This window comes from Paraburkholderia yinzeri (genome assembly GCF_046581065.1).
GTDB lineage: Bacteria > Pseudomonadota > Gammaproteobacteria > Burkholderiales > Burkholderiaceae > Paraburkholderia.
Window position 1 is genome coordinate 3300338 of record NZ_JBFOCJ010000001.1, and the last position, 56814, is coordinate 3357151.

Consider the following 56814-nt stretch of genomic DNA (forward strand, 5'->3'; position numbering starts at 1 on the left):
GCGTTCGTCGCCATGCCCGGCGGCGCGGGCACGCTCGAAGAGCTGTTCGAGGTCTACACGTGGGCGCAGCTCGGCTATCACCACAAGCCCGTCGCGGTGCTCAACATCGACGGCTTCTACGACCCGCTCATCGCGCTGCTCCGGCATACGGTACGCGAGGGCTTCATGCGCCAGACCTACTTCGATCTGCTGCAGGTCGACAGCGAGCCCGCCGCGCTCATCGAGAAGCTGGAACGCTACCGCGCGCCCGCGCAGGACAAGTGGTCCGATATGCGCGAGAAGGTCTAGCCCGACCGGATTCAATCCCAACCCTTCACACGATGGGGACACACCGATGAGCAAGGTCGTCCTGATCACCGGCGCGAGCCGCGGCATTGGCCGCGCGACCGCCCGGCTCCTGGGCGCGCGCGGCTGGACCGTGGGCGTCAATTATCAGCATAACGAACCGGCCGCCGAGGAAACGGCAGCCGAAGTCGGGCGCGCGGGCGGTCACGCACGCGTGCTGCACGGCGACGTGTCGAACGAAGCGGACGTGATCGCGATGTTCGAGACGCTCGAACGCGCCTATGGGCGCATCGACGCACTCGTCAACAATGCGGGCATCGTCGCGCCGTCCACGCCGCTCGCCGACATGAGCGCCGAACGCATGAAGCGCGTGTTCGACGTGAACGTCTACGGCGCGTTCCTGTGCGCACGCGAAGCGGCACGGCGCATGTCGAAGGATCGCGGCGGCGACGGCGGTGTCATCGTGAACCTGTCGTCGGCGGCGTCCCGGCTCGGCTCGCCCGGCGAGTACGTCGACTACGCCGCCTCCAAAGGCGCCATCGACACGATGACGATCGGTCTGGCCAAGGAACTCGGCCCGCAAGGCATACGCGTGAACGCGGTGCGTCCCGGCCTCATCGACACCGAGATCCACGCGAGCGGCGGACGCCCCGAGCGCGCGGCCGTGCTCGGCGCGCAGACGCCGCTCGGACGTCCCGGCAGCGCCGACGAAGTGGCCGAAACGATCGTGTGGCTGCTGAGCGATGCCGCCTCGTACGTGAGCGGCGCGCTTATCGATGTGAGCGGCGGGCGCTGAATCAGTACGCTTCCCCGCTCGCCCCACGCTAGAACGACGAGCCCGGCTCGCTCAGGAAAGCCCGTTCGGCTTCGCTCGACGCGCGCCCCAGTTGCGCGTTACGGTGCGGAAAGCGTCCGAAGCGCTCGATAACGCTTGCGTGGCGCACGGCGTAGTCGTAGTAGCTCTCGCCGTGAGGCTCGTGCCGCGGTTCGCCGCGCAGTTCACCGCGCAGTTCACCGAAGAGGCGCAGCGACTCGCGCTGCGCCTCCATCGATTCGGCATGCTCGAACGGCAGATACGCGAACACGCGGTGATAGAGCGTAGGGAGCCTGCGGTCTTCTCCGCTTGCCACGAGGCGCTGGGCCATGCCAAGGGCACGGCCGTCGGCGGCGAACGCGCGCGGCGTACCGCGATGGCAGTTGCGCGAGAACTGGTCGAGCACGATCACGAGCGCGAGCGTGCCTTCAGGCGTCGCGGCCCACGCGTCGAGTTCGCCCGCGCATGCCGCATTCAGCAAAGCACCGAAGCGCTCGCGCAGCCGCGCATCGAACGCTTCGTCCTTCCGAAACCACATCTTGCGCGCCGTGCCGTATTCGGCCGACCCCGGCGCGCCGAACCAGAAGTCCAGCACGTCCCGCACATCGGGCAAGGCCTCGCCTTGCGTCATGCGAGTTCCAGCACGAGGCGCCGCGTGCGTGCGCTCTTCTTCTCGAGCTTCGCCACGCGCAGCGCGCCGATCTCGCTCGTGTTGCGGACGTGCGTGCCGCCGCAGGGCTGCAGATCCACGCTCTCGATACGCAGCAGCCGCACGCGGCCGAGGCCCATCGGCGGCTTCACGCTCATCGTGCGCACGAGTTCGGGGCGCGCCGCCATTTCCTCGTCGGTGATCCACTCCGTCGCGACCGGGTGCGCGCCCGCCACCAGCTCCGCCAGCCGCGCCTCCACCATCTCGCGCTCGATCGGCTCGATCGTCGCGAAATCGAGCCGCGCATAGTCGGTTGTGATGCTGCAGCCGTCCACGGAATACGGCAGCACCGCGCACATCAGGTGGCTCGCCGTATGCAGCCGCATGTGACGGTGACGGCGTGCCCAGTCGATTTCGGCACGCACTGTCTCGCCTGCGCCAAGACGCGCAAGCAACGCCTCCTGGCCGGGGGCGGGCACGTGCAGAGCGTCGTCCGGGGTGGCGCCCTCGAACTTCGCCTTGCGCGTGTCGGCAATCTCGATGCGCGTGCCGTCGCCGAGCACGAGCGCTCCGGTATCGCCGGCCTGGCCGCCGCCGAGCGGATAAAACACGGTCCGGTCCAGACGCACGCCGTCCTCGCCTACGGCGACGATCGTGGCGTCGCAGTGCGTCAGATAGGCATCTTCGCGAAACAATGCGCGGGTAGTCATGCTTCGAGTCTCCTGTCGACCGCACTTGGCGCTTTAGCGCTTAGTGCGGTCCCATGCAAAGCTGTCGACCGCACCTGGCGCTTTAGCCCTTAGCGCGGTCCCATGCAAAGCGGTTTATCGTGCCAGCGCCACATTATGAGCCGCACGCGGGGCGTGCCGAAATGCAGTTACCGCGTGCCCTGCCGGACTGTACCGGCGGGTGAACCGGGCCAATCGCGCCAGAACGGCCCTGGCGCATCACCTCAACCCGGACGGTTACGCATCCAGTCGGCGGTATCGAAAAACGAATGCAGCAGGCGTTCGCGCAGCGGCTCGGGCAAACCGACGTCCTCCATCGCCCAGGCCATGCAGCGCAGCCACTGGTCGCGCTCCGACGAGGCGATCGCGAACGGCAGATGCCGCGCGCGCAAACGCGGATGGCCAAAACGCTCGATGTAGTGATCGGGGCCGCCAAGCCAGCCGCACAGGAACCAGAACAGCTTGTCGCGCGAACCGTCGAGCGTCGGCGGATGCAAGGCGCGAATGCCTGCGAAGTCAGCTTCGAGGTCCATCAGGTCATAGAAGCGGTCGACGAGCTCGCGCACGCGCGCCTCGCCGCCGACGAGTTCGAAGGCCGCGGGTTGCTGCGGCGCTTCGTCGGCTGGATCGGTCATACGGAAAATCGATGCAAAAACGTTGAGAATGGGCCCGACGCAGAGACGCTCAAGCCGAAACGACGATTTTCGCATAGCGGCACGTCGGCGGCTGCGCGCCGCGCTGACGCGGGTCCGCCGCTTATGTGCGCCGCGCCAGCACGCGCCTGTCGTCGTCGATCGTCAGCGCGACGGCCTCGCCCTCGCGCATCGGCCCGTCGAGCCGCGCGATCACGACCGGGCCCACCATCGTGCGCACGCTGGCCAAATGGACATCGCCCGCGCCTTGCGTGCCTACGCGATGCCGCACCACCGTGCATTCCTCTATTGTGCCCAGCGAAGCGGGTTCGCTCGCCCAGTCGGCCGCGCCGCAACGCGGGCAGCGGTAGCGCGCCGGGAACGGCGCCTCGCCGCAAGCTCGGCAGCGAAAAATCGTCAGGGTCGTTTCGTTCATGCCGTTTGCCCCTCCAGCACCACCGCATTCGCGCACATGCCGTATCGATACTGCACCATGCCGTAGCCGCTTACCAGCGCGCGCCGGGCATTGCCGACCTGACGCGCGCCCGCTTCGCCCTGCAGTTGCGCGATGGCCTCGACGAGGCCATGCATGCCGCCCGCCGCCCCCGCCTGCCCCGCCGAAAGCTGACCACCCGACGTGTTGACCGGCAACGCCCGCGAGGCGATGCGGGCGATCAACGCGCGCAGGTCTCCGTCGGGCGCGAAACCGAGATCGGCTAGCTGGATCAGCGACATCACGGGATAGTCGTCGTACACCGAGATCACGTCGATATCGGCAGGGCCCACACCCGCCTGCGACCAGAGCGCGGGAGCGAGCGTGGCGAGTCCCGTTTGCAGGCCGTCGCCCGCCTGGTGATCGGGGTTATAGCAGCACTGCAGCGCGCGCACCCGTACCGGCGCGCTTTGCGCACCGGCCGTAATACGGTCGGAGCGCGCCACCACGATCGCATTCGCACCGCACACCACCGGCACGCAATCGAAACGCCCCAACGGATCGGCCACGCGCGGGGCGACCAGGTAATCGTCGAGCGTCAGCGGCGTTCGATATACGGCTCCGGGATTCATGGACGCCCATTCGCGCTGCGCCACGCACAGCGCACCGTAATCGCGCGCGTCGAGACCGTGCCGCCGGGCATGCCGCTTCGTTAGCATGGCGAACAAACTGTTCGGGCCGCCGTTTTCGAGCGGACGCAGGTAGCGGCGCGTGGTGAGGTTGTAGTGCTCCACGAGCTGCCTGAAATCGGCGGCCTCGAAACGGTCCCCACTCAGCAGCACAATGACCTCGGCATCCTCATTCTGTATCGCGCGGACCGCGTGATGCAGCATGTTGATCGCGCTCGCGCCGCCGTGGCAGTCGTCCATGCACCAGCGGGGGCTCAGGCCAAGCCGCCAGGCCATGTCGATGGCGTGATCGGGTGCGAGCGTGAACGACGCCACGCCGAGGCCGTCCACGTCGCGTGCCGAAAAGCCCGATTGCGCGAGAGCCGCGTCGAACGCCTGGGCCAGCAGGTCGCCCGTGATGAGATCCGGCGCCTGCCGGCGGTACGGCACTTCGACGCCACACACAATGGCCGCGCCTTCGAAATCGCGCTGCATGCTGCCTCCTTGCTTGACAGTCGATGGCTTTTATTATCCAATAAAACACATGAAATTTCATATTTTCGAATCTAAAGGGTTTACGCGTAGAACGCCAGATCGCCCGTAAGCCCCGCAGACCGGATCATGCATCCTCCGCCTGACAGGCGGACAGGAGACGCCCCATGACATCCCGCCAACCGGCTGTCACGCAAGGAGCCGAACGATGAGCACCGCAACCGTCGCCGATGCTTTCGAGGTCGTGGTCGAAGCGGTGCAGCCGCTTACGCCGCACGTCACCGCCTTCCGGCTGCGCGCCGCCGATGGTCATGCGCTGCCGGGCTACACGGCCGGCGCCCATGTGCGCGTGGAGGTCCATCCGCAGGGCCAGACCGACTGGCGGGCGTACTCGCTCGTGGACTTCGCGGGCAACGCCGCCGCGGAACATACCCCCGATCACTACCTGATCGCGGTGCGCCGCGAAGACACCGGTGCCGGCGGATCGCGGTGGATGCACGACGAAGCCCAAGCCGGCCGCACGCTGCGGATCACGTCGCCCGCCAATGGGTTCTCGCTCGGCGCCCGCGACGATGCCGTCCTGATCGCGGGGGGCATCGGCATTACGCCGATTGCCTCGATGGCCGCGGCCCTCGCCGCACGCGGACATCGTTTCGCACTGCATTACACCGGCCGCTCGATCACGCAGCTCGCCTTCGTCGACGAAATACGCGCCATCGCGGGTGACAGTCTGCATCTCTACGGTGACGACGCCGTACTCGCGGCGGATCGCTTCGATCTCGCCCGCCTCATCGACACCCTCGCGCCCACCCAGCCGCTCTACCTCTGCGGCCCGCAAGGCCTGATCGACGCCGCCATCGCGCTCGCCACGGCACGCGGGTGGCCGCGCGAGTCGATCCGTTCCGAACTGTTCGCAACCGTCGCGCCGCAAACCGGCGACACCGCCTTCGAAGTCGAGCTGCGCCAGTCAGGTGTGACGCTGCACGTCGCGCCCTCGCAAACGATCCTCGATGCAATGCTCGCCCACGGCCTCGATCCGCTCTACGACTGCAAGCGCGGCGAATGCGGCGTGTGTCAGGTGAGTGTAATCGAGGGCTCGGTCGATCATCGGGACTACTGTCTGAGCGAAAGCGAAAAGCGCGCGGGCAAGCTGATGCACCCTTGCGTGTCGCGCGCGTGCGGCACGCGGCTCGTTCTCGACGCGTAACGACGCACGCTTTCGCCATCCCTGTTGCCATCTACTGCCCTTTCCACGCCCAGGAGCTCTCCATGCCCCGCTACCGCGAAGACGACGGCGCCCTCGCCGCGCTCGTCGAGCCGGATCAGGTCCATCGCGACGTCTATCTCGACCAGGAAGTATTCGATCTGGAAATGGAGCGCCTGTGGCGCCGCACGTGGGTCTACGCGGGCCACGCGAGTCAGGTGCCGGCGCCCGGGGACTACCTCACCGTCGACATCGCGGGCGAGCCGCTCGTGATGGTCCGCCAGGGCGACGGCAGCCTGCGCGTGCTGAAGAATCGTTGCGCGCACAAGGGAGCCAGGCTCGTCAGCGCACCGCACGGCAACACCGGCAAATTCTTTCGCTGTCCGTATCACGCCTGGACGTACAAGACCGATGGCAAACCGCTCGCGATTCCTCTGAAAAACGGCTACGAAGGCACCCGCCTCGCCGATTGCCCCTCGGGCCAGGGGCTGCATGCGGTCGCCAACGTCGAGACCTGGCGCGGCTTCGTGTTCGTGCGTCTCGCCGATGAAGGGCCGTCGTTTGCCGAATACTTCGGCGACTCGCTTTCGTCCATCGACAACATGGCCGACCGTTCGCCCGAAGGCGAACTCGAAATCGCGGGCGGCTGCCTGCGCTACCTGCACAACTGCAACTGGAAGATGTTCGTCGAAAACCTGAACGACACGATGCACCCGATGGTGGCGCACGAGTCCTCGGCGGGTACGGCGAAGAAGCTATGGGACGGCAAGCCCGCCGACGAACCGAAGCCAATGGCGATCGAGCAGTTCGTGCCGTTCGTCTCCGACTACGCGTTCTTCGACGGCATGGGTATGCGCGTGTTCGAGAACGGCCACAGCTACACGGGCGTGAATTTCTCGATCCATTCGAGCTACTCGGCATTGCCCGACTACGAGCAAAAACTTGTCGAGGCATGGGGCGAGGAAAAGGCGAAGTCCGTGCTCGGCACCGCACGCCACAACACCGTCTATTACCCGAGCCTCACGATCAAAGGCGCCATCCAGGCGATCCGCGTGGTGCGCCCGATCGCGCCCGACAAGACGCTGATCGAATCGTGGACGTTCCGCCTCAAGGGCGCACCCGACGCGCTTCTGCAACGCACGCTCACCTACTCGCGCCTCATCAATTCGCCGATGTCGGTCGTGGGCCACGACGATCTGCACGTCTATCGCGCGATCCAGGAAGGCTTGCGGGCAAGCGGCAACGACTGGGTGAGCCTGCATCGCGACTATCGCGCGGACGAAGCCGAGGCGAAGGATCAAACCGTCAACGGCACGAGCGAGATCTCGATGCGCAACCAGTTCCGCGCGTGGGCACGCTACATGGTGCCCGAGCGCGCCCAATGATCCCGAGGACGCACGCGATGACGACATCCCCCGCCCGGCGCGACGCGCTGATCGATTTCATCTACCACGAGGCGCGCCTGCTCGACGAAAAGCACTTCGACGCCTGGTACGAACTCTTCGCCGCCGACGGTCTCTACTGGATCCCGCTCGCGCCGAACCAGCCGGACGGCCTGAACCACGCCTCGCTGATGTACGAGGATCGCTTGTTGCTGAAGCTGCGCGTGGAGCGTCTGAAAGCGCCGCGCGCGTTCTCGCAGCAGCCCGAAAGCCGTTGCCAGCATGTGCTGCAGCGTCCCGAAGTGGAAGCCGCGGACGCCGCCGGCTTTCGTCTGCGCACGCCGTTCATCTACGCCGAAGCGCGCGGCGACGAGCAACTGGTCTTCACGGGCGTCGCGCGCCATCACCTGATCGACGAAGGCGGCACGCTGCGCATTCGCGAGAAGCGTATCGACCTGCTCAACTGCGACGCGGCGCTGCCGTCCGTGCAGCTTTTCATGTGAGGACCCAGCAACGTGTCTGCCGATCGAATCCAACACGAAGCGCTGCCCTTCCCGTCCGTCTACGCCGCGTTTGCGGCCAGCGCGAGACGCTATCCCGAGCACGACTTCCTCGTCGTGCTGCCCGAGACCGCGCAGGTCTACGGCATCGAGTCTGGCGCGCTGCGCTATGGCGAAGCGCTCGAACGCGTGGACGCGCTCGCCGGGCGCTATCGCGCCGCGGGCTTCGGCCCCGGCCATCGCGCCGGCCTGATGCTCGAGAATCGCCCTGCCTTCTTCACGCACTGGCTCGCGCTCAATGCGCTCGGCGTTTCCGTGGTGCCGCTTTCCACCGAACTGCGTGCCGCCGAGCTCGAATACATCACCGGTCACAGCGAACTGGACCTTGCAATCGCGCCCGCCGCGCGTCATGCGGACCTGCGCGCGGCCGCGGCGGCTGCGCGCCGCGCCGTCGTGCTATGCGAAGCGGACACCCACGCGATCCCGCACACCACCACGCCCGCGCGTAGCGGCGTGCCGGACACGGGCACCGAATGCGCGCTGCTCTATACCTCTGGCACAACAGGCCGTCCGAAGGCATGCGTGCTGCCCAATGAATACTTCCTGCTCGCGGGCGTCTGGTACAACCGCATCGGCGGTCTGTGCACGCTGCGGCCGGGAGCCGAGCGCCTCATCACGCCGCTGCCGATGACGCACATGAACGCCATGGCCTACTCGACGATGGCGATGATATTCGCGGGCGGCGCGATCGTCGCACTTGACCGCTTTCATCCGCGCACGTGGTGGGACAGCGTACGCGCCTCGCGCGCGACCCTCATGCATTACCTCGGCGTCATGCCGGCCATGCTGCTGGGTGCGCCTGAGCATGCCGACGACCACCGCCACGAAGTGCGCTTCGGCTTCGGCGCGGGCGTGGACAAGACCCTGCATGCGCCGTTCGAAGCGCGCTTCGGCATTCCCTTGCTCGAAGCCTGGGCCATGACCGAGACCGGCGCGGGCGCCGTCGTGATCGCCAACCGCGAGCCGCGCCATGTCGGCCAGTCGTGCTTCGGCAAGCCCGAGGCGGCGCTGGACGTGCGCATCGTCGGCGATGACGGCACGCCGGTCGCGCCTGGCACGCCCGGCGAGCTCTGGGTGCGCGCGAGCGGCCCCGAACCGCGTCGCGGCTTCTTTCTCGAATATCTCAAGGATGCCGAAGCAACGGCGTCGGCATGGGAGGCCGGCTGGTTCCATACGGGGGACATCGTGCGCCAGGATATCGACGGACATCTGTATTTCGTCGACCGCAAGAAGAACGTGATTCGCCGTAGCGGCGAGAACATCTCCGCCGTCGAGGTGGAGAGCGTGCTGCGCCGGCATCCCCTGGTCGCGGATGTGGCGGTTGCCGCCACGCCCGACCCGGTGCGCGGCGACGAGGTCCTCGCGTGCGTGATGACGCGCGAGCCGCTCGCGGCAGACGCGCTCGACGAGACGGCCGCCGCGCTCACGCAGTTGTGCCTCGCACAGCTTGCCTATTTCAAGGCGCCGGGCTACGTGGCATTCGTGGAGGCCCTGCCGCTCACCGGCACGCAGAAAGTGCAGCGCGCGGCGCTCAAGGAACTCGCGAGCACGCTGCCCGGCACGCCGCGCTGCATCGACACCCGCTCGATGAAACGGCGCCAGGACTGACACCTCGCCCATGAACACCACAGGAATCGCCATGAATCGCGCAGCCATCGTCACCGGCGGCAACGCCGGCATCGGCCGGGCCATCGTCGAGCATCTGCTCGAAGCCGGCTACGAAGTCGTTTCGCTCGACCGGCGCGGCGGCGCGCCGGGACACCCGAAACTGCATGCCATCGAAGTCGATCTGTGCGACGCGGCGGCCACGCGCGCCGTCGCCGCCGAAGTCGCAGCGCGCCACGCGCCCACGACGCTGATCCACAACGCCGGCGTGATTCGCCCTGCGCTGTTGCCCGACGTCGCGCACGACGACCTCATCGCGCTCACGAACCTGCATCTGGCCGCGCCCGTTACGCTCGCCCAGGCCATGCTGCCCGCGATGCAGGCGGAGCACTTTGGACGGCTCGTGCTGATCTCGTCGCGCGCCGCGCTCGGACTCGCCACGCGCACCGCCTACTCGGCGACGAAGGCAGGCATGCTCGGCCTCGTACGCACCTGGGCGCTCGAACTCGGACCGCTCGGCATCACCGCGAACGCGATCGCACCCGGCCCGGTGGAAACCGGCATGTTCCACGAGATCGTGCCCGCGAACAGCGAAAAGGCCGCGCACATGGCGGCAAGCATTCCCGTGCGGCGGCTCGGCCGGCCCGACGACATTGCGCGCGCGGCCATGTTCTTCGCCGCCCCGGAAAACGGCTTCGTTACGGGGCAAACGCTCTACGTGTGCGGCGGCACGAGCACGGGGAGCCTCGCACTCTGAACGCGGCCCGCGTGCATCGGTTGTGCCAGCGCTATTTCGTATGCTGCTCGATCAGTTGCCGCAGCACGCCGACGAACAGCTTCGCGACCTCGGGCGGAAACGGCAACAGCACCGAGGCCTCGTGCTCCAGCGCGAGCGCGACCAGCTCCGCCGCGAGCTTGCCGCCGTGCGGCGTGAGGGCGACGAGCGTGCGCCGGCGGCTGGCCGGATCCTCCTGGCGTACGACGAGCCCGCCCGCCTCCATGCGATCGATCAGCTTGCTGACGGTCGGCTGCTTCGCGAGGATCAGGCGCCCCAGGTCGCCCATCGGCAGCGGGCCGTCCGAGAGGCACGCGAGCACGCGCCATTGCAGCGCCGGAATCTTCTTGCGCGCGAGCGTCGCGTGAAATTCGTCGGAGATGAGGCTGCTCGCGCGCGCGAGCAGCGCGGCAAGATAGGTATCGAGAAAGCGCAGCCCGGCGGCCGGGCCTGATGCCTCGGGCGCCTCGGTCGGTGCCGTAGCCGTCTTCGTGCGGCGCGGCTTGATCGTGTCGGTGGTCATGGTCTTCTGGACGAGAAGTGCCCCGGCATCATAAAGGCAAACGACGAGAAAAACGACGGCAACGGCAGCGAGGGACGCGCGCGCAGACTAAACGCGCACGGCAATCGAGCCGCTCACGCGTCGCGCAGCGACTGCAGCGCGGGCCGCGCGAGCACGTGGCGCAAGCTGATCCATCCGCCCACGCCCGCACAGGCCACGCCTGCCGCGATGCCGGCCGGCACGAGCCAAGGATCGAACGGCAGGTAGAACTGGAACACGCGCGTCGCGAGCTGGGCGCCCACGATCTGGGCGCCGATGGCCGCCATGAGGCCCGCCAGCGCGCCTACCGCGACGAATTCCGCCACCTGCACCGCGCGCACCTGCTGGTGCGACGCGCCCAATGCGCGCAGCAGCGCCGACTCGCGCATGCGCTCGTCGCGCGTGCCGGCCAGCGCGGCATACAGCACCAGCACGCCCGCCGCGAGCGTAAAGAGAAAGAGGAACTGCACGGCGCCGATCACCTGTTCGAGCATGCGCTGAATCTGCGCGAGGATCGGAGCGATGTCGATAGCCGTGACGTTCGGATACTGCGCCACGAGCGAGTCCACGACGCTACGCCGCGTATCCGGCAGATGGAAGCTCGTGATGTAGGTGGCCGGAAAGTCGCGCAGCAGCGCGGGCGGCATCAGCACGAAAAAGTTGACCTTGAACGAACCCCAGTCGAGCTTGCGCACGCTCGTGACGGGCGCCGTCACTTCGAGCCCGGTCACGTCGAACTTGAGCACGTCGCCCGGCTTCACGTCCAGCAGCTTCGCGAGTCCCGCCTCGATCGAAAGCTGCGGCGCGCTCGTTTCGCCATACCAGTTGCCGGCGGTGATGCGATTGTCGTCGGGCAGGTGGGTCGTGTACGAGAGGTTGAACTCGCGGTCCACGAGCCGCTTCGCATCCTCGCTCTTGTAGTGCTCGGGATCCACAGGCTTGCCGTTGATCGAGATGAGTCGGCCGCGCACCATCGGCTCGAGCGCGGCATCCGCGAAGCCGTGCGCGCCCAGCCAGGCCACCACGGCGTCGTGCTGGTCGGGCTGGATGTCGATGAGGAATTCGTTCGGTGCATCGGGCGGGGTCGATTTGCGCCAGCCGTCGATCAGGTCGTTGCGTGTCATCGCAATCAGCAGGAGACACATGAGGCCGACGGCGAGCGCCGTGATTTGCAGCGCGCTCGCACCGGGGCGCCGCTCGAGTGAAGCCAGCGCATACCGCCAGCCCACGCCGGCGCGCACCTGGCCGCCCAGGCGCTCGCTGCGCGCAAGGCGCGCCGCGCACCAGAGCGCGAGTCGCGCGACACCCGCGAAGACGACTAGTCCGATTGCGAAACCGCCCGCCACGATACCGCCGAGCTTGAGTTCGCCAGCGGCAATCACGAGGAGTCCTGCGAAGAGCACGATACCCACGCCATAGGCGGCCCACGCGGTGCGCCCCGCCTCGCCCCACTCGCGGCGCAGCACGCGCACGGGCGGCACGCGGGTGAGCGGCAACAGCGGCGGCAACGCAAAGCCGAGCAGCAGTACGAGCCCGGCCGCAACGCCTTCCAGCGCGGGCAGCGGGCCCGGATATGGCAACTGGACGCTGATCAGATTGCCGAGCCAGACGAGCAATGCGTAGTGGCCCGCATAGCCCAGCACGACGCCGACTGCGCCGCCCAGGAGGCCAAGTCCGAGAAATTCGAGGACGAAGAGCGCGCGCAGCGTACGCTGGCTCGCGCCGAGGCACCGCATGGCGGCGCAACTGTCGAGATGGCGCCGCGTATAGCGGTGCGCCGCCATCGCGATGGCCACGGCGGCAAGCAGCGCCGTAAGGAGCGAGACGAGCGTGAGGAAGTGGCGCGCGCGCTCGAGCGTCTCGCGCACCTGCGGCTGGCCGTCGTGCAGCGATTCGAGGCCCACGCCGCGCATCTTGCCGCCGTCCACGCGGGCATGCGCCCACTCGGCGAACTGTGCGACAGCAGGATCGGCACCCGCGACGAGCAAGCGGTACACGACACGGCTGCCATAGGTGACGAGGCCCGTGGAGGCCAGCTCGTCGGCCCGCATCATGAGACGCGGCGAGAAGTTGACGAACGAGAAGCCGCGATCCAGTTCGCGCGTGATGACCGCGCCCACGATGAAGTTGCGGTTGCCCACCTTCACAGTGCTGCCGATATGCAGCTTGAGCGCGTCGAGCAGTTCGTCGTCCACCCAGACCGTGCCGGGCGGCGGAATGCCCTGGGCCTCGCGATCGGGGGCACCGGGAACGGTTTCGCCGGTCCCGATCCGCAGCGCGCCGCGCAGCGGATACTCCGGCGAGACCGCCTTGATCGCCGCGAGACGCGACAGCGGCTGACCGCCGGCCGCATCGGCGCTCACCATGCTCGGGAAAATAGCCGTGGTCGCGGTGCGCAGCGCGAGCGACCGGGCCTCTCGCAAAAACATCGGATCGACGGGATGGTCGGCACGCACGATGAAATCGGCGGCGATCATGCGGCGCGCGTCGCGCTCCAGCCCGCGCTGAAGGCGGTCGGCGAGAAAGCCCACGCTGGCGAGCGCCGCCACGGCCAGCACCAGCGCGAGGAGCAGCATCGTCAGTTCGCCCGCGCGCCAGTCGCGCGCGGTCATGCGGGCAGCGAGCCGCACGATATCGCGGATGCCGGGAGCCGCCTGCGCCTGCGGCGACCCTGGGCCGCCGTCGCTACGCGCGGGCTTCGCAGGAGACGAAGAGTGAGCGGCGCCGCTCAATCGTGGCGGCTCCGCAGCGAGAAGCGCGAGACCATATGCGCCGCCATGCCGCGAAAGCCGCCTTGCACGCCGCGCCACAGGCGCGGCAGCGCCCACGCGGCGAGCACGAGGAAACCCGCGAGCAGCACGAGAAACAGAAGCGGCACGAAGAACGCCAGCAACAGACCAACGAAGGTAATGCCATCCTCGGCGCTCGACGTGACGACGTTCGAAACCGGCTCCGGCGAGAGATTGATGAGCGCGCGCGTGCCGGCCTTGGCCAGGTGCGCGGTGCCGGCGAGCGTGCCGCCCGCCAGCGCGGCAATCGCGAGCACGGTCGGATCGGCATGCCCCATCGCGCCGGCGGCGAGCACGGCGCCGGCCGGAATGCGAATGAAGGTGTGGAGCGCGTCCCAGAGCGAATCGAACGCGGGAATCTTGTCGGCGAGGAATTCGAAGATGGTGAGCGCGGCGGCGACGCCGATCACCCACGGCGAACCGAGAGCGGCCAGGGTGTCGGGCAAATGGATCAGGCCGAGCCGCTCCATCACGCCGGCCATGAACACCGTGAGATAGAGGCGCAGGCCGCTGCCCCACGACAGGCCCGCGGCAAGCGAAAGGGGTTCCAGCATGGCTTGTCTCCTCGCGTGGCACGGAGAGCCATCGCGCCTGCGGCGCGCAGCAGTGTTATGGGGTTATGACCGTTCCATTATAGCTACGCATTTTGCTGCACCGCAGGTCGGTTTGCCGCGGAAGCAACAGGCGCGGCGCCGCCCCCCCCCCTCTCACACCCCTCTATCAGGCCGCCGACGACAGCTTGAGCCCCACGAGCCCGAGCACGATAAGCGCGGCACTCGCGATACGCGCGACGGAAAGCGTCTCGCCCATGGCGACGATGCCGAAGATGAACGCGCCCACCGCGCCGATGCCGGTCCAAACGGCGTAGGCCGTGCCGAGCGGCAACTGCCGCATGGCCATGGCCAGCAGCCCGAAGCTGCCGAGCGCGGTGACGATGGTGAAAACGGACGGCCACAGCCGCGTGAAGCCGTCGGAGGACTTGAGACCGGCGGCCCATGCCACTTCGAGCAGGCCGGCGATGAGGAGAAGAAACCAGGACATACAGGACGCTCCATGTTGAAAATGGGGTCGTCCCCGCACCGAATAAAAAACTGCAAGGTCGTCCTTACAGATTTGTAATTATAACGCCAGCCGTCCTCCCCTGCTCACTGCACGCCCACCAGCCGGTAACCCACGCCCGTTTCGGTGACGATGTGCTCGGGCTGCGCCGGGTCGCGCTCGAGCTTCTGGCGCAGATGCGCCATATAGATGCGCAGATAGTGGCTGCTCTCCACGTGCGACGGGCCCCACACCTCGCGCAGCAGTTGCCGGTGCGTGAGAACCCGGCCCGCGTCGCGCACGAGCGTGGCGAGCAAGCGGTACTCGATGGGGGTCAGATGAACCGGAGCGCCCGCCCGTGTCACCTGGCGCAGGCCGAGGTCGACGGTCACTTCGCCGAAGCTCACCTGCGGCGCTTCGTTCGCGCCGCCGCGGTTGCGCCGGCGCAGATGCGCGCGGATCCGCGCGAGCAGTTCCGAGACGCCGAACGGCTTGGTCAGATAGTCGTCGGCGCCGGCGTCGAGCGCCGCCACTTTCTCGCTTTCCTGGGTGCGCGCCGAAAGCACGATCACGGGCAGGTCGCTCCAGCCGCGCAGCTCGCGGATCACGTCGAGACCGTCGGTATCGGGCAGGCCGAGATCGACGATCACGAGATCGGGCTTGCGCGTGGCGGCCTCGACGAGGCCCTGCTTGCCCGTCTCGGCGTCATGGACGACGATCCCCTCGCCTTCCAGCGACGCGCGCACGAAGCGCCGGATCTGCTTCTCGTCCTCGATCAGGACGACGGCAATGTTCGGATCACTCATGGGAAGGCTTCGAATCGACTGCGGGTTTGAGTTCGGTGGGAGCGGGGGACGCGGCGGCCGGCTCGCCCTCTTCCGTGTCCGTGGGCAGCGGCGGCGGCGACTCCACGGGCAGCGCGAACCAGAACGAGGCACCAAGCACGCGTCCGTCGTCGTCGACCCGGTTGCCCGCGCCGATTGTACCGCCGTGCGCCTCGACGATTGCGCGGCAGATCGCGAGCCCGAGCCCGATGCCGGGCTTGGCGGATTCCTTCCCGCCGCGGGTGAATTTTTCGAAGATGCGCTCGCCCATGCCGGCCGGCAGACCCGGCCCGTTGTCGTCGATCGTCACGCGCACGAACGGTTCGCCACCGATATCGACGCGCCGCGCTCCGATGGCGAGCGGCGTGTCGGGCGGCGTGTACTTCGCCGCGTTCTCCAGCAGATTCGAGAAGAGCCGCTCCATGAGAACGGCGTCGAGTTGCAGGAGCGGCAGGCCTTCCTCCAGCCTGACCTGGAGGGGGTGGCGCGCGAGCACGCGCCGGCACGCAGCGAGCGCCGCGCCCACCGTCTCTTCGAGCAGCGTCCACTGGCGGTTCAGTTTCAGGCTGCCCGCCTGCAGTCGCGCCATGTCGAGCAGGTTCGTGACGATGCCGGTCATGCGCAGCGCCTCGTCGTGAATCGATTCGATCAGTTCTCCCGAACGTGGATCCTCGGGCGCGCCGGTCGCTTCCCAGGTTTGCGCGAGCATCGACGAAAAACCCACGATCGTCGTGAGCGGCGTGCGCAGGTCGTGCGAGATGGCCGAGAGCAGCGAGTTGCGCAGCCGCTCCGACTCCATGTTCACGAGGGCGTCGCGTGCAATGTCGACGTAGTGCACGCGTTCGAGCGCGAGCGCGATCTGGGCGGCGAACGCGTCGAACATGCGCTGCTGCTCGGGCACCTGCAGCTCGTGCGGGTCGCGTGTGACGACCGCGAGCACGCCGCGCGTGCGCATGGGCGCCTTGAGCGGCTGATAGCGGGCCACCGCGGCCGGCAGCGTGTCGGTGCCGTGGCCGGCCGGCTTCTGCTGGTCGTACACCCACTGCCCCACGTCGGTATCGAGGCTCGCGGCGTCGAGCATGATTTGCGGATCCGGCTCCTCGATCTTCTGCTGGACCTTGTCGACGCTGTCGGGCAGCAGAAGTGCGACGCGCGCGCCGAACACCTCGCTCACGTGGCGGCTGCCGATGCCGACGATCTGCTCGGTGGTCAGCGCCGCCGCCAGCTCGCGCGCCATCGCGTACATCGCCCCCGTGCGCTGCTCGCGGCGCTGGGCAATGCTCGCCTCGCGGCGCAGGCTCGACGTGAGGTGGCTGATGACGAGCGAGGTCAGCAGCATGCCCATGAAAGTGAGCAGATATTGCGTGTCGCTCACCGAAAACGACATGCGCGGTGGTACGAAGAAGAAGTCGAAGGCCGCCACGCTCGCGAAAGAGAGCAGCACGCCGGGCCCGCGCCCGAGCCGCGTCGCCGTGAAGATCACGCCGAGCAGATACAGCATCACGAGATTCGCGAGGTCGATGCGATCGATCAACTGGCTGGAGACCAGCGTGATGCACGCACAGATCACGAGCGCCGCCGCATACGCGCGCGGCGGCGAGCGATGGCCGCCGCCCGGCGCGAAGGCGTCGCGCCAGGCGTTCGCCGCGCGCGCGGCCGCGCCGGCGCCCGACGGCTCGCGCGCTAGCGCGGTATCGCCCGCCGCCGCGCGTACGAGCGTGAGATCGACGTCGCCGGCTTTCTCCGCGAGACGTTCGCCAAACGGCCGGCGCAGCCAGCGCGAGACACCCGTGCGCAGCGAGGCGCCGGCGACCAGCTTCGAGACGTTACGCAGCCGCGCGTAGCCCGCGAGCGTCGTGGCCGCGTCTTCGCCCGCGAGCGTGGCGGTTTCCGCGCCCATCTCCGAGGCGAGCTTCAACGCGCCGAGCGTGCGCTCGCGCGTCGCGTCGGGCAGACGCTGGAGCTTCGGCGTTTCGACATAGACGGCGATCCAGTCGGCCTTCAGGCTCGACGCGAGGCGCGCCGCCGCGCGCACGAGCGCGTTGGCTTCGGCGCCCGGGCCGACGCAAACGAGCAGCCGCTCGCGCGCCTGCCAGACGTGCTGGATCGAGCGGTCGGCGCGGTACTCGCGCATCTGCGCGTCGACGCGGTCGGCCGTGCGGCGCAGCGCGAGTTCGCGCAGCGCGATGAGGTTGCCCTTGCGAAAGAAGTTACGTACCGCGCGCTCGGCCTGCGCCGGCATATAGACCTTGCCGTCGCGCATGCGGTCGAGCAGTTCCTCGGCCGGCAGGTCGACGAGCGTCACTTCGTCGGCGTGATCGAACACGCGGTCGGGCACGGTTTCCCAGACGCGGATACCCGTGATCTGCCCGACCACGTCGTTCAGACTTTCGAGGTGCTGAACATTGACGGTCGTATAGACGTCGATGCCCGCGTCGAGCAACTCGTAGACGTCCTGCCAGCGCTTCATGTGGCGCGCGCCGGGTACGTTCGAATGCGCGAGCTCGTCGACCAGCACGAGTTGCGGCTTCCTCGCGAGCGCGACGTCGAGATCGAACTCTTCGAGCGTGCGGCCGCGATAGGCAATCTGCGAGCGCGGCAGCACGTCGAGTCCGCTCGTGAGCGCGGCGGTCTCGCTGCGCCCATGCGTCTCGACGATGCCCACGACGACGTCGACGCTCTCCTCCGCGCGCCGGCGCGCAGCCTGCAGCATCGCGTAGGTCTTGCCCACGCCCGCCGACGCGCCGAAGAAGATCTTCAGCTTGCCGCGGCGCGCTTTTTCCTCGTCGCGCTGGAGTCGGTCGAGCAGTTCGTCGGGATCGGGACGGTTCATGCGGATCGGATTTCGGGTTGTGCGCTTCTGACCATGCGAGTCGGTGCGCCATGATGAGTCATGCTGATCGTCTCACCGCGGCGTCCGAATGGCAAACAAAACGGCAAACCGCACGCCGCGCTTGCCGCGGCGTGCGGTTGGGTCGGCTGCGCCGGTCAGCCGACCTGCTTGCCGTCGAGCGCGAGGTTCAGCTCGAGCACGTTCACGCGCGGCTCGCCGAAAAGGCCGAACTGGCGGCCCTTCGTGTAGCGATCCACGAGCGCCTGTACGTCGGACGGATTCAGGTGGCGCGCCTTCGCGACGCGCTCGATCTGATACGCCGCCGCCGCGGGCGAAATCTCGGGATCGAGACCGCTGCCCGACGAGGTCACGAGGTCGGCCGGGATCGGCTGCGAGACGTCGGTGCCCGCCGCCTTGAGCGCGGCGATACGGCCTTTGACTTCGTCGGCGAGTGCCGGGTTCGTGGGGCCGAGGTTCGAGCCGCCCGAGCTCGTCGCGTTGTACGGATTCGGCGAGGTGGCCGAGAGGCGGCCCCAGAAGTACTGCGGCGCGTCGAACTGCTGGCCGATCAGCTCGGAGCCCACCACCTTGCCGTCGACTTCGACGAGACTGCCGTTGGCCTGACGGTGGAACACCGCCTGGCCGAACGCGGTCATCACGGCCGGATAGGCCAGACCCGTGAGCGCCGTGAGCACGGCGAAGATCACGATGAGAGGACGTATCAAAGGAAACTGCAGCGATTTCATAGGCTTTCCTGAATGTTCGTGTGCCGGATCAGACCCAGCCGCAGGCAGCAAGGACCATGTCGATCAGCTTGATGCACGGGAACGGCAGGAGAATGCCGCCGAGGCCGTACACCAGCAGGTTGCGACGCAACAGCGACGCCGCGCCGAGCGGCCGGTACTTCACGCCCTTGAGCGCCAGCGGAATCAGCATCACGATGATCAGCGCGTTGAAGATCACCGCCGAAAGGATAGCCGACGCCGGCGAGGTCAGATGCATGACGTCGAGCACGCGCAGTTGCGGATACGTGGTCGCGAACGCCGCCGGGATGATCGCGAAGTACTTCGCGACGTCGTTGGCGATCGAGAACGTCGTAAGCGAGCCGCGCGTCATCAGCATCTGCTTGCCGATCTCGACGATCTCGATGAGCTTGGTCGGGTTCGAGTCGAGGTCGACCATGTTGCCCGCTTCCTTCGCGGCCTGCGTGCCGGTGTTCATCGCCACCGCGACGTCGGCCTGGGCGAGCGCCGGGGCGTCGTTGGTGCCGTCGCCGGTCATCGCCACGAGCTTGCCCTGCGCCTGATGTTCGCGAATGGTCGCGAGCTTCGTCTCCGGCGTGGCCTGGGCGAGGAAATCGTCCACGCCCGCTTCGGCCGCGATCGCAGCGGCGGTCAGGCGGTTGTCGCCCGTCACCATCACCGTCTTGATGCCCATCTTGCGCAGTTCGGCGAAGCGCTCCTTGATGCCGCCCTTCACCACGTCCTTCAGCTCGATCACGCCGAGCACCTGGGCGTTCGCGCCATCCGCGCGCTGTGCCACGACGAGCGGCGTGCTGCCGCGGCGCGCAACGTCGTCCACGGCCGTCTCGACTTCGGCCGGGAAACGGCCGCCGTGCGCTTCGACGTAGTTCTTGATCGCATCGGCCGCGCCCTTGCGGATTTCGCGGCCCTGAAGATCCACGCCGCTCATGCGGGTCTGCGCGCTGAACGCGAGGAACACCGGATGCAGCGTCGCCATGTCGCGCTGGCGAATGTTGAAGCGCTGCTTCGCGAGCACCACGATGCTGCGGCCTTCCGGCGTTTCGTCCGAAAGCGACGCAAGCTGCGCGGCATCGGCGAGCGCTTCTTCATTGACGCCCGGCGCGGCGACGAACGCCGACGCCTGGCGGTTGCCGAGCGTGATCGTGCCCGTCTTGTCGAGCAGCAGCACGTCCACGTCGCCGGCGGCTTCCACGGCGCGCCCCGAAGTGGCGATCACGTTGGCCTGCATCATGCGGCTCATGCCCGCCACGCCAATCGCCGAAAGCAGGCCGCCAATCGTCGTCGGAATCAGGCACACGAGCAGCGCGACGAGCGCGGTGATCGTGACGACGTGCCCCATCTTCGCGGCTTCGACCGAGAAGATCGAGAACGGCAGCAGCGTCGCCGTAGCGAGCAGCAGCACGATCGTCAGCGCCACGAGCAGGATCGTCAGCGCGATCTCGTTCGGGGTCTTCTGGCGCTTCGCACCTTCCACCATCGCGATCATGCGGTCGAGGAACGCCTCGCCCGGGTTCGCCGTGACGCGCACGACGATCCAGTCGGAGAGCACGCGCGTGCCGCCCGTCACCGAAGAAAAGTCACCGCCCGATTCGCGGATCACCGGCGCCGACTCGCCCGTAATGGCCGACTCGTCGACCGAGGCGACGCCTTCGATCACTTCGCCGTCGGCGGGAATCGTGTCGCCGGTTTCGACGAGCACCACGTCGCCGCGGCGCAGGTCCGAAGCGGTCATGATGCGGATGGGCGCCTTCGGATGCGGCTCGTTGAGCTTCTTCGCCATCACGTCGCGCTTGGCCTGGCGCAGCGATGCGGCCTGCGCCTTCGAACGGCCTTCGGCGAGCGCCTCGGCGAAGTTCGCGAAGAGCACCGTGAACCACAGCCAGAGCGAGATCGCGAGAATGAAGCCCGCGGGCGCTTCGGCCTGGCCCATGAGCGCCGCGACCGAGAGGATCGTCGTGAGGATGCTCCCCACGTAGACGCAGAACATCACGGGGTTGCGCAACTGCGTGCGCGGTTTTAGCTTGCGGAACGAGTCCACGATGGCCGGACGCACGAGCGCCGGATCGAACATGGACCGTGTTGCACTATGCTGATTCATTTTCAAGTAGTCCTGTTCAGTGCACGCCCATCATGATCAGATGCTCGACGCCGGGGCCGAGGGCGAGCGCGGGCACGTAGGTCAGCGCGCCGACGAGCAGCACGGTGCCGAGCAGCAGGACGACGAAGAGCGGGCCGTGCGTGGGCAGCGTGCCGCCGGTAACGGCGATGCGCTTCTTGCCGGCGAGCGAGCCAGCGATGGCGAGCACCGGAACGATGGTGCCGAAGCGGCCGAACCACATGGCGATGGCGAGCAGCCAGTTATAGAACGGCGTGTTCACCGAAAGCCCTGCGAAGGCGCTGCCGTTATTGTTCGCGGCCGAGCTGAACGCATACAGAATTTCCGAGAAGCCGTGCGCGCCGGGGTTGGCGATGCCCGCCTTGCCCGCATCGGTCAGCACGGCGATCGAGGTGCCCACGAGCACGAGCATCGGCGTGAGCAGCACGACGATCGCCACCATCTTCATCTCGAACGACTCGATCTTCTTGCCCACGTACTCCGGCGTGCGGCCGATCATGAGACCCGCCACGAACACCGCGAGCAGCGCGAATACGAGCATGCCGTAGAGACCGGAGCCTACGCCGCCGAAGATCACTTCGCCAAGCTGGATGAGCAGCATCGGAACCAGGCCGCCCAGCGGCGTGAGCGAGTCGTGCGCCGCGTTCACCGCGCCGCACGAAGCCGCCGTCGTCGTCACGACGAAGATGCCGGTCTGCGCGATGCCGAAGCGCGTTTCCTTGCCTTCCATGTTGCCGCCGGCCTGCAGCGCGCTGGCGTGCTGGTCGACGTTCAGCGACGTCAGCATGGGATTGCCGGCCTGCTCGGCGTTCAGCTCGAAGCCCACCGCGACCGCGAACGCGATCGTCATGACCGCGAGCACCGCAATCCCCTGGCGCCGGTCCGCGATGACGTTGCCGAACACGAGACACAGCGCGGCCGGAATGATCAGGATGGCGATCATTTCGACCATGTTCGAGAACGGCGTGGGGTTCTCGTACGGATGCGCCGAGTTCGCATTGAAGAAGCCGCCGCCGTTGGTGCCGAGCATCTTGATGGCGACCTGCGAAGCCACCGGACCCATCGCGAGCGTCTGCGTCGCGACCTTCGTGTCGACCGTCACGGCGTTGCCCTGCGCGTCCTTCACCGGGTTGCCCTGGGCGTCGAGCTTGGGCGCGGCGTAGGTCGTGGTCTGCAGCGTCGGCACGTCCTGATACGACTTGAAGTTCTGGATCATGCCCTGGCTCATCAGGAGCGCAGCGATGATCGCGGCCATCGGCACGAGAATGTAGAGCGTCGTGCGCGTGAGGTCGACCCAGAAGTTACCGATCGTCTTCATCGAGTGGCGCGCGAAACCGCGGATCAGCGCGATCACGACCACGATGCCCGTCGCCGCCGAAAGGAAGTTCTGCACGGTGAGGCCGAGCATCTGCGTGAGATAGCTCACGGTCTGCTCGGGCGTGTAGTCCTGCCAGTTCGTGTTGGTGACGAAAGAAACGGCCGTGTTGAACGCGCCGTCCACCGTCATCGGGCCGAACTGCTGCGGATTGGCGGGCAGCCAGCCCTGGATGCGCAGCAGCAGGTAGAGGAACCCGACGCCGAGGACGTTGAACGAGATCGTGGCGATCGCATAGTGCTTCCAGCCCATTTCGGACTCGCGATCGACGCCGGCCAGACGGTAGAGGAGATTCTCGACGGGTGCGAAAAGTCGCACGACACGCGAGCGTCCGTCGAGCACGCGCGTGATATAGCCCGCGACCGGTACGGCGAGCGCGAGCAGGACGACGATGAAAATCCCGGTTTGCAGCAGATTGTTGCCGTTCATTCGATATCCTCCGCGCGCAGCAGCGCATGGACCAGATAGACGAACAGCAAGAGCGTCGCTGCTCCCGACAGCCACAGAATCCAGGTCATGAACGAGCTCCCGTAGTGCTTTGATCCGCGCGCCGGTACTGCATGAGCTTCTCGCAGCCGGCGATCAACGCATATGTGAGCCCCGCGAATACCGCTAGCCCCCCGATGTACAGCACATCCATTGTCGTGTTCTCCATTGACGGATGCCCGGAACAGTAAGGGTTTGCACGTCAAGAACGGATTAAAGATGGAGGGGGTGGTATAAAAATCTCGTAAACATGCGGAAATGGCGCCACAACGAAAAAGGCGCGCTGGCCAGGCCAGCGCGCCTTGATGTCGGCAAACGACTCAACGGTCGTCGTTCAGGAAAACTCAGGGGATCAGGATCGTCGAGCCGGTCGTGCGGCGCGCTTCGAGATCGGCGTGGGCCTGCGCCACGTCCTTGAGCGCGTAGCGCTGATTGATCGACGTTTTCACCTTGCCCGAACTCACGACCTCAAACAGTTCCGCAGACATCGACTCGTAGTCGCTGCGTTTGGCGATATAGCTAAAGAGCGTGGGGCGCGTGAAAAAGAGCGACCCGCGTCCGGCGAACTCCGACGAATCGATCGGCGGCAGCGGCCCCGACGCGTTGCCGAAGCTCACGAACAATCCCAGCGGCGCCAGGCAGTCGAGCGACTTCGTGAAGGTATCCTTGCCGATCGAGTCGTACACCACCGGCACGCCCGCGCCGTTCGTGATCTCGCGCACGCGCGCCGTGAAGTCCTCGCGCGTGTAGACGATGGGATAGTCGCAGCCGTGAGCCTTCGCAATCTGCGCTTTTTCGTCGAAGCCCACGGTGCCGATCACCGTCGCGCCGAGCGCCTTCGCCCACTGGCACACGAGGAGGCCCACACCGCCCGCCGCGGCCTGGATGAGGATCGTGTCGCCGGCCTTCACGCGATACGTGCGGCGCAGCAGATATTGCGCGGTCAGGCCCTGCAGCATGATCGAAGCGGCAGCCTCGTCGCTGATCGCCTCGGGCAGGCGGATCACCTGGTCGGCGCGCAGCACGCGCTCCTGCGCATAGGCGCCCGGCGGCCGCGCGACGTAGGCCACGCGGTCGCCCACCTTGAGATCGCTCACGCCCGGCCCCACCGCGCTCACCTCGCCCGCCGCCTCCATGCCGAGCCCGGCGGGCAGCGGCTGCGGATAGAGGCCGGTGCGAAAGTACACGTCGATGTAGTTCAGGCCGCATGCCGTCTGCTTCAGGCGAATCTGGCCCTCGCCCGGCTCGCCCGCTTCGACGTCCACCCACTGCATGACCTCGGGGCCGCCAGTCTTCTCGATACGGATTGCTTTGCTCATTGTGTCTTCTCCACTGTGTGCGGTGTACGGGCGGTGGCGGGCGGCGGGCGTTCAGGCCGCGCCGGCGAGACGCAGCCGCAGCACCTCCAGCACCATGCGCGCCGTCGAGATATTGGTGGCGCACGGCACGTTGTGCACGTCGCACGCGCGCACGAGCGCGTTGATGTCGGGCTCGTGCGGCTGCGGCGTCATCGGGTCGCGCAGGAAGATCACCATGTCCACGCGGCCCTCGGCCAGTTGCGCGCCGATCTGCAGGTCGCCGCCGTGCGGGCCGGAGAGCATGCGCTCGACCTTCAGGCCATGCGCCGCCTCGATGCGCGAGCCGGTCGTCCCCGTCGCGATGATGTCGCATTGGCGCAGGGCATCGGCGTATTCGCCCGCCAGTTTGACGATGTCGTCCTTCTTGTGGTCGTGCGCGATAAGCGCGACGCGGGTTGGCATGGCTTCGATGCTCCTTCGTTTCGGGTGGTATGGCGTTGAAGTCGGGTTGGGGGTGCCCGGAATTTGCCGGCTCAGAACGTCCCGGGGTAAGCGCCGCCGTCGATCAACCAGTTCTGACCGGTAATGTAGCCTGCATGCACGCTGCACAGGAACGCGCAGGCGCGCCCGAACTCGTCGGGCGTGCCGAAGCGGCGCGCCGGAATCGTCGCGATGCGGCGCTCGCGCACTTCCTCGATCGGGCGGTTGCTGGCCTTCGCCTGGGCGACGATGGTCGCCTGGATGCGGTCGGTGTCGAAGGCGCCCGGCAGCAGATTGTTGATCGTCACGCCGGTGGCCGCGACCTGGCGCGCGATGCCCGCGACAAAGCCGGTCAGGCCCGAGCGCGCGCCGTTGGAGAGGCCGAGCACGTCGATCGGCGCCTTCACGGAAGAGCTGGTGATGTTGACGATGCGCCCGAAACCGCGCGCGATCATGCCGTCGATGGTCGTCTGGATCAGCGCGATCGGCGTGAGCATGTTGGCCTCGAGCGCGGCCGTCCAGGCCTCGTGCGTAAAGCTGCGGAAATCGCCCGGCGGCGGCCCGCCCGCGTTGTTGACGAGGATGTCCGGCTCGCCGCAGGCGGCCAGCGCGGCGGCGCGGCCTTCGGCCGTCGTGATGTCGCACGCCACGGCGCTCACCCGGACGCCCGTGCTCGCGCGGATCGCTTCGGCGGTTTGCTCCAGCGTCTCCCGCGTGCGCGCGACGATCGTGACGTTGACGCCCTCGGCCGCCAGCGCTTCGGCGCAGCCGCGGCCGAGGCCCTTGCTCGCCGCGCACACCAGCGCGCTGCGTCCTGCGATGCCCATGTCCATAGGGTTCGGTCCTGGTCCGGAAAACACGACAATTGCGAATTGCGTAAAAAGCCGCCGCGAACGGCCGCTCCGCCTTTCCGGGATTCTAGAAGAATCGCAGCCGGCGCGCCTGTCCCGTCCGCGCATGCCGGGCATGCGCGGGCGAGGCCCGGCGGACGTCCCGCGCATGTCCGAAAGGAGGCAGTTCCCGTATACTTGCGGCTGTTCCCCGATTCCTCTTGCAGCCTTGCGCGCCCGCCATGAAACAGGACAGCCGCTTCCCCAACCTCTTCATCCTCGACCACCCGCTGATCCAGCACAAGCTGACCCACATGCGCGACAAGGACACGTCCACGCGGACGTTCCGCGAGTTGCTGCGTGAAATCACGCTTCTGATGGGCTACGAGATCACGCGCGATCTGCCCATGACCACGCGCCGCGTGCAAACGCCGCTCGTGGACGTGGACGCGCCCGTGATCGCCGGCAAGAAGCTTGCGATCGTGCCGGTGCTGCGCGCGGGCGTGGGCATGTCCGACGGGCTGCTCGAACTGATCCCGTCGGCGCGCGTCGGCCACATCGGCGTGTACCGGGCCGACGACCACCGCCCCGTGGAATACCTCGTACGCCTGCCGGACCTCGAAGACCGCAACTTTATCCTGTGCGACCCGATGGTCGCGACCGGCTATTCGGCGGCTCACGCCATCGACGTGCTCAAGCGCCGCGGCGTGACGGGCGAGCGCATCTCGTTCCTCGCGCTCGTTGCGGCGCCCGAGGGCGTCGAGGTATTCCAGAAGGCCCATCCGGACGTGAAGCTCTACGTGGCGTCGCTCGACTCGCACCTCAACGACCACGCGTACATCGTGCCCGGTCTCGGCGATGCCGGCGACCGCCTGTTCGGCACGAAGAACTAGGGACGCTGCGGCGTCGTGTCTGGCGCAGGCACCCGCACGCACGCGCCTGCGCTGCCCCTGCAATCCGGCCTTTCCCGCATCCCGGGGCAAGGCCGGACGGCCCCGCCGTGATAAAATTCAGATCCACCTGAACGGGCATCCGGGGCGTTCGCCGCGCTTTCGCGAGCCAATCGGCCCTGGCGCGACCTGGCAGGACAAAGCAGCGCAAAGCCGAACAAGGCGAGACGAAGCCGGCCGGGACGCGCCGCCGGCGGCGCCTCGCGCACGGGCGGGCAAACCGGCGGACAAGACACGCCTGGGTGCCCCGGCCGCGCGCCGCACCAAGGCATTGCGCGGGCGTTGCGCACGAGGCCCGCGCCCGCGAACACGCATCGACAACTGCATATTGCACACTGCACGCGCCCGCGCCGGCGCATGCGACGGAGAAAGGTATGGCGGGTCATTCGAAATGGGCCAACATCAAGCACAAGAAAGCCGCTGCTGACGCGAAGCGCGGCAAGGTCTGGACGCGTCTCATCAAGGAAATCCAGGTGGCGGCGCGCATGGGCGGCGGCGACATCGACTCGAACCCGCGCCTGCGGCTGGCCGTCGACAAAGCCTACGACGCCAACATGCCCAAGGACAACATCAACCGCGCCATCCAGCGCGGCGTGGGCGGCGTGGACGGCGCGAACTACGAGGAAATCCGCTACGAAGGCTACGGCATCAGCGGCGCGGCCATCATCGTCGACACGATGACCGACAACCGCACCCGCACCGTCGCGGAAGTGCGCCATGCGTTCTCGAAGTTCGGCGGCAACATGGGCACGGACGGCTCGGTGGCGTTCATGTTCGATCACGTCGGCCAGTTCGTGTTCGCGCCGGGCACGGCCGAGGACAAGCTGATGGACGCCGCGCTCGAAGCCGGCGCCGACGACGTCGTGACCAACGACGACGGCAGCATCGAGGTGGTGTGTCCGCCGTTCGACTTCCCGAAGGTGAAGGCTGCGCTCGAAGCCGCGGGCTTCAAGGCGGAAATGGCCGAAGTGACCATGAAGCCGCAGACGGAAGTCGAATTCACGGGCGACGATGCCGTGAAGATGCAGAAGCTGCTCGACGCGCTCGAAAACCTGGACGACGTCCAGGAGGTGTACACCAACGCGTCGATCGCCGAGGAGTAAGCGCCGCGCCGACGCGCAAGGGCATCCGCCCCGCCCACGTTTTCCACGGCCGGCACGGCAAGCGCCGGCCGCAACTGTTTCTGGTTCTGGTCTTTCGGGGATACACATGAAGTTACTCGTCGTCGGTTCTGGCGGCCGCGAACATGCGCTGGCGTGGAAACTCGCCCAGACGCCGCGCGTGCAGCTCGTCTACGTCGCACCGGGCAACGGCGGCACCGCGCAGGACGAGCGGCTCGCCAACGTCGACATCACGGACATCCACGCGCTCGCCGACTTCGCCGAGCGCGAGCAGGTCGCGTTCACCGTGATCGGGCCGGAAGCGCCGCTCGCGGCCGGCATCGTCAATGTGTTCCGCGCGCGCGGCCTGAAAGTGTTCGGCCCGACGAAGGAGGCCGCGCAGCTCGAAAGCTCGAAAGACTTCGCCAAGGCGTTCATGAAGCGCCACCACATCCCGACCGCCGCCTACGAGACCTTCTCGGACGCGAGCGCCGCCCACGCCTACGTCGAGAAAAACGGCGCGCCCATCGTCATCAAGGCGGACGGCCTCGCCGCGGGCAAGGGCGTAGTGGTGGCGATGACGTTGGAGGAGGCGCACCAGGCGATCGACTCGATGCTCGCCGACAACAAGCTCGGCGACGCCGGCGCGCGCGTCGTGATCGAGGAATTCCTTGCCGGCGAGGAAGCGAGCTTCATCGTCATGGTGGACGGCAAGCACGTGCTTGCGCTCGCTTCGAGCCAGGACCACAAGCGCCTGCAGGATGGCGACCAGGGCCCGAACACGGGCGGCATGGGCGCCTACTCGCCCGCGCCCATCGTCACGCCGCAACTGCACGCGCGCGTGATGCGCGAAATCATCCTGCCGACCGTGGCCGGCATGGAGAAAGAAGGCATCCGCTTCACGGGCTTCCTCTACGCCGGGCTGATGATCGACGCGCAGGGCAATCCGAAGACGCTCGAATTCAACTGCCGCATGGGCGACCCGGAAACGCAGCCGATCATGGCGCGCCTGAAAGGCGACTTCCCGAAGGTCTTCGAGCACGCCATTGCCGGCACGCTCGACCAGGTCGAGCTCGAATGGGACCGCCGCACGGCGCTTGGCGTCGTGCTGGCGGCGCACAATTACCCGGATACGCCGCGCAAGGGCGACCGCATCAGCGACATCCCGGCCGAAACCGCCGACTCGGTGACCTTCCACGCGGGCACACAGTTCGTGGACGGCAAGCTCGTCACCTCGGGCGGCCGCGTGCTGTGTGTGGTGGGCCTCGCGGACTCGGTGCGCAGCGCCCAGTCGGTGGCCTATGAGACCGTCAACCGGATCTCCTTCGACGGCATGCAGTATCGCCACGACATCGGCTACCGCGCGGTCGGCCGCAAGCAGTAGGCGCAAACGGCCAGATCGTGCCGCGCGGAAATGCGCAGGCACGATCCGGCCGCCATTTCAGCACGCAACGCCTGGAGCACGCTGGCCGCGTCCGGCCTTGTCGTATCGCTGGCACCACAGGTACCGCCGCACGGCGATCCGGCGCCGGCCCGATCGGCGCTACACTGCCGCTGTCGGCCCCGCCAGGCTCGCAGGAACGCGCGACGCCGGCCCCAGAATCAACCCGCGACCAACCCGCGACGCCGCCAGTACGATCAGGGCACGCCGCCCGCTTTTTCACCGATGACCGATTCGACCCGCCCCGGCGCGCAAGACGCGCGCGCCAACTCCGACGGCGCTACCGGCGCCGACAGCGCGGCTGTTCGCGCCTGGCTCTCGGGCCTGCAGACGCAGATCGCCGACGCGCTCGGCGCCTTCGACGGCACGCCGTTCGCCACCGACCGCTGGCAGCGTGCGCCGGGCGAGAAGCTGCGCGGCGGCGGCTGCACGCGCATCCTCGAAGGCGGCCAGTTCTTCGAACGCGCGGGTATCGGCTTCTCCGATGTCGCGGGCGACGCCCTGCCGCCCTCGGCCACGGCGGCACGCCCCGAACTCAACGGACGCGGCTTCGAGGCGATGGGCGTCTCGCTCGTGCTGCACCCGCGCAATCCGTACTGCCCGACCGTGCACATGAACGTGCGCATGCTGCTCGCCACGAAGGCCGGCGAGGCGCCGGTGTTCTGGTTCGGCGGCGGCATGGACCTCACGCCGTACTACGGCTTCGAGGAAGACGCGCAGCACTTCCACCGCGTCTGCCGCGACGCGGTCTCCCCTTGGGGCGAAAGCCTGTACCCGCGCTTCAAGCGCTGGTGCGACGAGTATTTTTTCCTGAAGCACCGCAACGAAGCGCGCGGCGTGGGCGGCATTTTCTTCGACGACTACGCCGAGGGCGGCTTCGAACAGGCGTTCGCGCTCACGAAGAGCGTCGGCGAAGCCTTCCTCACGGCCTATCTGCCGATCATCGAGAAACGCCGCACCCTGACGTACGGGGAAGCCGAGCGCGACTTCCAGGCGTACCGGCGCGGCCGCTACGTCGAATTCAATCTGGTCTGGGACCGCGGCACGCATTTCGGTCTGCAAAGCGGCGGACGCACCGAATCGATCCTGATGTCGATGCCGCCCACGGCAAACTGGCGCTACGACTGGCAGCCGCAGCCGGGCACGCCCGAGGCGCGCCTCTACGCCGACTTCCTGCCGGCGCGCGACTGGATCTGACACCGTGATGCCTGCACTGTGAACCCAGCCTTCCCGCCCCGACCGCTCGCGCGCCGCGTGGGTCTCTTCGGCGGTACCTTCGACCCGATCCACGAGGGCCATCTCGCGCTCGCGCGGCGCTTTGCCGAATTGCTCGACCTCACGGAACTGGTCCTGCTGCCGGCCGGCCAGCCGTGGCAGAAGCCCGAGGTGAGCGCGGCCGTCCACCGGCTCGCGATGACGCGCGCGGCCGCCGGCTCGCTCGTGCTGCCGGGCGTCGCGGTCACGGTCGACACCGACGAAATCGAGCACGACGGCCCCACCTACACGGTCGAGACGCTGCGGCGCTTTCGCGCCCGCGAAGGCAACGCGGACTGCTCGCTCACGCTGCTGATGGGCGCCGACCAGTTGCTGCATCTCGACACCTGGCAGGCGTGGCGCGAGCTATTCGAGCTTGCCCATCTGGGCGTGGCGAGCCGCCCCGGCTTCGATTTCGCGGCGCTGCCGCGCGCGGTGGCCGCCGAAGTTGCCGGGCGCCGGGCGGCACCCGCTGCGCTCGCGGCCACGCCGCACGGCCACGTCGTGATCGACGAACAGCTCGCCTACGACGTTTCGGCCACCGAAATCCGCCGCCGCATCCGCGCGTGCCGCGATGCAGGCGCAAGCGGCGCACGCGAAGGCGGCACGCACACCACCGCGCCCGTTCCCGCGGCCGTGTGGGACTATATTCTTCAACATCATCTGTATCACGGGTAAACATGGACATCCGCAAACTGCAACGCGTCATCATTGACGGCCTCGAAGACGTCAAGGCACAGGACATCAAGGTGTTCAACACCAGCCATCTGACCGAACTGTTCGACCGCGTGATCGTCGCGAGCGGCACCTCGAACCGCCAGACCAAGGCGCTCGCCAACAGCGTGCGCGAGAAGGTCAAGGAAGCCGGCGGCGATATCGTCAGCACGGAAGGCGAGGACACCGGCGAATGGGTGCTCGTGGATTGCGGCGACGCCATCGTCCACATCCTGCAGCCCGCGCTGCGCCAGTACTACAACCTCGAAGAAATCTGGGGCGACAAGCCGGTGCGCATCAAGCTCTCGAACAACACCGGATTCTCGGGCGCGCGCCCGAGCGAACCGATGGACGACGACGAAGAGGACATCGAAGACGAAGCGCCGGTCGCCGTGAGGAAAAAGGCGCCCGCGAAGAAGGCCGCGGCAAAGCCGGCAACCCGGGCAACCGCCAGGCCTGCTGCCAAGAAGAGCGCCGCAAAGCCCGCGGCGAAGGCGGCCCGCGCCCCCGCGCGCAAGACGGCCGCGCGCCGCAGCGCCGGCAAGTGAGCCCCGCCGCCCCTGCCCGATGAAACTGCATATCGTCGCCGTCGGCCACAAGATGCCGGACTGGATCGCCGAGGGCTTCGAGGAGTACACGAAGCGCATGCCGCCCGAGCTGCGCATCGAGTTGCGCGAGGTGAAGCCCGAGCAGCGTTCGTCGGGCCGCTCCGCCGAAAGCGTCATGGCCGCGGAGCGCACGCGCATCGAAGCGGCGCTGCCGAAGAGCGCGCGCATCGTGGCGCTCGACGAGCGCGGCCGCGACTGGACCACGATGCAGCTCGCCGAGGCGCTGCCCGGCTGGCAGCAGGACGGGCGCGACGTGGCGTTCCTGATCGGCGGCGCGGACGGCCTCGACCCGCAACTGAAGGCGCGCGCCGACCTGCTGCTGCGCCTATCGAGCCTCACGCTGCCCCACGCGATGGTGCGGGTGCTGCTGGCCGAGCAGCTTTACCGCGCCTGGACCATTACGCAGAATCACCCCTATCATCGCGTGTAATTGCGGCATCTGCGGCATACTGCACTGCGGCATGCCACGCCGTCGCCTGCCGCCGCGCGCCGCCGTGTCATGCAGCCCGCCCGCCACGCGGCGCCTGTACCCGACCCATCCGGTTTCCGCCACCGCCAGAGACGCTCCGATGTCCTCTACCGCGACTTATCCGTACGTCTATCTCGCCTCGCAGAGCCCGCGCCGCCAGGAGCTGCTCGCACAGCTCGGCGTGCGTTTCGAGCTCCTCCTGCCGCGCCCCGACGAGGACGCCGAAGCGCTCGAAGCCGTGCTGCCCGGCGAAGCGGCGGCCGACTACGTGACGCGCGTGTGCGCGGCGAAGGCCGATGCGGCGCGTGCGCGGCTCGTGGCCGGCGCGCATGCGCACGCGCCCATCCTCACCGCCGACACCACAGTCACGATCGACGGGCACATCCTCGGCAAACCTCACGATGCCGCCGAAGCATTCGCAATGCTCGAACGGCTCGCCGGCCGCGATCATGAAGTGCTCACGGCAGTGGCCGTCGTCGATGCCGAAGGAACCTGCCTGCCCGTCGCGCTTTCGCGCTCGCACGTGCGCTTCGCCCCCGCCGAAGCGGCCGCGATCGCCCGCTATGTCGCGAGCGGCGAGCCGTTCGGCAAGGCCGGCGCCTATGGCATCCAGGGGCGCGCAGCCGAGTTCGTCGAGCGAATCGACGGGTCCTATTCGGGTATCATGGGTTTGCCATTATTCGAAACAGCCGCGCTGCTGCGCGCGGCGCGCATTGACTTCTAGAACAACATCATGAACGAAGAAATCCTGATCAACGTCACGCCCCAGGAGACGCGCGTCGCGCTGGTCCAGCAAGGCGCAGTGCAGGAGCTTCATGTCGAGCGCACGCTCTCGCGCGGACGCGTCGGCAACGTCTATCTCGGCAAGGTCGTGCGCGTGCTGCCGGGCATGCAGTCCGCCTTCATCGACATCGGCCTCGAACGTGCCGCCTTCCTTCACGTCGCCGATATCTGGCATCCGCGCATCGCCGGCGAAGCGCATCAGGCCGTTCATCATCAGCCGATCGAGAAGACCGTCTTCGAAGGACAAACGCTCATGGTGCAGGTCGTGAAGGATCCGATCGGCACCAAGGGCGCGCGCCTCTCGACGCAGGTGAGCATTGCCGGGCGCACGCTCGTGTATCTGCCGCAGGAGCCGCACATCGGCATCTCGCAGAAGATCGAGAGCGAGGCCGAACGCGAAGCCGTGCGTGCGCGCCTGACCGCCGTACTGCCCGCCGACGAGAAAGGCGGCTACATCGTGCGCACCATCGCCGAGGACGCCACGAGCGAAGAGCTCGCCGCCGACGTCGCCTACCTGCGCAAGACCTGGGCGACCATTCTCGCGCAGGGGCAGCGCCTGCCCGCAACGAGCCTGCTCTATCAGGACCTGAACCTCGCGCAGCGCGTGCTGCGCGACTTCGTGAACGAAGAGACGACGCGCGTGCAGGTGGATTCGCGCGAGACCTTCCAGAAGCTCTCGGAATTCGCGAGCGAATTCACGCCGGCTGTCTCACCGAAGCTGCACCACTACACCGGCGAGCGACCGCTCTTCGACCTCTACAACATCGAGGCCGAGATCCAGCGCGCGCTGTCGAGGCGCGTGGACCTGAAGTCGGGCGGCTACCTCGTGATCGACCAGACCGAGGCGATGACGACGATCGACGTGAACACGGGCGGCTACGTGGGCGCGCGCAACTTCGACGACACGATCTTCAAGACCAACCTCGAAGCGGCGCACACGATCGCCCGGCAACTGCGGCTGCGCAACCTGGGCGGCGTGATCATCATCGACTTCATCGACATGGAGAACCTCGAGCACCGCGATCAGGTGCTGGGCGAACTGAAGAAGGCGCTCGCCCGCGACCGCACACGCGTGACGGTGAACGGTTTCTCGCAACTGGGGCTTGTCGAAATGACACGCAAGCGTACGCGCGAATCGCTCGCGCATGTGCTGTGCGAGCCGTGCCCCACCTGCCTTGGCAAAGGCCAGGTGAAGACCTCGCGCACGGTCTGCTACGACGTTCTGCGCGAAATCCTGCGCGAGTCGCGGCAGTTCAATCCACGCGAATTCCGCGTGGTCGCTTCACAGCAGGTGATCGACCTGTTTCTCGAAGAAGAATCGCAACACCTGGCCATGCTGATCGATTTCATCGGCAAGCCGGTGTCGCTGCAGGTGGAGTCGAATTTGAGCCAGGAGCAGTACGACATCGTTCTGATGTAGGGCCACCGAGTTCCGACGAACACCGACTAAACCATTTGCGCTACGACCCGACCGACGCCGAAGCCCCGGCCCCGTCACCGAAAGCCAGCTACTCGCCCCGCGCCGCTGTGAGGATCGCCGGGACGACCTCTGAACAGTGTCAACCGCGTACAGGAAAACCTCACCAAGGGCGGCCTGCGCGGGCGCTCGCGTAACGGGCGCGCGGTATCCATACGCCCCATCACGAGCATCGACCAGAACGAGAAACTCATCCTGTTTTTCTTTTATTGATCGGGAATCCTTGAAAGCAACGAACTGAGCTAAAGCAGTTCGCTGCCCAATTGACGTTGTCCTTTATTCAACAACCGCCGAGGGGGCACCGGAAGACCGGGGAGCGGTTTCTTTTAAACAGAGTACGCCGAGAAATCCAATCGTGACGGCTACGACACACAGGTACATCGGATACTGGATGCCGAAGTGTTTTGCCACATAGCCACCTACCACAGGTGCCAGCGCGCCACCAATGAACTCGCCTACTCCGCTGACAAGTCCTGCTGCACTCGACATCAGGTTAGCTGGCACCGATTCACCGGTGAGCGGCCCTACCGTCAGAGCGATCATTCCGAACACGAAAACGAGGGTCATTAACAGATAGAAAAACAGGGAAACCGGGTCGCGACCTGTGTTGATCAGAAGAATCAAGAAAGCGGCGGTGCCTATTACGGAAATCACCATAACCGTCTTACGCCCGATAAAATCGGAAATCATGGGCATCAGGATGGTTCCAATCGTGCTGCCAAATCCCATTGCCGACAGGACATAGCCCATTTTTTGGACATCCATCCCCTGATGATCGACGAGATAACTTGGAAGAAAGGCACTCAGCAATACCAGACAGGTGAGCCAGCAGCCCATATTCAATAGATTCAGAGGAATGTTTCGATATCCGAACAGGTCTGTCCACTTATGCGATGCTTCCTGGGGATTCCTAATCTGTCGCTGAGGAGGCGTGCCATCCGTGTTTCGCAGGACTTTCCACATGAAAAACGCCAGAACCAGTCCTGGTAACGTCACGATGGGAAAGATGAAATGCCACGAAACAAATCTGAGCAACTGCGTCACGATGATTGGTGCAAGACCGAGTCCCAGGAGTGGATTCAAGGCCTGCTGGAGGCCGATATTGCGACCATGGCGCGACGGTTTCGATGCATTCAGGGTTGCCGTGATGCTGGCAGGTGCGTAAGCGCCCTCACACAGCCCCATAACTACGCGAACGAGTACAAGGGAGGTCAACCCAGTTGCTAGTCCACTCAGTCCCACGAGCAGGGAGAACAGGATGAGCGCGGGAATGATGACCTTCCGGAGACCAATTCGATCCGACAAGCGCCCCATGAAGATGGACGCCAGACCCCAAGAAAGAGAAAGCGCACCGGTTATATGGCCGAGATCCTGATAATCGAGGTGAAGATCTTTCATGATGACCGGGAATAACGGAACGATCACAAATCTATCGACACCGACCAACCCGAATCCAAGCGAAAGCAACAATACCGCTTTCCACTCGTAGCTTACGTCCCACTCCGACTGATTTCCGAGATTCACGTAGTTTGTCTCCAAATTTTATTAAAACTACTACATAATTATTTTTCGAATTCAGCAAGATACACCGCTTACGCTTTCCACTGGAAACGCGAAATTGTTTGGTGCCTTACCGTACAAATATTCGACAATTTATTGATCTGCGTCTGTCCACCAAGAGATGGACATCGCTGCCTGGAGATACGTCAATACCCCGTGGCTCCCAGCCCCTCTGGGAGGGCCTTCAATGACGAACGGCGGCCTTGACGACTCATCGTTCGTCCGAAGCTATGCATTGATGCGACGCCCGAGGAGAGGTATAGCGCAGGCGTTTCTGCCTAATGTGAAATGCAGATGGATTTCAACTCAGTAAAGCTCTCAACGGCATGTGCCCCAAACTCCCTCCCCATGCCGGATTGCTTCATCCCCCCGAATGGCAAACTCGGGTCGAGAGGAAGGTGTGTGTTAACCCACACTGTTCCCGCCTGAATCTGCGGTATTAGATTCATTACGCTGGCGAGATTTTCCGTCCACAAGCTCGCCGCCAATCCATAGACCGAGTCGTTCGCCATTTGGACCGCCTGATCAATGTTGTCATAGGGCACAACCGTGAGCACCGGCCCGAAGATCTCTTCCTTGACCACCCTGGAATCCATTGATGGCTCGGCAACGAAGAGAGTCGGCTCCATAAAATAACCCGGAAGATCAGGGATCTGCCCACCCACGATAAGTTGAGCCCCCTCGTCCCGCGCCATATCAACGCGATTAAAGACGGAATGCTGATGCCGCTCAGACACCAGCGGATTGATATCGGCGTCGGCGTCCATGCCACTACCGAACGACATCGAGTGTATGACCGAAGCGATGCCATCAACGACGGATTCCAACTGTTTGCGATGGACGTAGAGGCGTGACACGGCGGCGCAAACCTGTCCTTGATTGAAAAATGCGCCCGCAATCGCTCCTTGTACGGCTTTATCCACATTCACATCGTCCAATACGATCATGGGATTCTTGCCTCCGAGTTCGAGCGCAAAGCGTGCCATGCTCTCGACGGCTGCTTGCCCGACCTTTTTGCCCACCGCGGTTGAACCCGTGAACGTAATCTTGTTGATTTTCGTTGAACCCGAGAGGAGTTGACCAACGAGAGCATCCTTCCCTGTTACCACATTGAAGACGCCAGGCGGCACGCCCGCCTCAATTGCCAACTCTGCGAGACGCAGGGCAGTCAACGGCGTTTCCGCAGCGGGCTTCAGAACCACGGTACACCCCGCCGCGAGTGCAGGTATCAGTTTCCACACCGCAATCATGAGTGGAAAATTCCACGGCACGATCGCCGCCACAACGCCCACCGGTTCCCGTCGCGTGAACGCCGTATAGCGTGCACCTGGCTGCGCCGCAATGGACACGTCCAGCGTTTCGCCGGCAAGCTTGGTGCTCCAACCGGCCATATATCGCGTGTACTCTACCGATCCGGCTACTTCGATTCCTCTCGCCAGCCGGATCGACTTCCCCTGGTTCAGGGTTTCGATCTGGGCTAGTTCCTCCGCGTGCGTTTCGAGCAAGTCCGCCAGACGCAAAAGGATACGTTCGCGATCGGCCGGCCGAAGACCTGACCAGGTACGCGATTGGAAAGTTCTACGGGCACAATCGACGGCATCCTCGACATCCTGACTCCCGCAGTCAGCGACACGCGCGAGGACTGTTCCCGTGGCAGGGTTGAATACATCGAAACAGGCACCCGTGCTCGCGGCCGTAGATCGGCCATCGATAAAGAAGCCATGGATCCGCTCGATGAACGTCTGTACCGAGGGCAGCACCTGGGTCAGATTGTGGGCCATCACTCACTCCGGCGTAGTCGTGTTGTTGAGAAGGAAATCGGCACAACGCTCCGCGACCATAATGGTTGGCGCGTTGGTGTTCCCGGAAACGATAGTGGGCATGACCGAAGCGTCGGCTATGCGAAGTCCCTGGACCCCGTTGACCCGAAGCTCCGGCGACACGACCGCCGCCAGCCCCCCCATCCTGCATGTGCCCGCCGGATGGTAGACAGTCTTTGCATACTCTCGCACGTATGCCCTGAGCGCATCTTCGCCAACATCCGTCTCTGCGGACGGGAGCAATTCCTCCCGAATTAGACGGGACAATGATGGAGCACGCAGTATCGTTCGACCGAATTTCACACCGCGAACAAGCGTGTCAACGTCTGTATCGTCGGAAAGAGCACCGCTGTCGAACAGAATCGGATCCCTGGGGTCATCGCTGCGCAACCTCACCGAACCGCGCGATCTCGGCCGAAGAATGCATGGACTGATAGTTATTCCATGCCCCGACAAAGGTTGCCGTTCCACGTCACCAACAAGCGTGGGCACAACATGAAACTGAACATCGGGACGACTCCCACCGGATGTGTCGACAAACCCGCCACACTCCACGACATTCGACGTCAGCAAACCTGTTCGGAAGAGCTTCCACTGCAGGCCATGCTCCAATGCGCGAAGTCCACGATCGTTACCGAGCAGACTGATCGGTTCCTTTGCCCGACCATAAATCGGCACCTCCAGGTGATCCTGGAAGTTCATCCCCACGTTCGGGGAATCGTGAATCAGATCAATCCCATAGGATTTCAGATGCTCGGCAGGCCCGATGCCGGAAAGCATCAAAAGCTTCGGGGTCGCAAGTGCGCCGGCCGTCATAATGATTTCGCCGCGTACGGTGGCGCTGCCTGCCTCTCCGTCTTTTGAGCGCCATTCGACACCCGATGCACGTTTCTGCTTGAAGAGTATTCGTGTGACAGAGCTATTGGTCAGAACACGCAGGCTCGGATGGCCGAGCACCTCCGCCAGATAGGTCGCGGCGGTACTCCCCCGCTCGCCGTTGAAAGTCGTGGTGTGGTAGAAGCCAATACCGGCCTGCTGCTCTCCGTTGAAGTCGTCGTTGTACGAGAGTCCCCGTTCCTGGGCAGCCTTAAAGGCCAGTTCAAAATGGCCGCTCAGCTCGGCTGAAGATGTTCCAGCAGACGAGAGAGCAGCCGAGTTTGAGGAACGCTTCGTGAATGTCAGATCGGCGTTCGAAGCGGATGCGAAGACGACGGAAACCATGGAGCCACGAATGAGTCCGTTCGACGACCCAACGGAATTTGCCGAGGCCGCTGCCGTGTTCGGTGCGGCGTCTGGCGATGACCGGTCTGATACCGCGTTCGCGAAGTCGGTGGCGATGCGAGTCGGAATCGTAGCCACGGTCGGCGTAGAGGACCTTGGGCTTGCGAAGCGGTCGGCCGCGAGTGCCGCGAATCGGCGGGATAGCGTCGACCAGCGGCAGCAGTTGCGTGACATCGTTGCGGTTCGCGCCGGTCAGGATCACGCTGACAGGAACGCCATTCGCGTCTACGAGGACGTGATGTTTGGACCCTGGTCGTGCGCGATCGGTGGGGTTTGGCCCAGTTTTTGGCCTGCCCCAACGGCGCGCACGGACGATGAATCGACAGCCGCATATGAGAAGTCGAGCTGGCCGGATTCGCGCAGCTTGTCGAGCAGCAGCCCGTGCAGTTTGTCCCACACTCCGGCTTGCTGCCAGTCGTGCAACCGACGCCAGCAAGTCGCTCCAGAGCCGAAGCCCAACCGGGTCGGCAGATGATTCCATCGCATCCCTGTCTTGAGCACGAGCAGGATGCCATTGAGTGCCGCACGGTCCGAGACCGGCAGGCGCCCAGGGTATCGCCTGTGTCGCGGCTTGGGCGGCGGAAGTAGTGGTTCGATCAGTGCCCACAGCGCGTCATCGATGATAGGTGCCGGCATTCCTTGATCCGTTGTTCAGGCATCCAAGGTTAACCGTTTCACGGGAAAGTAAACAGCCCTTCCGGGCTCTTTTTGAACTGGCCTTTTAACAAAAGCCAGGCTCAACGGGTGCCGAAACCGCGTATCGCTGACCTTGAGCGTTCCCGCGGTGCCGTGGTAAGGCTCCGAAAGCCGCATATGCGACTCTGCCCGCTTGAAAACTGGCAGGACGTCCTGCCATGCCCAACCAGTACAGCCCCCCGAAGACCAGTCGTCGTAGTCACTGGCGGTCCCGCGAATATAGACCATGGCATTAACCGAACTCCCGCCACCCAGAGTATGGCCTTGCGGAACAAACATCCTCCGGTTGCCAGCCGCGGGTTGGGGTTCGCTTTTGTAATTGATCATCCGCTCTGTTCCGTGAACGCGGATAAAAGTCGCGGGTATATGAATGTATATGCTGTTGTCCTTTGGACCACTCTCAATCAACAGAACGGTTTTTCCTGCTTTTACGAGGCGATTCGCAACCACGCATCCGGATGACCCACCGCCCACGACGATATAGTCATAAGTCTCCATACTACGTCTCTCCGTTTTTTAATCTTTCGGCAGTCGCCGCTTTCAATAGCGCATCAGGCGGTACGGCACTTCAAATCGTGGAATACTTCGGTTGGCAGCCTGCATCGCGGCTACCCAATTCTCGTTGATGCGATCGAGCGGCAACGTGTGCGTGATCAGATCGTCGATGTTGATCTTGTCTTCCATGTACCGGTCGACGATCTTCGGTACACGAAGTGGGTCATGCCGAACTTCTTCGTGAATTCGACGCGCTTCGGATTGGTACCCATGCCAATGAGCTAGATCAATGGCGCGGCGTCGGGGTTGCGAAACGTCCCAACGATCCTCCGCTCCGCGATTCGCCACTGGCCATCGTTCCCGCGTTTGTAAAGATCGAAGAAGTCAGCCACCATAAAAATGGGAACATGCTGAAGAGGTAGCGGTGCGTTGGCTGCGAACGATAGCCACACGCTGGTGGTTTGCGCCATATCCTCCGTGAGGGAAACGATGCGCAGTCCGCTCCACATATGACGTGAAGAGCGGGGCCCTAATGCCCGACGCTTCTCAAAGAACGTCCGGATTTCGCCCCGTCCCCGCAGTACCCGTTCACCACTCTGATAAAACGCATCCTCCTCGAATAGATGATCGAGATTTTCGAACGAAGCGTTGTCGAGACTCCAACTGAATTCGGCGTTGATGGTATCGATTGCGAGGCGAACTTCGAGGGTCGTTTGTGGTGACATGGGTTCTGTGCAGTCAGAGATGCGTGATCCCCTAATGCTGCACGTGGCCGGCTCCATTGTCTGTCCCATGAAAAATGGACAATGCGTCGCACATACCGATCATCGTGTCCATATCGAGGGGGACAGACGCTCTCTTGCAATGAACGAGATCATCGTCAGACTCGTTCCGGACTTCGTCCGTCCAATCGATATGGAGACTCAACCCGTGGTGACCTCAAGCACACCAGGCATGCTCGTATGCGTTTCACACTCGCCAATCATCATGATCCGGGCCAAAGCACCGGAGAAAGAAAACGAGATCCTCACGCTTTACAAACGTACGACCGAGCAGATCGCTCGTTTCGATCCGGAGCTTGTGCTGATCTTCGGCTCCGATCATTTCGCAGGCTTTCATTTCTCGTTGATGCCGCCCTATTGTGTCGGGCTGTCGGCCAACGCCGTAAGCGACGTGGGAGGGTTCGGTGGCGCGCTCAATGTGCCCCGCCCTCTCGCCCTGGACCTCGTCAAGCATCTGAGCGCGGACGGTTTTGATACCGCGGTTTCGCACGACATGACGGTAGATCATGCGTTTTCCCAGCCCCTGCACAGGTTGCTTGGCGCACTCGACAGGTATCCCGTCATCCCCGTCTTCCTGAACGCCATCGCAAGCCCGGTACTCCCCTTCGCGCGCGCAGAGAAACTGGGGACAGCAATTGGTAACTTCCTGCGAAAAACCGGCAAACGAACGCTCGTGATCGGGTCCGGCGGGCTATCTCACCATCCTGCGCGTTACTATCCGCTGCCAGGCACTGCGTCCCGGGAAGTCGAGGCCTATCAACTACGAGGCGCAACGGGCCATTCAATGACCGATGAGCAATGGTTTAGCCGGTTGCACGACATGCACGTGGAAGGCGCAGCGATGCTTGTCGACGGCCGGCGAACCGAGCGTGATATCCGTCTCAATGCCGGGTTCGATGCACAGTTCATGGAAATGATGCGAACCGGCGATCTGGCCGGATCGAGGCACTGGAACCCCGACGAACTCATCGAGAGCGCGGGTATCGGGGCAATGGAACTCAACGCGTGGGTCGCAGGAATGGGGGCCTATCAGGAACTGGATTCCAGGCCGGTCCGCGAAGCGCTGTACGTGCCAACGCTCGAATATGGCATCGGGTACGGAATGGTGGTTGCGGGTGGCTTGTGACGACGACACGTTTGTCGCGGTACCAACGCACCACTAGATCCCAATCATGACAGGCCGCTTGCCCCCTTCGATCCAGCCCGCACATCCTCCGAGCAAAAGGCCGTCCTTGACGAGATTCCGTCCGGTCCTCATGGAAATCTGGATGGCCCCTTTCCCGGCTGGATTCATGGTCCCGAGCTCGCTCAGCATGCTCAGCGAGCGGGAATACAGGCGGAGCATGCCGACGCCATTCGCGATGGTCGGCGCCCGGCATTCGCCAATTCCGACGAAACTCTGGTCCATGATTTCAAGGACAAGGCAGTCATAACCTGCCATTTCCTGAATAGAGCGGCCCCTGCAGGCCGTCACGGCGACTCGCCGGTCAATCAGGCAGTCTCCCGGCGACTGCCTCATAGTGGAAAGTGCCAATTCTCGCCGGTACTGGCACGCTTTAGAGTCAAAAATAAAACTTCAAAGACAGAGTATTTTCGGCCGATACAGGACCGCGCTACGAAAGGGCAGAAATGCGTCTATGGAACATCCCCGACCAAACCAGCCGCCGAGTCGATGACCGGTCGCTGCTTCCGCTCATCGATGCCATTGGCGTGGAGAGCGCGTCAGCGTTGTCGAGTGCCGTTCTGAACAGTCTCAAAGACCAGATCAAAGCGGGTCATTGCTCGATTTTCCATTATCAGGCTATCGGCAAGGTCCGCCTTGTGTCGGGTGCGGACCGCTTTTCCCAATCGATAGCGATAGAGAACGCCAGGCCGTACATCGCGGGCGGAATCTTCCGGCTGGACACCAATCAGGACATCTTGGGCGACAAGGCCAACAACCGTCCGGCGGCATCCTTCATCCATCACCAGACGGTCTCGGACCTGCGGGCACCCGCGCACCGTGAACTGTACTTCAACGCCGACCTGCTCGAACGCGTTTCGCTACTCCATTGCCTGCGCGACGGTAGCTGGGCAGCCATCAACCTCTATCGTCAACGCGGAGAGGGAGGGATTTCCGAACAAGAGTTCCGAGCGCTGGAAAACCTCGCGATACCGATTGCTCACTGCGTAGCCCGGCACATCGAGTTGAAAGGGGAACAACCGTCTGCGACTTCGATCGCACCGCTTCCCGAGTCCTCGCTCCTTCTGGAAATCCAGAATCGATTTCCCGATATTCCGCGCCGGGAGCGGGAAGTCATGTGTGCGCTACTGCGAGGGCTCACCGCCGATGGCATTGCCTGCCACTTGAATCTAGGCGTTGCCACCGTCGTGACCTATAAACAGCGCCTGTTCCGACGCCTGGGGATCAATACGCGGGCTCAGCTTTTTGCCCTCTTTTCCAGGTGTGCCTGACGATCCAGTTGGCTGGCGAGCTCAGGCACTCCCTCCCCGCTCCGGCCCCATTCGCCAGTAAAAACGAAGGGGCAACCCAGGCGGACTGCCCAGTGTTCAAAGCTGCACGGATGCGACGCTGACTACCATCCCATCCAGGTCAGGAGTCACGCGAACCTGACAACCCAGCCGGCTCTGCGGTGTGGCCGGCATGGCCGTGCATGTCAACAATTCCTGCTCCATGCTGGCGGGCGCCGGCAGTCGGTCGCTCCATTCCGGCGCGACAATGACATGGCAAGTCGCACAGGCACAGCACCCTCCGCATTCCGCGATGATTCCTGGCACGCCGTTCTGGACCGCCGCCTCCATCAACGTCCAGCCCGCCGGCACCTGCAATGCATGCTCTGCCCCGGCCGGGTCGACGAATATGATCGTGGGACTGGTCATGCGACCTCCCGATCCGCAAGCTGTTTCAGGACACGGCGGGCAGCAACCCCTGCCTGATCGCTCTTCAGATTGATCTCCGCTTCGCCCGCATCGGGTTCAATCGCATGCATGCGACGGATCTGCTCGAGTGCGAAAACGTCTTCATGAAAGGCATGGAGTGCGGATTTCTCCATATATTGAGTCACTTCCGCGTCGTCGAGTGCAAAGTCCCGCGCGAACGTAAACCAGTAGTGAGTGGTATTCTGGGTTTCCGGCGTAAGAAAGTGCGAGATATACACCGTGAACGCGTCACGTCCGACCGTTTCGGAGCGGTTGCGCAAAACGGCGGATGCATGGTGCAGCGCAGGCGTCAGAAAATCGGAAATCGTATGGCGCGACATCTTGCCCGGAATCCCGGTTTTAACATACATCGGAGGAACATCGCACTCCTCAACATATCGGGTAATCCGCACCTGACGCTCTGAAACCTCCACTTCGAATGGCGAACCCGCAAACTCGGGCGTACCCAGTGTCGTGGGATGAAGGTAAGTGAAGTGAGTCAGATCGAGCAGGTTCTCGTGCAGCCCGACATAGTTGGCTTTCAGTTCAACATAGGCCTGCGCATACGCCCAGTCAGGACTCGAAAGCCAGCGGGTATCCGGAATCAGGTTTTCATCCGCCTCTTCCTGGGCACCGGTCCAGATCCACACGAACGGGCCCCTTTCCACCACCGGATAGTGACGGATGCAGGCATTGGCCGACACGACATTCTGTGACGGGATATCAACGCATTCGCCCGCAGCATTGAAAGCCATTCCATGGTATCCGCATCGGACCGTGTCGCCCTCGAGCACACCATTCGAGAGGGGAAAAGACCGATGCGGGCAACGGTTCTGCAAGGCGACCGGCTGACCATTCTCGCGTCGATAAAAAACCACGCTCTTTCCGAGCAGGGTCCGTTCCTTCAGGGTGCGGTTAAATTCGCTGGCACAACCGGCAACGTACCAGCAGTTATGGATCAGTGGCGTATGCTCATTGGCCAGTTGCGTGCGCACGCGCGTAACACCAGCCGTAACGCGCGGAGAAGCTTGAATTGCTGTGGTCATGGATCTGCCTCTTTTGAGGAATATTGATTCTTCAATTACCGGCTGCTCGTCAACCCAGAGCGGTTAAGTCGTCCGGCATGCGATAGAAAATGAATCGGATCTAGCGTCGCCCACCCTCTGCCGCGTAAACACCATCGGCTCCCAGCCGGCTCGTCGCGCCCGCAAGCGCGAGACCGAGTGGAACAGACGGGTCCGCAAGCTTCAAGGGATCAACTACGCCCTCCGGCCCGACCTCATCCAGATAGCGCCGCAGGGCCATAAAGTCCGCCGGACGGTTCAGTGCGGCGCCCGAGACAAGTTTTCCTCTATCGAGGTAAAACTCCACGAAGGCAGGCGCAGATGAAGCGCCTCTCGCGCCGAAATCCCGTAGTACCGTTTCGTCATAATGTGCGGCGAGTCCGGCAATCTGAACTTTCGAGTCGAACTGTTCGGACCAGAACCACGGTACAGCTAGAGGTAAGAGCGGCTGTCCAGCGAGAAACGCCGCAATCGCCCGCGCCTGGGCGACTGCATTCGAAACCGATTCGAGCCGAACACGGCGACCGAGATGCGGTACCTCAACGCAGGTACAGTCCCCTGCCGCGAAGATCCGCGGGTCGGAAGTGCGGCCAACCCGGTCCACAACCACCGCACCGTGCTCGATTTCGAGCCCGGCTGTGCGGGCCAATCCAGCTTTCGGGTCGACACCGACACCGAGTACCACGACGTCTGCGGAAATGTTTTTCCCGTCCGCAAGTTGCACGCCTGCGACCGAATTGCCACCTGCATCGGATACAAAGCCCGTCACCTTCACGTCAGTGCGTATCGTCACGCCCCTCTCTCGATGCAAATCGGAAAGCACTTTGGCGACGTAGGGTGATGCAACGCGATCCAGCACGCGCGAGCCTGACTGGAGTACGGTGACGTTCATCCCTGCCCGGCGCGACGATGCGGCGACCTCCAGTCCGATGTAACCACCGCCTATCACGACCATGGTCCTGCCGGCGTGCAGATGGGACGCAAGTAGCCGGGCATCGTCAAGTGAGCGGAGCGTCAGGATGCCGTCGAGCGTGCTACCAGGAAGATCGAGACGACGAGCAACCGCACCGGTCGCGAGCACAAGGTAGTCGTATGGGAGCGCGCTGCTATCATCCAGCGTCACCAATGCTCGATGTCGATCAACATCCGTCGCCTTCACGCCGCGCAACACTGTCACACCGGCGTCGCGATAGAACGCTGCGTCTTTGAATAACAACCGCTCGCACTCGAAACCCGGTTCGAAAAATGTCTTCGACAGCGGCGGTCGCTGATAGGGCAGATGCTTTTCACCGGCAACCAGCGTAACGTGAAAATGCGTCAACACCGGCCGAAGCGACGTAACAAGCTGGGCGGCAGCTTGTCCACCACCGACGATCACGAGCCTCTGACGGCCAGAAGAATCGCTTTGTTGCATGATGCATTTCATCAGTTCGTTGTTTTCGTATCCGGATCGATCGTACTCAACGTCGTTCAACTGGATTGCTCAACGTACCGATGCTGTCGATCGTCACTTCAATGGGTCCGCCAAGCCGAGTGAGGTCAACGTTTTGCACCGCCCGACCACCCACGTCCGATTTTTTGAGAGCGGTGCCGAGCGCAATCAAATCGCCGGCCTCCAGACGCATGTATTGCGACAGAAAAGCGATCACGTCGGCGGCCTTATACGTAAGATTCGCCGTACTGTCCTCGGTCACCACACGTCCCTGGTGAATGCAGCGTACGGTCAGGGCATGCGGGTCAGGAATTTCGTCCCGCGTCACAATCCACGGCCCGATGGGACCAAACGTATCGGCGCCTTTGTAGCGCCCCGGGTAACTGACCCAGCTATCGACGTATTCGATCTGCGTCGGATCGCCTTGTCGCGGATGAATGGCCCGATAATGAAAGGTGTCCTCGCCGCGCAGCTTCGGTGCAGTCAGATCATTGATGATCGTGTAACCGAACACGTGTGAAAGAGCGTCATCCCGGGGAATATCGCTGCCGTCCCGCCCAATCACTACCACCAGTTCGGGCTCCGGGTGCACGCGGCCGAAATCCTCGCGAAGCCGTATCGGCTGACCATGCCCAATCAGCGAGGATGCGGGTTTGATGAACGTCGCCGGATGGGACGGTCCGCTTAAAATCCGATCCTTGTTCGCACTGTTGTTCAGCGCAACGCAGACTACCTTACCGGGACGAGGAACCGGGGGCAACCAATGCAGTTCGTCCACTGCCATCACGACGGCGCCATTGGCCTCATGGGTTAGCACCGCTCGCTCGTCCGGCCACCTGGCGATGATATCGAGCATATCGAACTGACGAGTATCTTGAAGCGCCCCTAGCACGGCTGCATGCGTGTCATCCACGGCAATGGCGACGCACTTCTTCCCTTGATATAGAACGGTTCCGAGTTTCACGGATTCATCTCCCTTGTTACGATTTCCTGAGCGTGAATGCTGAGGTCATCATAGGGAGCGTGTCGACTGGAGTATGTCCCTCTCGTTGGGGACATGGCACAGGCCACCCGAGGCCGATCTTGCGGAGAGGAATAACCCGCAATTCTTGGGGCCTCCAATCTATGGAGAACGGTCGAAACCATTTTTCCCTGGCAACAGGCAGCCACCGGAGGTTTGGGTAGAGCATCCAGGATATGCTGTCGGCAACCGGATCCGAAATATGTAGCCAGATGTGTAGCTGCCACCCGTTTCCGGGAGAGAAACTGCCGTGTAATCCTTACCAGACAAGGACCGGCACTCATAACAGAGAGCAGTACGACATCGTTCTGATGTAGAACTCATGTCGTCGGTCGTTTAGACCCGCGCCCGTCGCGCGTACGCCCCCGCCGCGCTGCCCTAACACCCCACGGAGTCCCGCAGTTTGAATCACCAGCGCGTCACCATCGAGCAAATCGACGAGTTCGACGAAATCATCGACGTGAGAACGCCGCTCGAATACGCCGAGGATCACGTCCCCGGCGCCATCAACGCACCCGTGATGAGCAACGAAGAGCGCGTAATCGTCGGCACGCTCTACAAAGCGTCGCCATTCGACGCCACGCGCGTGGGCGCGGCCATCGCCGCGCGCAACATCGCGCGTCACCTCGACACGATCTTCGCCGACCGACTGCGCAACTGGCGGCCGCTCATCTACTGCTGGCGCGGCGGCAAGCGTTCGGGCTCGATGACGGCCATGTTCAACATGATCGGCTGGCGCGCCCGTCAGCTCGAAGGCGGCTACAAGGCCTACCGCCATACCGTCATCGAAGCGCTCGGCACGCTGCCGGGCAGGTTCCGCTACATCGTGCTCGCGGGGCCCACGGGCAGCGGCAAGACGCGCCTGCTACAGGCGCTCGGCGCGGCCGGCGCGCAAACGCTCGATCTGGAAGGGCTCGCGGCACATCGCGGCTCGCTGCTCGGCGCCCTGCCCGAGCGGGCGCAACCCTCGCAAAAGGCGTTCGATACGGCGCTCGTGCAAACGCTGCGCACGTTCGACTCCACGCGGCCCGTGTTCGTGGAGGCGGAAAGCCGGCGCATCGGCACGATCACGCTGCCGGACGCGTTCATCGCCGGCATCCATGCGGCACCGTGTGTCGTGGTGGACGTGACGCGCGAGGAACGATGCGTACTCCTTCTGAACGAGTACGGCCATTTGCTGGACGAACCCGGCTATTTCCGCGAGCAGTTGCTCAAGCTCGTGCCGCTCCACGGACGCGAAAGGATCGAGTCATGGTGCGGGTTGCTCGACGCGGGACAGCGCGAGACGCTCACCGAAACGCTCGTCGTCGAGCACTACGACCCCGCCTATACGCGCAGCAGCCGGCGTAACTTCGAGAAGCTGGAAAAGGCGCCGCGCTTTGCATTCCACCCGCTGCGCGACGACATCGTCGCGCAGGCGAAAGCGCTGCTCGAAGAACTGGGCAACGCGTAGGCACATCGGGCCGGCGCGAAGCGCATGGCGGGGAAACGACGGATCGGCTTGTGGCTCAACAGCGCGTTACCGTCCCGTAGCCGCGGCTGCACTGCCGCCAGCCTGAGAAGTGCCGCCGGCAACGCCACCGTAACCGCTGTTGCCGTTCAGCGCCGCCACGCGCGCTTCGGCCGCCTGGATGTTCTCGGGATAGTGGACGTTGTCGCCGTGGCCAACACGGTAACCCACCTGTGCGAGTTGCACGATTTCGGCATGGAGCTGCTCGCGCGTGACGGACGAATCAGCGGGCGAATTCGACTGCGCGAACGAAACGGCGGGAACCACGAGGGCGGCGGCAACGGCAACGGCAACGGCTTGAATCAGGGACTTCACGGTATTACCTCCATTCGACTGGTGCGGCCGCGATGCGACGGGTATGTGCATGCGATCGATGTACGCAGTCTAGGAGGATCGACTCCAAGGGTTAACCCCTATCCGCCTAAAATACCGTTCCAATTCCCCGAAGAATCGCCGCGCTTCACTGGCGACAGGCTGCCGCCAGCCTGGCAGCCGGTGTGCGGACCCATCGTTGCCAGCACAACCGTCACCATCAGCGGCGAGGCTCGCCGCGCTCCGTCAACGAGGCGGTGTGCTGCAATTGCGCAGGCAGGTTCGGCTCCCAAGCTTCGAGGTCCTCGGTGGGATAAAGGCCGAACGCATAGAGAACCCGCTTGAGACGGCTGACGAAGCCGGGGCGCGGCACGTTCGGGAGTGCCGCCGCGGCGGAACTCGCCGTGCGGCTCAGATAGTTGCGCTTGAAATCGCGCTGCGAGACACCCCACTTCATCAGGAATTCGCGCCCGCCGCGGTTGCGGCGAATGCGACCCGTCGTGCGGGTTCCGAAATGGTAGATGCGGCTCGCGCCGACCGAGCGGAATACCCGGCAACCGACCAGCCAAAGCTTCATCAGGAAGTCGTCGTCGCTGCTCATGCCGGGCCCGAACTCGATGCTGTACCCGCCCACGCGCAGCCACAACTCGCGGCTCACCAAGGTGGGCTGGAGCGCGATGCCGTCGCGGTCGGCCGTGTTCATCTTCGCCGCGAAGTCCAGCAGCCCCGCTTCGTTGAAATCGTCCGGACCGGCGCCGAAGTTGGCGACAGTCACGAGGCTGTTACCGGTATCGGTGGGCTCGATGATCTGCGATGCCAGATAAGCCGGCACCTGACCCAGCCCGCGCAGCGTTTCGACGAAGGCCGTGTCCCAGCCCGGCGTGCAGAACATGTCGTCGTTCATGAACAGGATCCACTCGCTCGTGGCGAGGCGCGCGACCTCGTTGACCGCAAGGCACACGCCGACGTTCCCGAGGCTCCTGGTGTGGCGAATGCCCTGCTCGCGGACCCAATCGAGGGTGCCGTCACTGCCGTCGTTGACGTGCACCAGGATTTCGTGCTCGAACGCGGAATGCCGCCGGATGCTGTCGACGCACAGCTTCAGATACGGCAGGTTGTTCCAGGTCGGGATCAGGATGCTGAACATGGCGTTTTGAATTATGTAGGGTCCGACAGGATATCCATGCGATCGACTATCGCCGCCAGAACGGCCAGCATGCCCGCATAGAAGGACACCGTGCTTTTCAGGTCGAAGGTCTCCACCGTCAGGCCGAAAACAAAGAACATGACGACGAACGAGAGTCCCATCAGCGCCGTGCGGCGCGCCGTGGCCGACGCCGACTTGAGCCGGCTCGCGAAAAAGACGGCGGGCACGATGTAGATGGCGAGCAGCGCGATACCGCCCACCGCGCCGTAATTGACCAGATAGGCCAGCAGTTGGTTGTGCGTTTCGCCCTCGCCGAACTGGGCCGCGAGAGGCGTCAGCGCGCCCTGCCGGGCGAGCGAGTTCATGGCGTCGCGAAAGCCGTCGCCGCCGAGGCCCAGCACCGGATGCTGGCGGATCAGCTCGCACGCCGCATCGTACAGCTGAAGGCGCACGCCGACCGACGTGTCACGGTTGCCGTGCGTGTACTGCGTCAGGTCGGACGATATCATGTCGATGCGGTCGCGCACCGTTCCCGAGCTACCGTAGACGAGTGCCAGCAGCGCGGCAATGGCAACCGGCATCAGCACTTTCCAGTGAACCGACTTGCCGCGGCCGCGCTCCCACAGGATCAGCACGGCCACGATGGGAATCGCGAGCCAACCGCCGCGTGCGCCGGAAACCAGCGAGGCCGCAAGGCCCGCAAAAAGCCCGGCGATCTTGAGCACGCGCACGAACGCCTTGTCCTTGCGCCACCAGTTCAGCGCCACCGCCGACAGCACGCCGAGCGCGAGCGAGAGATCCCCGAAATGAATCGGATTGAGGAACGCGCTGCCGACCCGCCCGTCGCCCCAGTCGCGCGGCATGACGAGCGTAATGGCCAGCGCCGCCAGGGCGCCGAGCGTGAAAGAGAGATCCGCCCACGAGAGCACCGGTTGCGGCGCGCGGCGCAGCACTAGAAAAACCAGAATGGTCAGCAAAAAGCGGGATGGCGAATCCCAGGTCCGGATTAGCGGATGCCCGTGCGACAGCGTGCTAAGCGCCACGGCCGCAAGCGGCACGATCAGCGCGATGCAGGTCGCCAGCCCGAGGCCTTCGGGACGTGCGTAACCATAAGGCGTGCCGGCGGGCCGCAGGAACAGCGCCGCCATAGAAAGGACCGCCACGCCGATCGTCATGGCGCTCGCACCGCCATGCACCAGCATGGCCAAAGCCGGATAAGTCAGCAGGAGAAACGCAGTCAGCCAGTCGCCGGGCACCGTGCTGCGTTGGGAGTCATTCGTAACAGGTGTCGGCATTGCGCACTGCGATTATCGGTAATAGTGATGCCTCACGCCGCAAACTGTATGCGTGGGAAGCCGGATGAGGAACCCGTTATTGTACCCATAGTGCACCCGCACCTTCATCTTCGCCCAGTTCGCAACGCCTGCCGGCGCGCACCCAAAGCGCCCCGTGCCCGTGCCGCAGCCGCCACCATGTTAGACTACACGGCTTCCTGTGGATAACAACAAGGCCCCGTGTTGCAGCCGTCCCGTCCGAACACTTCATGGTTTTCGCCGGCCCGCTGGCTGGACGACGCCGTGGCCCGTTCCACCGTCATTCCCTATGCGGGCGTGCCACACGAACCGGACGTGTTTCTCAGCCGCAACAGCCGGTTCAAGATTGCGAAAAAATACCTGCACAAGCAACTGCTGCTGAAGGCGCATCGCCAATTGCAGCTCGAGCGCCCGCATCTCGACCGCTCGCAGCGCGTGCTATGGATTTACGCCAAGCGCAACTTCGGCGACGCAACCATGGACCTGGCCGGCCGCGCGCTGCTCAAGGACAGCGGGATTCGTCTGGATCTTCTCGCGCTGCCGTCGCACGTGCCGCTCTTCAGGGAAGACGACCTGTTCGGGCACGTCTATGGCGACCCGCTCGAAGTCGATGCGAGCCGCTACGACGCCGTCCTGCTATCCGAGTACAATCTGCCGTCGATCCGCCTGAAGACGCAGTACTTCGGCAAGCTGCCCTACGCCTGCCTGTACCAGCACTTCAACGGTCCCGATCGCAATCAGACCCGCTTCAGCTATGCGAGCGTCAACGACGTGTTCTCGCTCGGCCACAGCGTGGAGACGCTGGCCGCGATCAGCAAACCCTACCTCGCATGCAGCGACGCGACGCGCGAATCGGTCCGCAGCCTGCTGCCCGCGCAGCCCTTCATCGCGCTCGCCGCAGGCGGTGTGGACCCTGACCGTACTTATCACCGCTGGCCGGAATTCGTCGCTTTGCTGAGCCGCTGCGACGACGCGCGCGCACCGAAAACCATCGTCGTGCTCGGCTCGGACAACGGCACGGAAATCGCGCAGCAACTCTGCGCCGCCGCCCCCGGCAACCTGCGGATCCAGACGCTCACCGGCAAGTTGGCGTTCCTGCAGGCGCGCGAGGTCGTTGCGCACGCAGCCCTTTTTATCGGCGCCGACGGCGGCCTGATGCATGTCGCCCACAGCACGGCCACGCCCAGCGTTTCGCTGTTCTCGCATCGCGAGCCGCCTTATCTCCGTCTGACCGACGCGTGTCACTCCGTCGGTCTGCAGGGCGGCGGCAACGTCGACACGATCGCGCCCTCCCAGATCATGGACGCGACGCTCCGGCAACTGGCCGCTCACGGCCCTCAGGCCGCGCTCTGCTGATACTGGATCTTGTGCAGGTGCGCGTATAGCCCGTCGTGCTCGAGCAACTCCTGGTGCGTGCCGGATTCGACGATATGCCCGCTATCCATCACGAGGATGCGGTCCGCGCGTTCGATCGTCGAGAGGCGGTGCGCGATCACGAGCGTCGTGCGCCCGCGCATGAGCGTCTCCAGCGCCGCCTGCACGTGGCGCTCCGACTCCGAATCGAGAGCCGACGTCGCCTCGTCGAGGATCAGGATCGGCGCGTCCTTGTAGATCGCGCGGGCGATTGCGAGGCGCTGGCGCTGGCCGCCCGAGAATTTCATGCCGTTGTCGCCGATCAGCGTATCCATGCCGTCGGGTAGCGCCGAAACCGTCTCCCAGAGGTTCGCGGCCTGCAGCGCGCGCTTCACGCGCTCGCGGTCCGCCGTTTCGCCATAGGCTACGTTGCTGGCGACCGTATCGTTGAACAGCACCACGTCCTGGCTCACCATCGCGATCTGCCGGCGCAGCGCATGGATGTCGTACTCGGGGAGCGGCACGCCGTCGACCAACACGCTGCCGCCGGTCGGATCGAAAAAGCGCGGCAGCAGATTCACGAGCGTCGTCTTGCCGCTGCCCGAGGGGCCGGCCAGCGCCACCATCTCGCCGGGCCTGACGCGAAACGATACGTGGTCGAGCGTCGCGCGATGGCTTGAACCGTAGGCGAACGAAACGTCGCGGAACTCCACCTCGCCGCGCGCCCGTTCGAGCGGCAGGCCGCCGCCGGGCGGCTCCGGCGGCTCGTCGATCAGCCCGAAGATCAGTTCCGCCGCGGTCATCCCGCGCTGCAGCGGCTGGTTCACGTCGATCAGGTGCTTGAGCGGCGAGATCACGAGCAGCATCGACGTGACGAACGCGACAAAGCCGCCCACCGTCGTCTGGTCGTTCGCCGCCTGCACGACCGCAATGCTGACGACGAGCGCGAGCGCGATCGACGCGAGGAACTGGGTGAGCGGCTGCGCGAGCCCGCCCGAGACCGTCATGCGCATCTGGTACCCGCGCAGGCGCTTGCTCAACGCGCCGAAGCGGTCTTTTTCGTACTGCTCGCCGTTGTGAACCTTGACGACCTTGTACCCGCCCACCGTCTCCTCGACGATGTACGACAGCTCGTTCGTGAACGTCTGATGCTCGCGGTTCAGGCGTCGCAGACGCCGGTTGATCTTGCTCACGAGCCAGCCGATGCCGGGCAGCAGCACCGCGACGATCAGCGTGAGCCGCCAGTTCAGATAGAACAGGTAGCCGAGCAGGAACACCACCGTGAGCGAATCGCGCACGATCGTGACCAGCACGCCGAGCAGCACACCAAGAATCTGGTTGACCTCGAACACGATCGCGTTGATCACCGTGCTCGCCGTTTCGCGCTGAAAGAAGCCGACGCTGGCATGGATCATCCGCTCGAACATCCTGAGCCGCAGCGAGAGCAGCACGCGGTTCGAGACGTACTGCAGCAGATAGCCGGACGCATATTGCGCGAGGCCGCGCACGAGCGAGAGGCCGACGATCGCCGCGGGCACGATCCATTTCGCCCTGGAAGCGCCGTGCGTGCCGAAGCCGTCGTCGAGCAGCGGCTTCAGCAGGGCCGGAATGCCGGCCTCCGTGGCCGCCACGACGGCCATCGCCAGGATACCCGCGAGAAGCACCCAGGCGAGGGGCTTCACGTACGGCCATAGCCGGCGGCCGATCAGTAGCGGCGACGACTTCGTGCCGGAACCGATCGGCTTGCTCAAGGTTGACTTCTCGCTCAAAATGCCCTCGAAAAATGCGGATGAAGCTGTCCGCCGGCACGCGCACGCTGGGCGGACAAACAGGTACGCCATTGTAAACGCTCGGCCGGACCGGCGATGCATCGGTTCTGCCCGGCGCGCTGCGCGTGCCGGCGACGTTTTTGGATATACTCCCTTGCTCGGCTTCGGCGCGAAGCAAGCGGAACGAAAGGCGCGCCGCCAGATCCTCCCCCCTTCACCCCGCCCGGGCCGATCCGTAGCCGGTTTCCGGCGATATCCGCCCCCTTCTTCGAGCCGCCGCGACCCAGCACCGATGAGTGACAGCGTCAAATTCAGCGCCAAAATCGATGCGATCAGCGTCATCGTCATCGTTAAAAACGAAGCCCATGATATTCGGGACTGCCTTGCGTCGGTTCACGGCTGGGTCGACGAAATCGTCGTGCTCGACTCGGGCAGCACCGACGGCACCCAGGCAATCTGCCGCGAGTTCGGCGCCACCGTCGTCGAAACCGACTGGCCCGGCTTCGGACTGCAAAAGCAGCGCGCCCTCGAAGCGGCCCGCGGCCCCTGGATCCTGTCGCTCGACGCCGACGAACGCATTCCCCCCGCACTGCGCGACGAAATTCTCGCGAGCGTGAAAGCAAGCGCCGCCGACCTGTTCCGGCTGCCGCGCCGGTCCAACTACTGCGGCCAGTGGATACGCCACTCGGGCTGGTCGCCCGATTACGTCACGCGGCTCTTTCGCCGCGACGCGGCCCGTTTCTCGAACGATCTCGTCCACGAACGCGTGATCGCCGCGCCCGACACACGCCTCGGCACGCTCTCCGAGCCGCTGATGCACTACAGCTTCCGCGACTTTTCCGAAGTGCTCGGCAAGATCGACAGCTATTCGAGCTACGGCGCCACGCAGCGGGCCGCGCGCGGTCAACCTGGCAAACGCAGTGGCGGCGTCGGCCGCGCACTGCTGCACGGATTCTGGACCTTCGTGCGCACGTGGATCATCCAGCGCGGCTTCCTCGACGGCAAGATGGGGCTCGTGCTGGCGATTTCAAACGCCGAAGGCACGTACTACCGTTACCTCAAGCTGATGCTGCTCGAAACCGAGCCGCCCCGCGAAGGCGCGGATAAACCATGAACGAGCGGCACGACATGCTGGTTTCCGTGATCGTCAGCACCTATAACCGTCCGGATGCGCTCGAACGAGTGCTGGCCGGTTGCGCCGCGCAGAACGATACGAACTACGAAATCATCGTTGCCGACGACGGCTCGGGCGATCCGACGCGCGAAACGGTCGCGCGCTGTGCCGAGGCGTCTGCCGTGCGCATCGAGCACGTATGGCACCCGGACGACGGCTTCCGGCTCGCCGAGATCCGCAACAAGGGGATTGCGCAAGCGCGCGGCGACTACCTGATCTTTCTGGACGGCGACTGCGTTCCGCAACACGACTTCGTCGCGCGGCACCGGCAGCTCGCGAGCGAGGGCGCCATCGTCACCGGCAGCCGGATTCTGCTCGACGAAACGCTTACGCGCGAGGTGATCGACCGCAAGATGGCTTTGCCCGACCAGGGACTCGGCTTCTGGGCGCGGCAGCGCATGGGCGGTCACGTCAACAAGATTGCGCCGCTCCTCGTCAAACTGCCGGACCGCAAATGGCGTGTCGTCGAGCAGTTCAAGTGGCGCGGCATCAAGGGCTGCAACCTGAGCGCATGGCGCAGCGATCTGGAACGCGTGAACGGCTTCGACACCAGCTTCGTCGGCTGGGGGCACGAAGACGCCGATCTCGTGATCCGGCTCGCCAACTGCGGCGTGCACCGCAAGCTCGGCGCCTATGCCACCGAAATCTTCCACCTGTGGCACCGCGAGCAACCGCGCACGCAGGCCAGCCCCAACTACGAACGGGTCAAGGCACGTATTGCCGACGGCTCAGTGCGCGCTGAGCGGGGCCTTGCCGAACTGGCGCAATA

General features: G+C 64.8%; 55 protein-coding genes and 4 pseudogenes (2 of these 59 only partly in view). 24 read left to right on the plus strand and 35 right to left on the minus strand.

All coding sequences use genetic code 11. The annotated features are described in order from the left end of the window. Window positions 1-288: the end of an LOG family protein gene (locus tag WJ542_RS15720; protein ID WP_411190114.1), read on the plus strand. 297 nt of this gene lie to the left of the window's left edge; 288 of the gene's 585 nt are visible here — the last part of the coding sequence; the start codon falls outside the window, past its left edge; the stop codon is at window positions 286-288. A 46-nt stretch (window positions 289-334) separates the two neighbouring features. After that, window positions 335-1081: an SDR family oxidoreductase gene (locus WJ542_RS15725; RefSeq protein ID WP_411190115.1), complete on the plus strand. Its 747-nt coding sequence runs from the start codon at window positions 335-337 to the stop codon at window positions 1079-1081. A 28-nt stretch (window positions 1082-1109) separates the two neighbouring features. Here WJ542_RS15725 and WJ542_RS15730 read toward each other — a convergent pair whose 3' ends face one another. The 5 genes from WJ542_RS15730 to WJ542_RS15750 form a co-directional block, all read right to left on the minus strand. Then, window positions 1110-1730: a DUF924 family protein gene (locus WJ542_RS15730; protein WP_411190116.1), complete on the minus strand. Its 621-nt coding sequence runs from the start codon at window positions 1728-1730 to the stop codon at window positions 1110-1112. Then, window positions 1727-2458 (minus strand): alanyl-tRNA editing protein, encoded by a 732-nt coding sequence (locus tag WJ542_RS15735; RefSeq protein WP_411190117.1) that lies wholly within the window; start codon window positions 2456-2458, stop codon window positions 1727-1729. Before WJ542_RS15735 ends, WJ542_RS15730 begins: the two co-directional genes overlap by 4 nt. A 242-nt stretch (window positions 2459-2700) precedes the next feature. Continuing rightward, the gene (locus tag WJ542_RS15740; protein ID WP_027795496.1) at window positions 2701-3111 is read right to left on the minus strand and encodes a group II truncated hemoglobin; all 411 of its coding nucleotides are present in this window, start codon (window positions 3109-3111) and stop codon (window positions 2701-2703) included. A 121-nt stretch (window positions 3112-3232) separates the two neighbouring features. Further along, window positions 3233-3544 (minus strand): Zn-ribbon domain-containing OB-fold protein, encoded by a 312-nt coding sequence (locus tag WJ542_RS15745; RefSeq protein WP_411190118.1) that lies wholly within the window; start codon window positions 3542-3544, stop codon window positions 3233-3235. Further along, window positions 3541-4704, minus strand: a complete 1164-nt coding sequence (locus WJ542_RS15750; RefSeq protein WP_411190119.1) for a thiolase family protein — start codon at window positions 4702-4704, stop codon at window positions 3541-3543. Before WJ542_RS15750 ends, WJ542_RS15745 begins: the two co-directional genes overlap by 4 nt. Before the next feature lie 205 nt (window positions 4705-4909). On the opposite strand from WJ542_RS15750, the gene WJ542_RS15755 reads away from it, so the two are divergent. The 5 genes from WJ542_RS15755 to WJ542_RS15775 all read left to right on the plus strand — a co-directional run bounded on the left by WJ542_RS15755 (window position 4910) and on the right by WJ542_RS15775 (window position 10209). Next, entirely contained in the window at window positions 4910-5908 is a 999-nt protein-coding gene (locus WJ542_RS15755) for a PDR/VanB family oxidoreductase (RefSeq protein ID WP_411190120.1), read from the plus strand. A gap of 62 nt (window positions 5909-5970) precedes the next feature. Continuing rightward, window positions 5971-7290, plus strand: coding sequence for an aromatic ring-hydroxylating oxygenase subunit alpha (locus WJ542_RS15760; RefSeq protein WP_411190121.1), 1320 nt, complete (start codon window positions 5971-5973; stop codon window positions 7288-7290). 17 nt (window positions 7291-7307) lie between these two features. Next, window positions 7308-7790 carry an aromatic-ring-hydroxylating dioxygenase subunit beta gene (locus WJ542_RS15765; RefSeq protein WP_411190122.1) on the plus strand — a complete coding sequence of 161 codons (483 nt, stop codon included), beginning with the start codon at window positions 7308-7310 and terminating at the stop codon, window positions 7788-7790. A 12-nt stretch (window positions 7791-7802) separates the two neighbouring features. Further along, on the plus strand, window positions 7803-9455 hold the full coding sequence (locus tag WJ542_RS15770) for an AMP-binding protein (RefSeq protein ID WP_411190123.1): 1653 nt from the start codon (window positions 7803-7805) through the stop codon (window positions 9453-9455). A 31-nt stretch (window positions 9456-9486) separates the two neighbouring features. Continuing rightward, window positions 9487-10209: an SDR family NAD(P)-dependent oxidoreductase gene (locus WJ542_RS15775; protein WP_411190124.1), complete on the plus strand. Its 723-nt coding sequence runs from the start codon at window positions 9487-9489 to the stop codon at window positions 10207-10209. 31 nt (window positions 10210-10240) lie between these two features. Here the strand turns inward: WJ542_RS15775 and WJ542_RS15780 are convergent, their stop codons facing one another. From WJ542_RS15780 to WJ542_RS15845, 14 genes are all read right to left on the minus strand, one after another. Then, the gene (locus WJ542_RS15780; RefSeq protein WP_411190125.1) at window positions 10241-10750 is read right to left on the minus strand and encodes a MarR family winged helix-turn-helix transcriptional regulator; all 510 of its coding nucleotides are present in this window, start codon (window positions 10748-10750) and stop codon (window positions 10241-10243) included. A gap of 113 nt (window positions 10751-10863) precedes the next feature. Beyond that, entirely contained in the window at window positions 10864-13500 is a 2637-nt protein-coding gene (locus tag WJ542_RS15785; protein WP_411190126.1) for an ABC transporter permease, read from the minus strand. Beyond that, window positions 13497-14111 (minus strand): DUF4126 domain-containing protein, encoded by a 615-nt coding sequence (locus tag WJ542_RS15790; protein WP_411190127.1) that lies wholly within the window; start codon window positions 14109-14111, stop codon window positions 13497-13499. Before WJ542_RS15790 ends, WJ542_RS15785 begins: the two co-directional genes overlap by 4 nt. A 166-nt stretch (window positions 14112-14277) precedes the next feature. After that, window positions 14278-14598, minus strand: a complete 321-nt coding sequence (gene sugE, locus WJ542_RS15795; RefSeq protein WP_411190128.1) for a quaternary ammonium compound efflux SMR transporter SugE — start codon at window positions 14596-14598, stop codon at window positions 14278-14280. A 104-nt stretch (window positions 14599-14702) separates the two neighbouring features. Further along, on the minus strand, window positions 14703-15401 hold the full coding sequence (gene kdpE, locus WJ542_RS15800; RefSeq protein ID WP_027795500.1) for a two-component system response regulator KdpE: 699 nt from the start codon (window positions 15399-15401) through the stop codon (window positions 14703-14705). Next, entirely contained in the window at window positions 15394-18252 is a 2859-nt protein-coding gene (locus WJ542_RS15805) for a DUF4118 domain-containing protein (protein WP_411190129.1), read from the minus strand. The genes kdpE and WJ542_RS15805 overlap by 8 nt, the downstream gene beginning before the upstream one ends. Before the next feature lie 155 nt (window positions 18253-18407). Beyond that, window positions 18408-18998, minus strand: coding sequence for a potassium-transporting ATPase subunit KdpC (kdpC, locus tag WJ542_RS15810; protein ID WP_411190130.1), 591 nt, complete (start codon window positions 18996-18998; stop codon window positions 18408-18410). Between the two features lie 28 nt (window positions 18999-19026). Further along, window positions 19027-21114, minus strand: coding sequence for a potassium-transporting ATPase subunit KdpB (kdpB, locus tag WJ542_RS15815; RefSeq protein WP_411190131.1), 2088 nt, complete (start codon window positions 21112-21114; stop codon window positions 19027-19029). A 16-nt stretch (window positions 21115-21130) separates the two neighbouring features. Further along, window positions 21131-22936, minus strand: a complete 1806-nt coding sequence (gene kdpA, locus WJ542_RS15820; RefSeq protein ID WP_411190132.1) for a potassium-transporting ATPase subunit KdpA — start codon at window positions 22934-22936, stop codon at window positions 21131-21133. Continuing rightward, entirely contained in the window at window positions 22933-23025 is a 93-nt protein-coding gene (gene kdpF, locus WJ542_RS15825; RefSeq protein ID WP_027795505.1) for a K(+)-transporting ATPase subunit F, read from the minus strand. Before kdpF ends, kdpA begins: the two co-directional genes overlap by 4 nt. Beyond that, a complete protein-coding gene (locus WJ542_RS15830; protein ID WP_411190133.1) occupies window positions 23022-23147 on the minus strand; it encodes a potassium ABC transporter ATPase in 126 nt (41 codons plus the stop codon). The genes kdpF and WJ542_RS15830 overlap by 4 nt, the downstream gene beginning before the upstream one ends. A gap of 190 nt (window positions 23148-23337) precedes the next feature. Then, entirely contained in the window at window positions 23338-24312 is a 975-nt protein-coding gene (locus WJ542_RS15835; protein WP_411190134.1) for a quinone oxidoreductase family protein, read from the minus strand. Window positions 24313-24363: 51 nt separating this feature from the next. Next, window positions 24364-24753, minus strand: coding sequence for a methylglyoxal synthase (locus WJ542_RS15840; protein ID WP_411190135.1), 390 nt, complete (start codon window positions 24751-24753; stop codon window positions 24364-24366). Between the two features lie 71 nt (window positions 24754-24824). Continuing rightward, on the minus strand, window positions 24825-25604 hold the full coding sequence (locus WJ542_RS15845) for an SDR family oxidoreductase (RefSeq protein ID WP_411190136.1): 780 nt from the start codon (window positions 25602-25604) through the stop codon (window positions 24825-24827). Window positions 25605-25843: 239 nt separating this feature from the next. Here WJ542_RS15845 and upp point away from each other — a divergent pair, with 239 nt between their 5' ends. The 10 genes and pseudogenes from upp to WJ542_RS15895 all read left to right on the plus strand — a co-directional run. Further along, window positions 25844-26494, plus strand: a complete 651-nt coding sequence (gene upp / locus WJ542_RS15850; protein WP_411190137.1) for a uracil phosphoribosyltransferase — start codon at window positions 25844-25846, stop codon at window positions 26492-26494. 431 nt (window positions 26495-26925) lie between these two features. Then, window positions 26926-27654, plus strand: coding sequence for a YebC/PmpR family DNA-binding transcriptional regulator (locus tag WJ542_RS15855; RefSeq protein WP_411190139.1), 729 nt, complete (start codon window positions 26926-26928; stop codon window positions 27652-27654). Between the two features lie 106 nt (window positions 27655-27760). Then, window positions 27761-29035 (plus strand): phosphoribosylamine--glycine ligase, encoded by a 1275-nt coding sequence (gene purD / locus WJ542_RS15860; RefSeq protein ID WP_411190141.1) that lies wholly within the window; start codon window positions 27761-27763, stop codon window positions 29033-29035. Between the two features lie 282 nt (window positions 29036-29317). Continuing rightward, entirely contained in the window at window positions 29318-30289 is a 972-nt protein-coding gene (gene hemF, locus WJ542_RS15865) for an oxygen-dependent coproporphyrinogen oxidase (RefSeq protein WP_411190143.1), read from the plus strand. Window positions 30290-30307: 18 nt separating this feature from the next. Further along, complete coding sequence (locus WJ542_RS15870) at window positions 30308-31024, plus strand: nicotinate-nucleotide adenylyltransferase (RefSeq protein WP_411190144.1); 717 nt, start codon at window positions 30308-30310, stop codon at window positions 31022-31024. 2 nt (window positions 31025-31026) lie between these two features. Continuing rightward, window positions 31027-31608: a ribosome silencing factor gene (rsfS, locus tag WJ542_RS15875; protein ID WP_411190146.1), complete on the plus strand. Its 582-nt coding sequence runs from the start codon at window positions 31027-31029 to the stop codon at window positions 31606-31608. A gap of 19 nt (window positions 31609-31627) precedes the next feature. Further along, window positions 31628-32098, plus strand: coding sequence for a 23S rRNA (pseudouridine(1915)-N(3))-methyltransferase RlmH (gene rlmH / locus WJ542_RS15880; RefSeq protein ID WP_027795514.1), 471 nt, complete (start codon window positions 31628-31630; stop codon window positions 32096-32098). Window positions 32099-32237: 139 nt separating this feature from the next. Further along, window positions 32238-32861, plus strand: coding sequence for a Maf family protein (locus tag WJ542_RS15885; RefSeq protein WP_411190148.1), 624 nt, complete (start codon window positions 32238-32240; stop codon window positions 32859-32861). 9 nt (window positions 32862-32870) lie between these two features. Next, entirely contained in the window at window positions 32871-34340 is a 1470-nt protein-coding gene (gene rng, locus WJ542_RS15890) for a ribonuclease G (protein WP_411190150.1), read from the plus strand. A 35-nt stretch (window positions 34341-34375) separates the two neighbouring features. Further along, window positions 34376-34610: pseudogene (locus WJ542_RS15895) on the plus strand (DUF932 domain-containing protein); the annotation flags it as partial. Window positions 34611-34673: 63 nt separating this feature from the next. Here WJ542_RS15895 and WJ542_RS15900 read toward each other — a convergent pair. The 8 genes and pseudogenes from WJ542_RS15900 to WJ542_RS15935 form a co-directional block, all read right to left on the minus strand. Further along, the gene (locus tag WJ542_RS15900; protein WP_411190152.1) at window positions 34674-35921 is read right to left on the minus strand and encodes an MFS transporter; all 1248 of its coding nucleotides are present in this window, start codon (window positions 35919-35921) and stop codon (window positions 34674-34676) included. Between the two features lie 314 nt (window positions 35922-36235). Beyond that, the gene (locus WJ542_RS15905; protein WP_411190154.1) at window positions 36236-37741 is read right to left on the minus strand and encodes an aldehyde dehydrogenase family protein; all 1506 of its coding nucleotides are present in this window, start codon (window positions 37739-37741) and stop codon (window positions 36236-36238) included. Beyond that, a pseudogene (locus WJ542_RS15910) lies at window positions 37742-38866 on the minus strand (GMC family oxidoreductase); the annotation flags it as partial. A gap of 10 nt (window positions 38867-38876) precedes the next feature. Beyond that, on the minus strand, window positions 38877-39392 hold the full coding sequence (locus tag WJ542_RS15915; protein ID WP_411190446.1) for an IS5 family transposase: 516 nt from the start codon (window positions 39390-39392) through the stop codon (window positions 38877-38879). Beyond that, window positions 39284-39694: a transposase gene (locus tag WJ542_RS15920; RefSeq protein WP_411187075.1), complete on the minus strand. Its 411-nt coding sequence runs from the start codon at window positions 39692-39694 to the stop codon at window positions 39284-39286. Before WJ542_RS15920 ends, WJ542_RS15915 begins: the two co-directional genes overlap by 109 nt. Before the next feature lie 84 nt (window positions 39695-39778). Then, window positions 39779-40252, minus strand: a pseudogene (locus WJ542_RS15925) (GMC family oxidoreductase); the annotation flags it as partial. A gap of 42 nt (window positions 40253-40294) precedes the next feature. Further along, window positions 40295-40438 carry a hypothetical protein gene (locus WJ542_RS15930; protein WP_411190602.1) on the minus strand — a complete coding sequence of 48 codons (144 nt, stop codon included), beginning with the start codon at window positions 40436-40438 and terminating at the stop codon, window positions 40295-40297. Between the two features lie 92 nt (window positions 40439-40530). Beyond that, the gene (locus WJ542_RS15935; RefSeq protein WP_411190156.1) at window positions 40531-40974 is read right to left on the minus strand and encodes a nuclear transport factor 2 family protein; all 444 of its coding nucleotides are present in this window, start codon (window positions 40972-40974) and stop codon (window positions 40531-40533) included. 139 nt (window positions 40975-41113) lie between these two features. Here WJ542_RS15935 and WJ542_RS15940 point away from each other — a divergent pair, with 139 nt between their 5' ends. The 3 genes and pseudogenes from WJ542_RS15940 (at window position 41114) to WJ542_RS15950 (ending at window position 43485) form a co-directional block, all read left to right on the plus strand. Continuing rightward, window positions 41114-42157 (plus strand): DODA-type extradiol aromatic ring-opening family dioxygenase, encoded by a 1044-nt coding sequence (locus WJ542_RS15940; protein WP_411190158.1) that lies wholly within the window; start codon window positions 41114-41116, stop codon window positions 42155-42157. Window positions 42158-42214: 57 nt separating this feature from the next. After that, window positions 42215-42445 (plus strand): annotated as a pseudogene (locus WJ542_RS15945) (carboxymuconolactone decarboxylase family protein); the annotation flags it as partial. A 215-nt stretch (window positions 42446-42660) separates the two neighbouring features. Continuing rightward, complete coding sequence (locus WJ542_RS15950; RefSeq protein ID WP_411190160.1) at window positions 42661-43485, plus strand: helix-turn-helix transcriptional regulator; 825 nt, start codon at window positions 42661-42663, stop codon at window positions 43483-43485. A 96-nt stretch (window positions 43486-43581) separates the two neighbouring features. On the opposite strand, the gene WJ542_RS15955 is transcribed toward WJ542_RS15950, so the two are convergent. The 4 genes from WJ542_RS15955 to WJ542_RS15970 all read right to left on the minus strand — a co-directional run bounded on the left by WJ542_RS15955 (window position 43582) and on the right by WJ542_RS15970 (window position 47410). After that, window positions 43582-43911, minus strand: a complete 330-nt coding sequence (locus WJ542_RS15955; RefSeq protein WP_411190162.1) for a 2Fe-2S iron-sulfur cluster-binding protein — start codon at window positions 43909-43911, stop codon at window positions 43582-43584. Then, on the minus strand, window positions 43908-44996 hold the full coding sequence (locus WJ542_RS15960; RefSeq protein ID WP_411190164.1) for a Rieske 2Fe-2S domain-containing protein: 1089 nt from the start codon (window positions 44994-44996) through the stop codon (window positions 43908-43910). Before WJ542_RS15960 ends, WJ542_RS15955 begins: the two co-directional genes overlap by 4 nt. Before the next feature lie 100 nt (window positions 44997-45096). Continuing rightward, window positions 45097-46488, minus strand: coding sequence for an NAD(P)/FAD-dependent oxidoreductase (locus WJ542_RS15965; RefSeq protein ID WP_411190165.1), 1392 nt, complete (start codon window positions 46486-46488; stop codon window positions 45097-45099). Next, the gene (locus tag WJ542_RS15970; protein WP_411190167.1) at window positions 46475-47410 is read right to left on the minus strand and encodes a fumarylacetoacetate hydrolase family protein; all 936 of its coding nucleotides are present in this window, start codon (window positions 47408-47410) and stop codon (window positions 46475-46477) included. Before WJ542_RS15970 ends, WJ542_RS15965 begins: the two co-directional genes overlap by 14 nt. Before the next feature lie 460 nt (window positions 47411-47870). On the opposite strand from WJ542_RS15970, the gene mnmH reads away from it, so the two are divergent. Next, entirely contained in the window at window positions 47871-48920 is a 1050-nt protein-coding gene (gene mnmH / locus WJ542_RS15975; RefSeq protein WP_411190169.1) for a tRNA 2-selenouridine(34) synthase MnmH, read from the plus strand. A 66-nt stretch (window positions 48921-48986) separates the two neighbouring features. On the opposite strand, the gene WJ542_RS15980 is transcribed toward mnmH, so the two are convergent. The 3 genes from WJ542_RS15980 to WJ542_RS15990 all read right to left on the minus strand — a co-directional run bounded on the left by WJ542_RS15980 (window position 48987) and on the right by WJ542_RS15990 (window position 51731). Further along, on the minus strand, window positions 48987-49292 hold the full coding sequence (locus WJ542_RS15980) for a DUF4148 domain-containing protein (protein WP_411190171.1): 306 nt from the start codon (window positions 49290-49292) through the stop codon (window positions 48987-48989). A 217-nt stretch (window positions 49293-49509) separates the two neighbouring features. Continuing rightward, window positions 49510-50436, minus strand: coding sequence for a glycosyltransferase family 2 protein (locus tag WJ542_RS15985; protein ID WP_411190173.1), 927 nt, complete (start codon window positions 50434-50436; stop codon window positions 49510-49512). An 11-nt stretch (window positions 50437-50447) separates the two neighbouring features. Continuing rightward, window positions 50448-51731 (minus strand): O-antigen ligase family protein, encoded by a 1284-nt coding sequence (locus WJ542_RS15990; protein WP_411190175.1) that lies wholly within the window; start codon window positions 51729-51731, stop codon window positions 50448-50450. Between the two features lie 282 nt (window positions 51732-52013). Between WJ542_RS15990 and WJ542_RS15995 the strand changes: the two genes are divergently transcribed. After that, the gene (locus tag WJ542_RS15995; RefSeq protein WP_411190177.1) at window positions 52014-53105 is read left to right on the plus strand and encodes a glycosyltransferase family 9 protein; all 1092 of its coding nucleotides are present in this window, start codon (window positions 52014-52016) and stop codon (window positions 53103-53105) included. Here WJ542_RS15995 and msbA read toward each other — a convergent pair. After that, the gene (msbA, locus tag WJ542_RS16000; RefSeq protein WP_411190179.1) at window positions 53087-54871 is read right to left on the minus strand and encodes a lipid A export permease/ATP-binding protein MsbA; all 1785 of its coding nucleotides are present in this window, start codon (window positions 54869-54871) and stop codon (window positions 53087-53089) included. The two genes, WJ542_RS15995 and msbA, sit on opposite strands and share 19 nt — an antisense overlap. On the opposite strand from msbA, the gene WJ542_RS16005 reads away from it, so the two are divergent. Together WJ542_RS16005 and WJ542_RS16010 are read left to right on the plus strand one after the other, a co-directional pair. Next, a complete protein-coding gene (locus WJ542_RS16005; protein ID WP_411190181.1) occupies window positions 54828-55985 on the plus strand; it encodes a glycosyltransferase family 2 protein in 1158 nt (385 codons plus the stop codon). The genes msbA and WJ542_RS16005 overlap by 44 nt on opposite strands. After that, window positions 55982-56814 carry the 5' portion of a glycosyltransferase family 2 protein gene (locus WJ542_RS16010; protein WP_411190183.1) on the plus strand. Its footprint extends 1 nt past the window's final position, so the window shows 833 of its 834 coding nt (coding positions 1-833); the start codon lies at window positions 55982-55984; the stop codon is cut by the window's right edge — 2 of its three bases fall inside, at window positions 56813-56814. Before WJ542_RS16005 ends, WJ542_RS16010 begins: the two co-directional genes overlap by 4 nt.

Coding starts and splice junctions, on each gene's coding strand:
- rsfS (WP_411190146.1), top strand. CDS start 31,027: ATGGACATCCGCAAACTGCAACGCGTCATCATTGACGGCCTCGAAGAC.
- WJ542_RS15835 (WP_411190134.1), bottom strand. CDS start 24,312: ATGAGCAAAGCAATCCGTATCGAGAAGACTGGCGGCCCCGAGGTCATG.
- WJ542_RS15725 (WP_411190115.1), top strand. CDS start 335: ATGAGCAAGGTCGTCCTGATCACCGGCGCGAGCCGCGGCATTGGCCGC.
- WJ542_RS15930 (WP_411190602.1), bottom strand. CDS start 40,438: ATGGAAGACAAGATCAACATCGACGATCTGATCACGCACACGTTGCCG.
- WJ542_RS15735 (WP_411190117.1), bottom strand. CDS start 2,458: ATGACTACCCGCGCATTGTTTCGCGAAGATGCCTATCTGACGCACTGC.
- WJ542_RS15730 (WP_411190116.1), bottom strand. CDS start 1,730: ATGACGCAAGGCGAGGCCTTGCCCGATGTGCGGGACGTGCTGGACTTC.
- WJ542_RS15750 (WP_411190119.1), bottom strand. CDS start 4,704: ATGCAGCGCGATTTCGAAGGCGCGGCCATTGTGTGTGGCGTCGAAGTG.
- WJ542_RS15920 (WP_411187075.1), bottom strand. CDS start 39,694: ATGCCGGCACCTATCATCGATGACGCGCTGTGGGCACTGATCGAACCA.
- WJ542_RS15940 (WP_411190158.1), top strand. CDS start 41,114: ATGAACGAGATCATCGTCAGACTCGTTCCGGACTTCGTCCGTCCAATC.
- purD (WP_411190141.1), top strand. CDS start 27,761: ATGAAGTTACTCGTCGTCGGTTCTGGCGGCCGCGAACATGCGCTGGCG.
- hemF (WP_411190143.1), top strand. CDS start 29,318: ATGACCGATTCGACCCGCCCCGGCGCGCAAGACGCGCGCGCCAACTCC.
- WJ542_RS15885 (WP_411190148.1), top strand. CDS start 32,238: ATGTCCTCTACCGCGACTTATCCGTACGTCTATCTCGCCTCGCAGAGC.
- WJ542_RS15845 (WP_411190136.1), bottom strand. CDS start 25,604: ATGGACATGGGCATCGCAGGACGCAGCGCGCTGGTGTGCGCGGCGAGC.
- kdpE (WP_027795500.1), bottom strand. CDS start 15,401: ATGAGTGATCCGAACATTGCCGTCGTCCTGATCGAGGACGAGAAGCAG.
- WJ542_RS15790 (WP_411190127.1), bottom strand. CDS start 14,111: ATGCTGGAACCCCTTTCGCTTGCCGCGGGCCTGTCGTGGGGCAGCGGC.
- WJ542_RS15765 (WP_411190122.1), top strand. CDS start 7,308: ATGACGACATCCCCCGCCCGGCGCGACGCGCTGATCGATTTCATCTAC.
- kdpF (WP_027795505.1), bottom strand. CDS start 23,025: ATGACCTGGATTCTGTGGCTGTCGGGAGCAGCGACGCTCTTGCTGTTC.
- kdpA (WP_411190132.1), bottom strand. CDS start 22,936: ATGAACGGCAACAATCTGCTGCAAACCGGGATTTTCATCGTCGTCCTG.
- WJ542_RS15780 (WP_411190125.1), bottom strand. CDS start 10,750: ATGACCACCGACACGATCAAGCCGCGCCGCACGAAGACGGCTACGGCA.
- WJ542_RS15955 (WP_411190162.1), bottom strand. CDS start 43,911: ATGACCAGTCCCACGATCATATTCGTCGACCCGGCCGGGGCAGAGCAT.
- WJ542_RS15950 (WP_411190160.1), top strand. CDS start 42,661: ATGCGTCTATGGAACATCCCCGACCAAACCAGCCGCCGAGTCGATGAC.
- WJ542_RS15760 (WP_411190121.1), top strand. CDS start 5,971: ATGCCCCGCTACCGCGAAGACGACGGCGCCCTCGCCGCGCTCGTCGAG.
- rng (WP_411190150.1), top strand. CDS start 32,871: ATGAACGAAGAAATCCTGATCAACGTCACGCCCCAGGAGACGCGCGTC.
- WJ542_RS15985 (WP_411190173.1), bottom strand. CDS start 50,436: ATGTTCAGCATCCTGATCCCGACCTGGAACAACCTGCCGTATCTGAAG.
- sugE (WP_411190128.1), bottom strand. CDS start 14,598: ATGTCCTGGTTTCTTCTCCTCATCGCCGGCCTGCTCGAAGTGGCATGG.
- rlmH (WP_027795514.1), top strand. CDS start 31,628: ATGAAACTGCATATCGTCGCCGTCGGCCACAAGATGCCGGACTGGATC.
- WJ542_RS15855 (WP_411190139.1), top strand. CDS start 26,926: ATGGCGGGTCATTCGAAATGGGCCAACATCAAGCACAAGAAAGCCGCT.
- kdpB (WP_411190131.1), bottom strand. CDS start 21,114: ATGAATCAGCATAGTGCAACACGGTCCATGTTCGATCCGGCGCTCGTG.
- WJ542_RS15990 (WP_411190175.1), bottom strand. CDS start 51,731: ATGCCGACACCTGTTACGAATGACTCCCAACGCAGCACGGTGCCCGGC.
- WJ542_RS15840 (WP_411190135.1), bottom strand. CDS start 24,753: ATGCCAACCCGCGTCGCGCTTATCGCGCACGACCACAAGAAGGACGAC.
- upp (WP_411190137.1), top strand. CDS start 25,844: ATGAAACAGGACAGCCGCTTCCCCAACCTCTTCATCCTCGACCACCCG.
- WJ542_RS15960 (WP_411190164.1), bottom strand. CDS start 44,996: ATGACCACAGCAATTCAAGCTTCTCCGCGCGTTACGGCTGGTGTTACG.
- WJ542_RS15805 (WP_411190129.1), bottom strand. CDS start 18,252: ATGAACCGTCCCGATCCCGACGAACTGCTCGACCGACTCCAGCGCGAC.
- WJ542_RS15830 (WP_411190133.1), bottom strand. CDS start 23,147: ATGGATGTGCTGTACATCGGGGGGCTAGCGGTATTCGCGGGGCTCACA.
- WJ542_RS15755 (WP_411190120.1), top strand. CDS start 4,910: ATGAGCACCGCAACCGTCGCCGATGCTTTCGAGGTCGTGGTCGAAGCG.
- WJ542_RS15935 (WP_411190156.1), bottom strand. CDS start 40,974: ATGTCACCACAAACGACCCTCGAAGTTCGCCTCGCAATCGATACCATC.
- WJ542_RS15745 (WP_411190118.1), bottom strand. CDS start 3,544: ATGAACGAAACGACCCTGACGATTTTTCGCTGCCGAGCTTGCGGCGAG.
- WJ542_RS15775 (WP_411190124.1), top strand. CDS start 9,487: ATGAATCGCGCAGCCATCGTCACCGGCGGCAACGCCGGCATCGGCCGG.
- kdpC (WP_411190130.1), bottom strand. CDS start 18,998: ATGAAATCGCTGCAGTTTCCTTTGATACGTCCTCTCATCGTGATCTTC.
- WJ542_RS15740 (WP_027795496.1), bottom strand. CDS start 3,111: ATGACCGATCCAGCCGACGAAGCGCCGCAGCAACCCGCGGCCTTCGAA.